General features: G+C 52.9%; 48 protein-coding genes and 2 tRNA genes (2 of these 50 cut by a window edge). 23 read left to right on the top strand and 27 right to left on the bottom strand.

Features of this window, described 5'->3' with window-relative positions; translation table 11 throughout:
• Together asnB and IPK01_04370 are read left to right on the top strand one after the other, a co-directional pair.
• Positions 1-1058: the 3' portion of an asparagine synthase (glutamine-hydrolyzing) gene (gene asnB, locus IPK01_04375; protein ID MBK7932728.1), read on the top strand. The gene continues 790 nt to the left of window position 1, outside the view; the window shows 1058 of its 1848 coding nt (coding positions 791-1848); its start codon lies off the left edge, out of view; its stop codon occupies positions 1056-1058.
• A 5-nt stretch (positions 1059-1063) separates the two neighbouring features.
• Positions 1064-2173, top strand: coding sequence for a glycosyltransferase (locus tag IPK01_04370; protein ID MBK7932727.1), 1110 nt, complete (start codon positions 1064-1066; stop codon positions 2171-2173).
• Between the two features lie 162 nt (positions 2174-2335).
• On the opposite strand, the gene IPK01_04365 is transcribed toward IPK01_04370, so the two are convergent.
• The 5 genes from IPK01_04365 to IPK01_04345 all read right to left on the bottom strand — a co-directional run bounded on the left by IPK01_04365 (position 2336) and on the right by IPK01_04345 (position 7958).
• A complete protein-coding gene (locus IPK01_04365) occupies positions 2336-4147 on the bottom strand; it encodes an amino acid permease (protein MBK7932726.1) in 1812 nt (603 codons plus the stop codon).
• A gap of 24 nt (positions 4148-4171) precedes the next feature.
• Positions 4172-5722, bottom strand: a complete 1551-nt coding sequence (locus tag IPK01_04360) for an amino acid permease (protein MBK7932725.1) — start codon at positions 5720-5722, stop codon at positions 4172-4174.
• Positions 5723-5927: 205 nt separating this feature from the next.
• Positions 5928-6410: a hypothetical protein gene (locus IPK01_04355; protein MBK7932724.1), complete on the bottom strand. Its 483-nt coding sequence runs from the start codon at positions 6408-6410 to the stop codon at positions 5928-5930.
• Between the two features lie 7 nt (positions 6411-6417).
• Entirely contained in the window at positions 6418-6627 is a 210-nt protein-coding gene (locus IPK01_04350; protein ID MBK7932723.1) for a hypothetical protein, read from the bottom strand.
• Positions 6621-7958 (bottom strand): zinc dependent phospholipase C family protein, encoded by a 1338-nt coding sequence (locus tag IPK01_04345; GenBank protein ID MBK7932722.1) that lies wholly within the window; start codon positions 7956-7958, stop codon positions 6621-6623. Before IPK01_04345 ends, IPK01_04350 begins: the two co-directional genes overlap by 7 nt.
• 559 nt (positions 7959-8517) lie before the next feature.
• Here IPK01_04345 and IPK01_04340 point away from each other — a divergent pair.
• Both IPK01_04340 and IPK01_04335 read left to right on the top strand, forming a co-directional pair.
• Positions 8518-9963: an amino acid decarboxylase gene (locus IPK01_04340; protein MBK7932721.1), complete on the top strand. Its 1446-nt coding sequence runs from the start codon at positions 8518-8520 to the stop codon at positions 9961-9963.
• 5 nt (positions 9964-9968) lie between these two features.
• Entirely contained in the window at positions 9969-10517 is a 549-nt protein-coding gene (locus tag IPK01_04335) for a thioredoxin family protein (protein MBK7932720.1), read from the top strand.
• Here the strand turns inward: IPK01_04335 and IPK01_04330 are convergent.
• The gene (locus tag IPK01_04330; GenBank protein ID MBK7932719.1) at positions 10514-12031 is read right to left on the bottom strand and encodes an MHS family MFS transporter; all 1518 of its coding nucleotides are present in this window, start codon (positions 12029-12031) and stop codon (positions 10514-10516) included. The genes IPK01_04335 and IPK01_04330 overlap by 4 nt on opposite strands.
• A 79-nt stretch (positions 12032-12110) precedes the next feature.
• Between IPK01_04330 and IPK01_04325 the strand changes: the two genes are divergently transcribed.
• Positions 12111-12563, top strand: a complete 453-nt coding sequence (locus IPK01_04325; GenBank protein ID MBK7932718.1) for an SRPBCC family protein — start codon at positions 12111-12113, stop codon at positions 12561-12563.
• Here the strand turns inward: IPK01_04325 and IPK01_04320 are convergent.
• Entirely contained in the window at positions 12560-13726 is a 1167-nt protein-coding gene (locus tag IPK01_04320) for a hypothetical protein (protein ID MBK7932717.1), read from the bottom strand. The genes IPK01_04325 and IPK01_04320 overlap by 4 nt on opposite strands.
• Positions 13727-13818: 92 nt before the next feature.
• Between IPK01_04320 and IPK01_04315 the strand changes: the two genes are divergently transcribed.
• From IPK01_04315 to IPK01_04300, 4 genes are all read left to right on the top strand, one after another.
• Positions 13819-14112, top strand: a complete 294-nt coding sequence (locus tag IPK01_04315; GenBank protein MBK7932716.1) for a Dabb family protein — start codon at positions 13819-13821, stop codon at positions 14110-14112.
• 35 nt (positions 14113-14147) lie between these two features.
• Complete coding sequence (locus tag IPK01_04310) at positions 14148-14381, top strand: hypothetical protein (protein ID MBK7932715.1); 234 nt, start codon at positions 14148-14150, stop codon at positions 14379-14381.
• Between the two features lie 14 nt (positions 14382-14395).
• Entirely contained in the window at positions 14396-15361 is a 966-nt protein-coding gene (locus IPK01_04305; protein MBK7932714.1) for a hypothetical protein, read from the top strand.
• A gap of 70 nt (positions 15362-15431) precedes the next feature.
• Positions 15432-17519 (top strand): hypothetical protein, encoded by a 2088-nt coding sequence (locus tag IPK01_04300; GenBank protein ID MBK7932713.1) that lies wholly within the window; start codon positions 15432-15434, stop codon positions 17517-17519.
• 558 nt (positions 17520-18077) lie between these two features.
• Here the strand turns inward: IPK01_04300 and IPK01_04295 are convergent.
• Positions 18078-19964: a PKD domain-containing protein gene (locus tag IPK01_04295; GenBank protein ID MBK7932712.1), complete on the bottom strand. Its 1887-nt coding sequence runs from the start codon at positions 19962-19964 to the stop codon at positions 18078-18080.
• Positions 19965-20172: 208 nt separating this feature from the next.
• Entirely contained in the window at positions 20173-21084 is a 912-nt protein-coding gene (locus IPK01_04290) for a LysR family transcriptional regulator (GenBank protein ID MBK7932711.1), read from the bottom strand.
• A 93-nt stretch (positions 21085-21177) separates the two neighbouring features.
• Between IPK01_04290 and IPK01_04285 the strand changes: the two genes are divergently transcribed.
• Entirely contained in the window at positions 21178-22650 is a 1473-nt protein-coding gene (locus tag IPK01_04285) for an MFS transporter (GenBank protein MBK7932710.1), read from the top strand.
• Positions 22651-22714: 64 nt separating this feature from the next.
• On the opposite strand, the gene IPK01_04280 is transcribed toward IPK01_04285, so the two are convergent.
• The 5 genes from IPK01_04280 to IPK01_04260 form a co-directional block, all read right to left on the bottom strand.
• Positions 22715-24310, bottom strand: coding sequence for a hypothetical protein (locus IPK01_04280; GenBank protein ID MBK7932709.1), 1596 nt, complete (start codon positions 24308-24310; stop codon positions 22715-22717).
• Positions 24307-26553 carry a TonB-dependent receptor gene (locus tag IPK01_04275; protein MBK7932708.1) on the bottom strand — a complete coding sequence of 749 codons (2247 nt, stop codon included), beginning with the start codon at positions 26551-26553 and terminating at the stop codon, positions 24307-24309. The genes IPK01_04280 and IPK01_04275 overlap by 4 nt, the downstream gene beginning before the upstream one ends.
• Before the next feature lie 228 nt (positions 26554-26781).
• On the bottom strand, positions 26782-27423 hold the full coding sequence (locus tag IPK01_04270) for an NADAR family protein (GenBank protein ID MBK7932707.1): 642 nt from the start codon (positions 27421-27423) through the stop codon (positions 26782-26784).
• A 617-nt stretch (positions 27424-28040) separates the two neighbouring features.
• Positions 28041-28427, bottom strand: coding sequence for a helix-turn-helix domain-containing protein (locus IPK01_04265; protein ID MBK7932706.1), 387 nt, complete (start codon positions 28425-28427; stop codon positions 28041-28043).
• Positions 28428-28709: 282 nt separating this feature from the next.
• Positions 28710-29513, bottom strand: coding sequence for a CbbQ/NirQ/NorQ/GpvN family protein (locus IPK01_04260; GenBank protein ID MBK7932705.1), 804 nt, complete (start codon positions 29511-29513; stop codon positions 28710-28712).
• Between the two features lie 32 nt (positions 29514-29545).
• On the opposite strand from IPK01_04260, the gene IPK01_04255 reads away from it, so the two are divergent.
• Entirely contained in the window at positions 29546-30013 is a 468-nt protein-coding gene (locus IPK01_04255) for a GNAT family N-acetyltransferase (GenBank protein MBK7932704.1), read from the top strand.
• Position 30014: 1 nt separating this feature from the next.
• Here IPK01_04255 and IPK01_04250 read toward each other — a convergent pair whose 3' ends face one another.
• The 9 genes from IPK01_04250 to IPK01_04210 form a co-directional block, all read right to left on the bottom strand.
• A complete protein-coding gene (locus IPK01_04250) occupies positions 30015-30797 on the bottom strand; it encodes a hypothetical protein (protein ID MBK7932703.1) in 783 nt (260 codons plus the stop codon).
• A gap of 129 nt (positions 30798-30926) precedes the next feature.
• Entirely contained in the window at positions 30927-32666 is a 1740-nt protein-coding gene (locus IPK01_04245) for a M20/M25/M40 family metallo-hydrolase (protein MBK7932702.1), read from the bottom strand.
• Between the two features lie 335 nt (positions 32667-33001).
• Complete coding sequence (locus IPK01_04240; protein ID MBK7932701.1) at positions 33002-33583, bottom strand: methyltransferase domain-containing protein; 582 nt, start codon at positions 33581-33583, stop codon at positions 33002-33004.
• A 236-nt stretch (positions 33584-33819) separates the two neighbouring features.
• The gene (gene topA, locus IPK01_04235) at positions 33820-36384 is read right to left on the bottom strand and encodes a type I DNA topoisomerase (protein ID MBK7932700.1); all 2565 of its coding nucleotides are present in this window, start codon (positions 36382-36384) and stop codon (positions 33820-33822) included.
• Between the two features lie 278 nt (positions 36385-36662).
• Positions 36663-37790: a DNA-protecting protein DprA gene (gene dprA, locus IPK01_04230; GenBank protein MBK7932699.1), complete on the bottom strand. Its 1128-nt coding sequence runs from the start codon at positions 37788-37790 to the stop codon at positions 36663-36665.
• Positions 37791-37833: 43 nt separating this feature from the next.
• Positions 37834-37932: transfer RNA gene (locus tag IPK01_04225), tRNA-Sec, on the bottom strand.
• Positions 37933-37941: 9 nt separating this feature from the next.
• Positions 37942-39075 carry a M20 family metallopeptidase gene (locus tag IPK01_04220; GenBank protein MBK7932698.1) on the bottom strand — a complete coding sequence of 378 codons (1134 nt, stop codon included), beginning with the start codon at positions 39073-39075 and terminating at the stop codon, positions 37942-37944.
• Between the two features lie 13 nt (positions 39076-39088).
• Positions 39089-40297 carry a S1/P1 nuclease gene (locus IPK01_04215; protein MBK7932697.1) on the bottom strand — a complete coding sequence of 403 codons (1209 nt, stop codon included), beginning with the start codon at positions 40295-40297 and terminating at the stop codon, positions 39089-39091.
• A 540-nt stretch (positions 40298-40837) separates the two neighbouring features.
• Positions 40838-41545 (bottom strand): SH3 domain-containing protein, encoded by a 708-nt coding sequence (locus tag IPK01_04210; protein ID MBK7932696.1) that lies wholly within the window; start codon positions 41543-41545, stop codon positions 40838-40840.
• Between the two features lie 126 nt (positions 41546-41671).
• On the opposite strand from IPK01_04210, the gene IPK01_04205 reads away from it, so the two are divergent.
• The 5 genes from IPK01_04205 to IPK01_04185 all read left to right on the top strand — a co-directional run bounded on the left by IPK01_04205 (position 41672) and on the right by IPK01_04185 (position 44937).
• Positions 41672-42226, top strand: a complete 555-nt coding sequence (locus IPK01_04205; protein MBK7932695.1) for an SRPBCC family protein — start codon at positions 41672-41674, stop codon at positions 42224-42226.
• 20 nt (positions 42227-42246) lie between these two features.
• Positions 42247-42645 carry a DoxX family protein gene (locus IPK01_04200; protein ID MBK7932694.1) on the top strand — a complete coding sequence of 133 codons (399 nt, stop codon included), beginning with the start codon at positions 42247-42249 and terminating at the stop codon, positions 42643-42645.
• Positions 42646-42653: 8 nt separating this feature from the next.
• On the top strand, positions 42654-43022 hold the full coding sequence (locus IPK01_04195; protein MBK7932693.1) for a DoxX family protein: 369 nt from the start codon (positions 42654-42656) through the stop codon (positions 43020-43022).
• A complete protein-coding gene (locus tag IPK01_04190; protein ID MBK7932692.1) occupies positions 43023-43382 on the top strand; it encodes a DUF1428 domain-containing protein in 360 nt (119 codons plus the stop codon). It begins immediately after the preceding gene.
• 73 nt (positions 43383-43455) lie between these two features.
• Positions 43456-44937 (top strand): MATE family efflux transporter, encoded by a 1482-nt coding sequence (locus IPK01_04185; protein ID MBK7932691.1) that lies wholly within the window; start codon positions 43456-43458, stop codon positions 44935-44937.
• A gap of 193 nt (positions 44938-45130) precedes the next feature.
• On the opposite strand, the gene IPK01_04180 is transcribed toward IPK01_04185, so the two are convergent.
• The 3 genes from IPK01_04180 to IPK01_04170 all read right to left on the bottom strand — a co-directional run bounded on the left by IPK01_04180 (position 45131) and on the right by IPK01_04170 (position 48978).
• Positions 45131-46825, bottom strand: a complete 1695-nt coding sequence (locus IPK01_04180; protein MBK7932690.1) for a carboxypeptidase regulatory-like domain-containing protein — start codon at positions 46823-46825, stop codon at positions 45131-45133.
• A 371-nt stretch (positions 46826-47196) separates the two neighbouring features.
• Positions 47197-48474 (bottom strand): M61 family metallopeptidase, encoded by a 1278-nt coding sequence (locus IPK01_04175; GenBank protein ID MBK7932689.1) that lies wholly within the window; start codon positions 48472-48474, stop codon positions 47197-47199.
• Between the two features lie 75 nt (positions 48475-48549).
• On the bottom strand, positions 48550-48978 hold the full coding sequence (locus tag IPK01_04170) for a hypothetical protein (protein MBK7932688.1): 429 nt from the start codon (positions 48976-48978) through the stop codon (positions 48550-48552).
• Positions 48979-49059: 81 nt separating this feature from the next.
• Here IPK01_04170 and IPK01_04165 point away from each other — a divergent pair, with 81 nt between their 5' ends.
• Positions 49060-49908, top strand: a complete 849-nt coding sequence (locus IPK01_04165; protein MBK7932687.1) for a DUF3828 domain-containing protein — start codon at positions 49060-49062, stop codon at positions 49906-49908.
• 50 nt (positions 49909-49958) lie between these two features.
• Here the strand turns inward: IPK01_04165 and guaA are convergent, their stop codons facing one another.
• Positions 49959-51506 carry a glutamine-hydrolyzing GMP synthase gene (gene guaA, locus IPK01_04160; GenBank protein ID MBK7932686.1) on the bottom strand — a complete coding sequence of 516 codons (1548 nt, stop codon included), beginning with the start codon at positions 51504-51506 and terminating at the stop codon, positions 49959-49961.
• A gap of 144 nt (positions 51507-51650) precedes the next feature.
• Here guaA and IPK01_04155 point away from each other — a divergent pair.
• The 6 genes from IPK01_04155 to IPK01_04130 form a co-directional block, all read left to right on the top strand.
• Positions 51651-51725, top strand: a tRNA-Asn gene (locus IPK01_04155).
• Between the two features lie 296 nt (positions 51726-52021).
• Positions 52022-52915 (top strand): sulfide/dihydroorotate dehydrogenase-like FAD/NAD-binding protein, encoded by an 894-nt coding sequence (locus IPK01_04150; protein ID MBK7932685.1) that lies wholly within the window; start codon positions 52022-52024, stop codon positions 52913-52915.
• Positions 52916-52943: 28 nt separating this feature from the next.
• Positions 52944-54434, top strand: coding sequence for an NADPH-dependent glutamate synthase (gltA, locus tag IPK01_04145; GenBank protein MBK7932684.1), 1491 nt, complete (start codon positions 52944-52946; stop codon positions 54432-54434).
• Positions 54434-56332: a 2-oxoacid:acceptor oxidoreductase subunit alpha gene (locus IPK01_04140; GenBank protein MBK7932683.1), complete on the top strand. Its 1899-nt coding sequence runs from the start codon at positions 54434-54436 to the stop codon at positions 56330-56332. Before gltA ends, IPK01_04140 begins: the two co-directional genes overlap by 1 nt.
• The gene (locus tag IPK01_04135) at positions 56329-57321 is read left to right on the top strand and encodes a 2-oxoglutarate oxidoreductase (GenBank protein ID MBK7932682.1); all 993 of its coding nucleotides are present in this window, start codon (positions 56329-56331) and stop codon (positions 57319-57321) included. The genes IPK01_04140 and IPK01_04135 overlap by 4 nt, the downstream gene beginning before the upstream one ends.
• 9 nt (positions 57322-57330) lie before the next feature.
• Positions 57331-57671, top strand: the 5' portion of a protein-coding gene (locus tag IPK01_04130) for a ferredoxin (protein MBK7932681.1). Its footprint extends 1843 nt past the window's final position; 341 of the gene's 2184 nt are visible here — the first part of the coding sequence; its start codon is at positions 57331-57333; the stop codon falls past the right edge of the window.

Below are 57671 nucleotides of genomic sequence, written 5' to 3'. Positions count from 1 at the left end.
GCGGGATCGATTCGAGTGCCGTTGTCGCCCTGATGTCAGAGGTTTCGACGCAGCCTGTCAACACATTTTCCGTCACGTTCGACGAAAAGGAATACGATGAATCGCCGTATTCCAAGATCATTGCCGCCAAATACAAAACGCACCACGCTAGTGTAAGGCTGACATCAAACGATTTTCTCGCTGCTCTGCCGGATGCACTTCGCGCTATCGACTCGCCGAGCGGCGATGGGCTGAATACGTATGTTGTCTCCAAGGCAACGCGCGAATCCGGAATTACGGTCGCCCTGTCAGGTCTCGGCGGCGATGAACTTTTCGCCGGTTATCATTATTTCGATCAATGGCTTAGAACGCGGACCGGCGTCACTTCGCGGGTTCCTCACTTTGTCCGTAAGCTCGCATCAGGGCTGCTCGCAAATTCGTCTAACTCCAAATACCAGCGAATTGCCGATCTGCTTTCAGTTGACCGCATGGATATATCGACCGTTTATCCAAAGATGCGACAGGTGTTGTCGCAGCGGCTCGCCGGCGAATACTACGGCAACGGCAGCCACGATATCCTGATCGAAAAAATACTCGCCGAGCGTTTGGCAGATATTGAAGGGTTCCCAATGATCAGCCAATTCACGATCGCTGAATTGCTCGGTTACACGCAAAATGTGCTGCTCAAGGATACCGACCAGTTTGCAATGGCCTCGGCCCTTGAGGTGCGGGAACCATTTTTTGACTACCACCTGGTCGAATATGTCTTGCGCATCCCTGACTCGATGAAATTGTCAGCAACGCCGAAGGGGCTTCTCGTCGATTCGCTTGGTGACATGCTGCCGCGTGAGATCGTGGACCGCCCCAAAATGGGATTTGTGCTTCCGTTTGAAAAATGGATGCGCGGCGAATTGCTCGAGTTCTGTTCGTCGCGGATCGATCTGATGGCTCAGCGCGGAATACTGGATGCCGACCGTCTGCGTTCAAAATGGCAGCTATTTCTTGACGGTCGGGTTCGCTGGTCCGAGCTTTGGCATATTATCGTTTTGACCGAATGGCTCGAAAACAACAACATCTGACCTCAATGAAGATCTTTTTCCCGCTGCAGGTATTTTACCCGTCCCAGGCGGGCGGGCCGGCGAATTCGGTCTACTGGCTTACTAAATATCTCAAGCGGAGCGGTGTCGATCCCGTCATCCTTGCGACCGATCAGGGCGTGCCGCCTGACTTGGCATTGAACAAATGGAGCGAAAATGAAGAAGGGCGTGTCATGCACGTTCGTACGGCGATCACCTATTTTCCGCTGCACCAGACTTTGCGGGCGTTGCGCTGCGTTGCCGCAGCCGATGTGGTCCAGGTTTCATCCATCTTCTTTCCCGCTGCCTTTTTCTCGGCGTTATTCGCCAGACTGCTCGGGAAAAAACTTGTGGTCTCACCGCGAGACGAGTTGGCACCTTACGGCCTGACCCGTTCTACTGCCCGAAAACGGCCGATATTGTGGTTCTATCGAACCTTTCTTGCCCGTTATGCCTCATTTCATGCCACGGCTGAAAAAGAGGTCGTTGATATCGAAAATTATTTCGGCCAAGGAATTCGCGTTGTCCATATTCCCAATCTGATCGAGATGCCTGCTCTTATGGAACGTTCAGCGAGCGGATATCTCCTTTTCATCGGCCGGATCGATCCAAAAAAAGGAATTGATAAATTGATCATGGCAGCGAGCCGGTCACTAGAGTTTCGAAACTCGAATATCATCTTAAAGATCGCCGGAAATGGCGGTGTGAGCTATGTGACCGAACTTCGCGGTCTCGCGGAAACACTCGGACTGGCAGATCGTGTCGAGTTCCTCGGTCAGGTCGAGGGCGAAGCGAAACAGCAACTGCTCGCTGATGCTTCTTGGACCTTCATGCCGTCGATCAGTGAGAATTTTGGCGTTGTCGTACTCGAATCACTTGCGCAGAATACGCCGGTCATCGCATCGACCGGGACGCCCTGGTCGATCCTTCAGGATGAAAAGGTCGGTTATTGGATCGATAACGATGCCGACTCGCTTGCCTCAGTGATCGACACGATACTCACGATGACGGCTGATGAATACAACGGATATCGCGGCCGCTCGCGGAAGTTCGTCGAAGAACATTTTGAGATCAACAAAATCGGCGGCAAATGGCTTGATCTCTACAAGAGCCTCTAAGAAAGTAAAAAGGACTAACGGCACCGCTCCTCAAAACCTTCAACTTGAACGATCAGACATCTCACTGATCCGTATTGCAAAGAACGGCGCAAAAATGCCGCAGAGATCGTAGTGGATCAAAGACCCTCGTTGACCTCTGCGGCAAGTACTAAAACACGCGGCCTACTTGGCGACGTGCAGTTCCGCGTAATGCATAAAGAACCAGTAGGTGATCCCTATCCAGATCGCAAGATTAGCGAGCGTGGCGATAAGACCGATATTTCGTGTACTGGAGGTGCGAGCCGCATTGCGGTCGCCCTTTCCATACATCAAAACAATGACCAATACGCCGGTCACGCCCCAGGCAAATAACCGAACCGCCATCTCGATCCACACCAAGTGCGAAACCTGCCAGACGGTCAATGCCATTGCCAGTACGATCGCGATAGCGGCTGCGATCGGCGGTTTATAATTGGATTCGCCTTCGTCACCTTCACGATTCTCGTCGATCCCTATCTTGCTATGGTTGTAGCTGTATGCGAAATAGATGACGAGCCCGATCGACATCCAGACGATCAGCCGGATCCATGTATCGAGCGGCAAACTGTTCATGAGATACGCAGCAGAGAGTACTGTTGCGATCGGAATGAACGGCGAGAGAGGCACCTTGAACGGCCGGTCAAGCGCCGGATTTGACGATCTAAGGATAATGATACCGACACCGACGATCACAAACGCAAAGAGCGTACCGATACTAACAAGTTCGCCAAGGAGACTGATCGGCACAAAGCCGGCGAGTATGGCTACGATCACACCGGTGATGGCCGTTGTGATATGCGGCGTCTGATATTTCGGATGGATCTTTGCCGCCCATGCCGGCAATAGACCGTCCTTCGACATCGAATAGAACACACGCGGTTGGCCCATCGTCATTACGACCATTGTCGAGCTGAGTCCGAGGACGGCACCCACCTTGATGATCGTCGGGAACGCAAACAGGATCTTGCCCATCGTCGTTCCTTCGGCTTGTTGGAGAGCGGCGTCGATGGCAACGGCGATCGGAGCGGCCGCGTTGGTGAGCATCTTGTAATCGACCAAGCCGACCATGATGCCGGCAACGAGGATATACAGGACCGTACAGATCGCGAGCGAACCGAGGATACCCATCGGCATATCCTTTTGCGGATTCTTTGCTTCCTGAGCGGCGGTCGAAACTGCGTCAAAACCGATATACGCAAAGAAGATAACAGCCGCACCGGTAACCACACCGCTGAATCCGAACGGCATGAACTCTGCACAGCCCGGAGCACCAACGGTGCAGCCGATGCCGATATTGTCTGTATTCACGTAGCCGATACCCGCGACAATAAAGAGCACAACAACTACTACCTTGACGATCACGATGATCGAGTTAAAGCTTGCCGATTCCTTGATACCGCGAATAAGAAGCAGCGTTACCGCGACCGCGATCAATGCTGCCGGCAGGTTAAATACACCGGTCGCGACCACGGCCCCGTCCGCGGCTTTTATTGCCATTCCGGGCGGAGCGCTCAAACTCAACGGGAAGTTGATACCGAGTGTGTCTCTAAACAAACTGACCACATAGCCCGACCAACCAACGGCCACCGTAGCGGCTCCGAACGCATATTCGAGAATAAGGTCCCAGCCGATGATCCAGGCGATGAACTCGCCCAAAGTTCCGTAGCCATATGCATAGGCCGAACCGGAGATCGGCACGCTGGCGGCAAATTCCGAATAACACAGAGCTGCAAATGCGCTCACGATACCGGCAATGATCATCGAGATGATAACAGCGGGACCAGCGTGTTTTCCTGCGGCCTGGCCGGTCAAAACGAAAATTCCGGTACCGATGATCGCTCCGACGCCAAGCATCGTCAGATCAAGAGCACTTAATGTCTTTTTCAAAGTATGTTCGCCCGTCTCCTGAGCCTCGGCGATGATCTTTGAAATTGGTTTAGTCGCAAAAAGTGACATGAAAACCTCCTAAGGTTGATTTAACTAAGATTGCTCTGCTGTGTCCTTTTTCCCCGACACAGCTTTCCAAATAAAATAGACCGGCACTCCAGTCAGCACTATGACCAGGCCCGGCCATGTGGCCGTGGTCTGATAGATAAATAGGACGGCCAAGATTACGAACGCACCTACGCAGTAAAGTGCCGGGATGATCGGGTATCCGAGTGCTTTATACGGACGCGGCGTGTCAGGTTGTTTCACGCGGAGCACAAAAATTGCCGCGATCGCGAGAATATAAAAGATCAGGGCCGCCGAGATGACGTATGTAAGCAGGTCGCCGTAGAGATTGCCGTAGCTGATCTTACCGTCAGCAGCCGTCGTCACCGTTCGGGGCAGAACGTAGAACGCCGACCAGATACCTTGTATTATCAGTCCCCATGCCGGAACGTGCGCCTTATTGAGGTCGCCCGCTGATTTGAAGAAAAGACCGTCCTTCGCCATTGCGTAATACGCACGGGCACCCGAAAAGATCAGGCCGTTATTGCAGCCGAATGTCGAGATCATAATGGCAACCGCCATTATCACTGCACCGGCTCCGGGAAAGATCACCTCGGCAGTAGCCGAACCGACGCGGTCGCTTGCTACCTTCTGAATGTCCTCAAACCGCAGCGTCACGAGATATGCGAAATTTGCGAGCATGTAAAGCAGGATCACGCCGCCCGTGCCTAATAGCAGCGAGAGCGGCAGGTTCCGCTTCGGATCTTTGACCTCGCCGGCGGTGAACGTGACGTTATGCCAGGCGTCGGCCGAGAACAGCGAATTTGTCTGTGCGACACAGATCGCAACCAGCATTCCAAATGCCGTCAGCAGCGAGACTGCCGCAGCACCCTTGTCTCCGGCTGTCGTTGCACCGACACTCTGCAGTTCGCCGCGTACTGTCCACAGATCGCCAAAGTTTGCCGCTGCGATCTCAGGATACGAGTACAATCCGACGATCAGTCCGAGTACGATCAACGCGATCAGCGAGCCGGTCTTGGCAAAGGTGAAGACATTTTGGACCAGCTTGCCGAGACTGAGGCCGCGCGTATTCATAAACGTCAGAAGCGCGATCATTGCGATCCCAAGCAGTTGAGCCGTCGAGAGCGAAATGGCATAGCTTGAGCCAAGCCGGATCGGCTCGATCAAGTAGTTCGTCTCCGAGATCGATTGAAACAATATGCCCGTATACCGCGAAAACGCAACAGAAACGGCCGCGATCGTAGCCGTGCCGATCACAAGAAAATGCGTCCAGCCGTATAAAAATCCCCAGAACGGCGAATACGCCTCTTTCAGATAGACGTACATTCCGCCGGCCCGCGGCATCATGGCCGCCAGTTCTCCGTACGAAAGTGCCGCTCCGATCGTCAAAAGCCCGGTCACGAGCCAAACCACCAGCAGCCAGCCGGGCGAACCGACCTGACGTGCAATGTCGGCAGACACGATAAAAATGCCCGAACCGATCATCGATCCGGCGACGATCATCGTCGAATCGAGCAGCCCGAGCCCGCGTACAAACCCTTCGTTTGATTGTTCCGTATCTACAGGCGAAGATGCCATAAGCTTTTACAAGTGCGAAAAAAAATCGTCGCTTGCCCGTTAACCGGGAGAGGTTGTCGGCAATTCGTTATTCTTCAGTTCTTAAGTCGTTGGCGAGATATTCGTAGCTGATATTATACTTTTATTACAAAAACTGTCGAGTAGTTTTTGACGTTTTGCCCGAATATAGGGAATTTTGTTCCAAATTGGAGCGTGCCGTGGTTGGTTAAGGCATATCCTTTGCATCGAAACTTGACCACCAGATCGTATGAATTCGAAATTCATACGGCGACCTCAATCTTATCGCTTGGATCGTTGTACCTTTATCCAGATCGTACAATCGACTAAAACTAACAAAATCGTGATTCGAATTGAATCTGCCGCCTGAATAGGGAAGCTGGATAATGTCACCATTGCTCGTTACAGCCTCAACCTCGGGCAGGAACTCGATTCCGCTCGGACCAGAGATGAATTTATTGCCGACCAGGTGTTCGAACGGCGGTGCCGGGTCGATATTGAGTTTATTGACATCCTGACTGATCAGGATAGGCCTTCTTAGTTCGATAGTTTGCCATTCGGGTCCAACGGTTATTTCGTCTGCCAACACAACATCGGTAATGTAGTTACACTTGTCATATACAAACGCGACAAATGCGACTGACGCCAGAATTGATATCCCAGTTATGACTGACACGATCTTTGATCTCATTGCGTGATCACTGAATTTTCGGACAGACCTTTTCTCCCGCAAAACTCATGAACACCTGACGGTATTTGCTGCAGTCACGCCCCAGGATCATTCCTGCCTGTTGGTTGTCGCCGTCGAGGGTTTTGAGGAAGCCGAGCATGATATCGGGCTTTTCGAGGCGGTCGCTGCTGCCGAGATCGGTCAACAATTTATTGACGCTGTCTTTGCTGATCAGCAAAGTTTACTCATCACCGCGGTATTGTAGGCGGCTCCGACGCTCCGGTAGTCGATAGTTTTGTCGGAGGGCTGTATAAAGATCATTTCTTTGTCAAACTTGTTTCGGTCGATCAACTGCCCCTGTCCCTTTGTCATTTCGGTGTCGAAATAGGTCTCGGGTTCGGTCGAATAACGCTTTAGCTCTTCGCTGGTCATACCGGTCGCACGCTTGATCACCACGTCGTACAGGTTCTGTTTGAATTTTCGTATCGGTTCTACGAGTTCGTCGGGGATCGCCTTTGCGATCACATCGCCAAATTTGCCGCTCAGGCGTCTGAGATCGCCGACCTCATCCGGCGGGCCCGACATTGAGATCAGATGACGATTTACATAGTCGTCGAATATCGCCTGTGCCTTATCGACGTCCGTCTTTTTCTCAGGATTGAAGAAAAGTGCCTTTGCGGCGAGGTCGCTGGTCGTGACCCAAGCCTTTAGCCCGGCGTCGATGTCTTTGATCCAAGCCTTTTTGTATTTTGCTTCGGCTCTGTTAAGCACGGCACTGCATTTCGGGTCCCACGGCTTACATTTCTCAGCGTCAGCAATAAGTTTAACGACATCTGCCTCAAGCTCTGCTCGCAGCGTCGAATAAACACGCGGTATCGAGGCGTCAGTGCCCACGCCGTCCTTTATCAGCAGTTCCTTATCAAGATAAGTGCCCGGCCGTGCGTCGACCAATTTTTGATAGACAAAGTCCTCGACACTGGCGATGCTTGCACCAAATGTCGGATCGGGCACGCGTTTGCCCACGTAGCTTTCGAGCAGTATGTGTTTCTTTGCATTCTCGGGCGGCTTGAACGTAAAAGCACCGCCGGTGAAATTGTTGATGAACGTATGCCCGAACATATCGCCTGCGGCATGCGTCAGATAACCAACGGCGAACGCCTTGATCGCCGGCGAACCGTCCGAATTTGACCACAGATATTCGAGCCAGCGGTTCGAGCCGTCCGGATTTGTCGGCGGATGTATCACCTGCTGGCCCGTCAGAATGTCGGGATATGCATCCGGCCCAAGTACGCCGGCACGATACTGGTCGGGATTTTTCTTCAGAGCATCGAGCACCGCCGCATCGACTGCATATTTGCCTAGGACACCGACAACTTTGCCAGTCGCCGGATCAAGCCGCTCGATCGTCACCATTCCATCATCGATCGCGTCCGCAAGGGCTACTTCGGCAAGATAGACATGCGTCGTCGGTTTCCAGGCGAACGCCAAACCCGAATTGCCAAGTAATATGCATAGGCCAAATGCGATCGAAATATTGAACTTCCTTGACCGCCGTACGGTGTGTTTCATGCTTTTCATATTGGATCTATTCTCTCTGAATTACGGCCGAAATTAACGTTGACAAGATATTAGACCAATTCGACCACGTCGCCGTAATCGGATCGCTTATTTTTGCCGCGGTGAACTGCAATTGTCGCCCTCAAATGGGCTTTCGCGTAATGAATATTGGGTTGTTACTAAGCATTTATCACATTCGTCGCATCCGTAAAACTCATCGATCTCATCATTGTCATCTGACGCAGCTAAAAACGCCGCTGCCCAACAATTTCGCCAATAGATGGTATTGCGACAGTCTGTTTCCTTCAAAAATGTATTGTCGCAAGGGCCGTTTTTATTGTCGCTGACCCCGTTTTTTACTGTCGCAAGCCCCCTAAAACATTGTCGCCAAGCCCCTTAAAGACTGTGGCAGAACGCATTTTTACGGCATTTTCATCAATTTTGCTGATCAAATTGTGGTACGTACCACAATTCGAACGCGCGGCGGAGATCACATTTTTGGTTTTCCCCCAAAAACGTTCGGATTCGTAAATTTCAGCTTGTTTTTCGCGTATGGTAACTTAGAGCCATCATGAGTGAAAGATCAGAAAAATTCGGCGATATGCCGACCGCAGACTTTCGAAAGTTCGGCTATCAGATCATCGACCAGCTCGCCGACTATTTCGATTCGATGGAAAATTATCCGGTACTTTCGCAAGTCGAGCCCGATTGGCTCAAGAGCAATCTGCCCGCGTCTGCACCTGAAGCAGGTGAAGATTTTGGCGAGATACTCGGCGATGTTGACCGCTTGATAATGCCAGCCGTCACGCATTGGAACCATCCGAACTTCCATGGCCTGTTTTCGACTTCGACCAGCAGCGTCGGGGTTTTCGGCGAGATGTTTACGGCGGCCTTCGATATGAAAGCAATGCTATGGCGGACATCGCCGGCATCGACCGAGCTCGAAGACGTCGTGCTCGACTGGCTCCGCCAGATGATGGCACTGCCTGCAGATTTCGAGGGCATCATCTACGACACCGCATCGGTCTCGACCATGCATGCCATCGCGGCGGCTCGCGAAAAGGCCGGGTTTAATATTCGCGACAAAGGTATGAGCGGCCGCAGCGACGTTCCGCTGCTGCGTCTCTATGCCAGCGAACACGTACATTCATCGATCGACAAAGGCGTCATCACCCTCGGCCTCGGCCTGCGATCCTTACGAAAGATCGAATGCAACGAACGGTTCGAGATGATCCCCGAAAAATTGGCGGAGGCAATAGACCAGGACATCGCGGCAGGATTCAAACCGATCTGCGTTATCCCAACCATCGGGACGACCTCGACCTCAAGCATCGATCCGGTCGACGCGATCGCCGACATCTGCGAAAAATACGGTATTTGGCTCCACGTCGATACGGCATACGCAGGTTCGACCGCGATCGTGCCTGAGATGCAGCCGCTGTTTGCCGGTTGGGAACGTGCCGATTCGATCGTCGTAAATCCGCACAAATGGCTGTTTACGCCCTTCGATCTGTCAGTGCTTTATTGCAAAGACTTGAGCGAGCTAAAGGAGGCCTTCTCGCTCGTTGCCGAGTATCTCAAGACCAGCGACGAACAGACGGTAAAGAACGGTATGGACTACGGCATCCAGCTAGGACGCAGGTTTAGAGCGTTGAAGTTATGGTTCGTCATCCGCTATTTTGGCCGCGAAGGCCTAATTGCAAGGCTTCGAGAACACTGCCGCCTCGCACGTCTTTTCGCCTCTTGGGTCGAAGAAAGCGGCAAATGGGAACTCCTCGCGCCCGTGCCATTTGCGCTTGTCTGCTTTCGGGCTTGTCCTGACAGTGTCGAAGACCTAAATGCCCTGAACGAGAAGATCATGAACGACATCAACGCCTCAGGCGAAGCTTACCTTTCGCATACAAAACTAAACGGAAAATACACTCTGCGATTATCAGTAGGCAGCATCCGCGTAGAAGAGCGGCATCTAACAAAGGTCTGGAATATTCTCAATGAAAGGTTAGAGAAATTGGCCTGAATTATATGAAAAAACTCCTGCTCATCATGGTGGTTGCGATCGCGGCAAACCTTGCGGTTTACGGCCAAAAAAAGGTGGTCAAACGTCCCGTTGCGAAGCCAAAGGTGGTAAAACCAACGGTAAGGCCAACCGCATCGCCATTTGTCCGCGAAAAATTTGACCCGCTTCGCGACCCAACAGCCGATCTTGCCGCCGCGATTATCTCCGCGGCCAAAGAAAACAAACGCATTATCCTCGATGTCGGCGGCGAATGGTGCGGCTGGTGTGTGTACATGGACAAGTTCTTCTATCAGAACCCTGAACTCGCCAAACTCCGCGATGATAACTATGTTTGGATGAAAGTAAACATGAGCCCGGAAAACGAAAATTCGGCCTTTTTGTCGACCTATCCTGAACCTAGCGGCTATCCGCATCTTTACGTTCTGGACGATAAGGGCAATATGATCCATTCGCAGGATACATCACCTCTGGAGTCCGGCAAGTACTACGACCTTGCGAAATTCACTGAGTTTCTCAAGGCATGGGCGCCAAAAAAGTCTACCGCCAAACACTAAGATCCCTTGTTCTCAACCTCGGCCCAGATCTTATGTCCGTGAGTTTCTTTGAGAAAGATCGTACCAACAATTAGCGTGATCGCCGCGATCGCCATAGGATAATAAAGCCCCGCGTAGATGTTTCCGGTCTGAGCGATCACCGAAACGCCGATCAGCGGCAGCAAGCCGCCGAACACGCCATTGCCGATATGATACGGCAGGGAGAGTGCCGTATAGCGGATCTTCGCCGGAAAAGCCTCGACCAGATACGCGGCGATCGGGCCGTAAACCATAGTCACCCAGATGACTTGGATAAAGACGAGCAAGATCAGCATCCATGCTGTTATATTCGACATCAGATCGCTGAAAGAGGTATAAACTAGGACCTTTGGTGCCGGAACCAATACACCTTCGTTATTACGTGCGAGCGGCGTGAGCGATTTTTCGCCGGTCGCCGGATTTGTCTGCGAAGTCGCCGTTTCGATATTGGAACCGGCCGCCGACTGCATCGCGTGATAGATCGGCAGATAAGTAAACACTGCCAGCAGCAAGCCGGCCATGATTATCCATTTCCGGCCGATCCGATCGCTGAGTGCTCCGAAAACAACAAATAAAGGCATTCCGAGAAGTAGAGCAACGGCGATGATGTAGTTTGCGGACGTCGCATCGACGTTTAGTATCTTCTGCAGGTAAAACAGAGCATAAAACTGCCCGGTGTACCAAACCACTCCCTGTCCGGCGGTCGCCCCAAATAGCGAGATGAGGACGATCTTGAGATTTTTCCACTTCGTAAAGGCCTCGACTAGCGGATTCGTTGAGGTCATACCAGCCGTTTTGACCTGTTCAAAGATCGGTGATTCCTTCATTCGGAGGCGAATGTAGAGCGACACACCTACGAGAAGAATGGAGATCAGGAAAGGTATCCGCCAACCGCTAATGCCGTCTGCCTTGCCGGCAAATTGCTCCGGTGACATCATATTCTGCACAGTCAAAATGACGGCGAGGGATAGAAACAGCCCCAACGTCGCAGTAATTTGAATAAACGAGGTGTAAAATCCGCGTCTGTTATCGGGCACGTGTTCGGCTACATAGACAGCCGCTCCGCCGTATTCGCCGCCGAGTGCGAGGCCTTGCAAAACGCGGATGAGCAGCAAAATGATGGGTGCCGCAATGCCGATCTGCGAATACGTCGGCAAAAATCCGATCACCGCCGTCGCTCCGCCCATTATCAGCAGCGTCACGAGAAACGCGTATTTTCGCCCAACAATATCGCCGATCCGCCCGAAAAACAACGCTCCGAACGGCCTTACGACAAATCCTACCGCAAAGGTCGCCAAATAGGCGATATACGCGAACGTATCGTTCCCCGGCGGATAGAACAGCGGTGCGATGATTCCGGCAAGGCTGCCGAAGATATAAAAATCGTACCACTCGATCATGGTGCCGACAGCCGAAGCGCCTATGACCTTCCAGATCATTCTTTTGGTTATCTGATCGTTATAGAACGCGCCGAGATCGCCTGCTGTTTCGCTCATGTGAATTGAGGTATTAAACCAGTTTCCGGCTGATGATTCAAAGGTAGTACCTGTATTGCGTATGCTATCGTTAGATGCAATGAAGTTTGTAAAAGAGACCGTCATCAACGCGACGCCCGAAAGGGTATTTGCTTTTCACGAATTGCCAGATGCATTCTCGCGTCTGGTACCGCCGTGGGAAGACGCAAAGATCATTCAAAAGGCCAACATATCGGTCATTGGGTCGCAGGCAATAATTGACACGAAGCTATTTGGATTGATAACCACGCGTTGGGTTGCGGAACACACGGCATATGATCCGCCGCGGATGTTTGAAGATATTCAGGTCAGCGGCCCTTTCGCAAAATGGCGGCACCGCCATATTGTCGAGCCGCATCCGGGCGGAGCAATCCTCCGCGACGAGATCGAATACGATCCGCCCTTTTGGTTTCTGGGGGTGATCGCGGCACCATTTGCAGTCGTGCCGAAGCTGGAGAAGATGTTCGCCTACCGCCACGACGTGACCAAGAAGTGGTGCGAAGGTGAATACTAACCAAATATGTTGGTGATCCGGCTGATCGGACCGCCGAACATAAAATCGCTAAAACCTATATTTTCATGGGAACGGTCGTAACCCACGAGTTCGACATATGCTCGTCCCTCGACCGAACTTTCGTTTCTTTTTCCGGCTACTTTGCAGGCTCCTTCCCAATAAACGATCATCGTCGAACCGCGGGTGTCGAGCTCCTGATCTGCGATCAACGGCTTGATCTCGATATCAATTCCGAAGCGTTCGACACGGACCCGCCAACGGCTCGGGTATTCGGCATTTGTATTTCGGCTCGTCCAGGTTGAAAGGATCTCGATCTCAAAATCTTTTCTTTCCAAATACTTGCAGGTGCCGTCCTGTTCGACGAATGTACCGGTCGCTTCGCCGTTCATTTCGCCGGATTCGCCGCGGAATTGATAGATCATCAGTTCCGTCTCATCATCAAACTGAATGCTGAACCAATCCCAATACCCTTGTTCCCAAATGCCAAATTCACGGTCCATCCAGGCTGTTCCGGTGAATTTTTCAATTCCCGTCTCACGAGCGATCTGTCCATCGACCTTCATTCGTGTGAACGAAAAATGATTGGAAGCCCCATTTTTCTTGCGGCTGATGCCGTTTCCGCCTTCACCATTAAGTACGAGCGGTTTGCCTTGATCAAGGACGGCGTCGAAAACAAATCCGCCTTCGAGCGTGGCGTGCAGAATGTGTTTGCCCGCGACCTCACGCAGTGACCAGTCGCCTAAACGCACGTCACACGCCGTTTCGCTCATAGATACCGGCACGTCGAACGGCATATTGAAACTCCTCTTATGCTCGTAGCGAAACCTCTTATCGCTCAGATCCGAGATCGCAAAGTGCGCAAAATACATCGGATTTGCAAGCACCGTCATCGGCACAATGCCGATACGGTCCAGGTCGGTGCGGCGTTTGAAAAAGACCAGTTCAAAACCAAATTCCCGACCCTGCTCACTCTTACAATGTCCCGTGTAATACCACCATTCGGTCTGCACATCGGGCTTTGCAAATAGGTCGTCGGGGAGTTTCACGCGCCCGTCGGATGGAGCATCGCGAAGCCCGCTGCCGCCATAATTCAATAGCCCTGAAACGCCGTCAAGCATGGTTGCGGCAATTGTCTCAATAGGTTTTACATAATTCTCGTACATAAGCTTACTTTACTATTCGCAGATTTTTTCGCAACAGTTTCAGCGAAGCGGTACAGAAAGTGAGAATTCTCAACCGTTTATGAGAAAATAGAATGATGTTGACCCATATAGTTTGCTGGAAATATAAACCGGAGACTGGCGAAGCGAGCCGAAACGAACATCGTGCCCGGCTGCTGGCACTTGTCGGGGTGATACCTGAGATCATCGATCTCAATGTCGGTGAGGACATCCTGCAACTTGAACGCTCGTACGATACCGGACTTGTCTCAACATTTGCCGACCGTGAGGCGCTCGATCGGTACACCGTTCATCCTGATCACCAAGAGGTCGCGGCCTTGGGCCGTGAGATCGCCGACCGCGTTGTGTCGGTTGATTTTCTGTCATGATCATTTGTGACAATGGTCAGCTGGAAAAATAGCAAATGAAGGTACTGAAAAAGATCGTAATCATTTTATTTCTATCGCTGATCGCGATACAGGCCCCGTTTGTTTACCGACGATACAAGTTCGGCCAACTTCGCGAAAAGATCGATGAGATAGCTGCTGTTTCTCAAAATACTCCGAAACCGGCAAACTCAAATTTCGCTGAGTACAAGGGCATCATTCACGCTCATACCAGCCTTGGAGGTCATAGCACGGGGGATTTGATGAACTGATAGAAGCGGCAAACTTGAACGGTCTCGACTTTGTCCTGATGACCGAGCACTTTTCGCCGAATTATGACACGTCGTCACTGACTCTGAACGGCACCTTCGGAAAAACGCTGTTCATCGGCGGCAATGAGATCGACACGAGCGACGCCGACCGCTTTCTGATGATACCGGGCAGTGCGGACGCACCGGGACTTGCCCGAATGCCGACCGAACAGGTCATTGAAAAACTCCATGCCGAAAACCGGCTTGTGCTGGTGACCTATCCTGAGAAATTAAGATCATGGAACGCGAGTTTTGACGGCGTCGAGGTCTTTAGCCTTCACACTGCGGCGAAGCAACTCAACCCTTTCGTAGCATTCTTCGATCTGATTTGGTCCGGTTCGGCATATCCGGAACTGGTATTTGCGAGTGGATTTCGCCGGCCCGATGCAAACCTATCAAAATATGACGTTACCGCAGCAACGCGCAAAACGTCCTTGTTTTCCGGTACCGATGCACACTCGAACATCGGTCTTCACTTATTTGGCGACGATGCCGGACATAAATGGATCACTCTAAAGATCGACCCTTATGCGACCATGTTCGGCATCGTAAGAACACATGTTTTGATCGCAAACGACAAACCGCTGTCGCGTGAGATACTGATCGAAAATATCAGGCAAGGCCGATATTTTGTCGGCCTAGATGTAATCGGCGATACAACAGGATTTCAGTTCTGGGCCGAATCTGCTCAGGGCAACGGATATATGGGCGATGTCGTTTCACTCGGAAACAAGCTTACTCTCAGGTCTACAAGCCCGATATCAGCAAGGTTTGTGCTTTTCAAAGACGGGGCAGAGGTCGCAAACGGCTCAGGGTCAAACGAACTCAGTTTTGTTCCAAGCGAGCCCGGCACTTACCGTGTCGAGGTTTACCAGAACGACTTGGGAGCCCCCTTTGATGCGATGCCATGGATTATTTCAAATCCAATATATGTCAGATAAGCAAACGATTTCGCAATAGCGTACATCATAAAAGAGCACGAAATATAGATAGTTTTTGCGAGCACTTGAAATGAAGAAGATCATCCGAAACGTACCTTTAGCGGCGATAGTTTTGACCATTGTTTCGATCACCGGTTTTGGACAGACTGCAAAACGAACGCCTTTTGACGTGACCAATTATGTAATGGACGTCACGCTAGTACCATCGGAACGACGCCTCAACGCGACCGTCGATGTCGCTTTTACACCGCTCGAAGATACTCGGAGCGTGTCTTTCGAACTTAACGGTTCCCTTAAGATCGAATCGATCACACGGATCGGATCGATCCCGGTGCCGATGGCATCGGGCCCGAAATCCGGCGTTAGGCCTCAGCCAAAACCCGCGGCAACACCTCAAAGTTCAATAACATTCGTTCAGGATCAGGCAGGGGTGTCAGACATCGGCCCGAGTGTGCGGATCGACCTTGGCGACACCGTGTCAAAAAGTTCGCCGGTCGTGCTGCGGTTCAAATACAGTGGGGTTCTTGACACTGCGGCCGGCGGTCCGCTGTTAAATAAACGTCTTGCTTATGTTGGAGATCCGAATGGATACCTGATGTATGCGGCTCGCTGGTTCCCATTTCACGATTACGCCGCTGACCGGGCGACTTCGGATATAACGATCACATTGCCTCAGGGCCTGCAGCTTGTGGGCTATAGCGACCAGAGCGTAGCGACCTCCGGCAATAAATTTCGTTTTGTGCAGGCGAAACCGGCACTCATAGGCAATTTCGCTTACGGCAAATACATCGCCAAGACACTGAAATTCGGCGAGTACGAGCTCCAGTTCTACTCCCGTGTCGGCAATGACGCACGAGTTCCGGGGTATGCCGAAACGCTTGGAAATGCACTTGCTGCCTATACTAAACGCTTTGGCCCGCCTGATGCCGGAAAACGGCTGGTTGTCGCTCAGATCGATGACGAGAGCCTCGATTTTTATTCATCACTCGGAATGCTCTTTATCGCCAACCGCCAGTTCGAAGAGGCCCGCGAGATCACGACCGAACGTCTCGAACGCGAGGCCGGCTATCAGTGGTGGGGATTGACCGTCGGCCTGAAATCATTTGACGACGCTTGGCTTTCACAAGGTTTGGCTGAGTACAGCGCGTTCTCGCTTCGCGAAGGCAAACTGGACGGAGCCAAGCTCGATGCAATACGTCGCGAACTGCTGGAAAAGTCGCTGACGTTCGAACAAACCGCGTCACTGTTGCGGGTTCCGGCTAATCTTGACGACCAGTCCGTCGCGTATCAATACATCATGTACGCAAAGGGGGCGTTCGTCTACAAGCTGCTTCGCGATACAATGGGAGCCGATAAATTTGACCAATTGCTGAGGACCTTTCTAGCGGAGAATCGAGGCAAGAGTGCGTCGATCGACGATTTTGAGAAGTTGGCTTCAAAGATAAACGGCAGTGATCTGCGTTACTTTTTTGCCCGTTGGGTCGAGAGCACCGGCGTGCCCGAGTTTGAAACTGATTATCAGATATTGCGAACTCGCGGCGGCAAGTTTATCGCCCGGGGTACAGTAAAGCAGAATTACGACAATCTTCGTCTCCCGATCGACGTTCAGCTTCGCTCGGAGGGCGAATCGGGCCTCAAGACCGAAACTATCCAGATCGACGACGCCAGTGCCGATTTTAATATCGAATCAGCCGGCAAACCCCTCACCGTGGTCCTCGACCCCAATTACAAGCTGCTTCGCATATCACCTGACCTGCGAGTCTCGTCCATCGCCCGACGCGGCATCGAGCAATTTAAGGACGGCAACTATGTCGAGGCACAGCAGCAGTTCGAGGCAGCTCTAAAGCTGGACCGGTCGAATTCGTGGATCTATTATCACCTCGGGTTGCTTTTCCTCGAACAACGGAACTACGACCTCGCCATCGATAATTTCAAAGCGGCCCTTAGCGGCAATCTCAATCCGTCGTGGCTCGGCGTTTGGGCAAACATAAAAATGGGTAACGCCTATGACGGCAAGGGTGACCGCACACGAGCGAGCAGTGCGTATAGCCGTGCCCAAAAACTCGGTGACGATTACGACAATGCGCAGGAAGCGGTCAAACGCTATCAGGCGACGCCGTACGATCCGAAAGAAAAGACTGCGTCCGTCGTAAAGTAGTGCTCTTTCACACCACTTTTGTGGGAAGACCAACTGTGTATTTTTTGCCGCGCGTTCGAATTGTGGTACGTACCACAATTTTATCAACAAAATTGATGAAAATGCCGTAAAAATGCGTTCTGCCACAGTTTTTAAGGGGCCTGGCGACAATGTTTTAGGGGCCTGCGACAATAAAAAACGGGGTCAGCGACAATCGATTTTCCGCCTGCGAACGTGTCACGAGCATAGTTTTTTGGCGAATATTGGGAGAGACAGCGTCGGGACCGTTGACGAAGAGTGTGACGACATCGACCAGTTTGCCCGTGGTGATGACGCCGACTAAATTCCGGATCGATCTTAGGGAAAGTGTTCGCGAGCTGCAGCGTTCTTGCGGGTTCCCGGCGGAAGAGGCTGCCTCGCCTTCCCAACCTCTCCGATGAGTTCGACCAAGATCTGTATTATGAGGTCAGCGATCACAGTGATATTGTCTCGGGCGACGAAATTTGCATCATAACCACCTTTCGAGATCGATCTTCTTCCCGGCGGACAGCGGACAGATTTGGGAGATCGAAATTCCTATCAATTACTTTTCTTGACGGTCGCCGCTTTCGCAATGTTCGAATATGCTGAGAATATCGGTGAATTAAATGCCCTCACCCGATATCTGTACGTCCCCGGAGTCAATCCGATATTTATGTAACCGGTCGCGGTTCCCGCGACGACGGCGACCTCGGCGAAATCCGCGCAGTTCGAGCCTCTGCATCGTTCGATCCTTACTTCGGATTGAACGGTCGCACCGTTGGTCCAAGCGAGGCGGATAGAGGTTGGCGTGCGGCCAACTGCCGTCGGAGCAGACGGTGCCTCGACGTTCGGTGCATTTACCAAGATCGAACGGTTCACCGGCAGGCTCGTTACGCCGAGCATGTCAGTGACGGTGAGGGACGCAATATACGTTCCGGGTGTCGTATAAATGTGTGACGTCTGAGCTCCGCTGCCGGTAGAGCCGTCGCCAAAATCCCATGCCCATGACACGATCGGGCTGCCGCCTGCGATCGATCCGCTCCCGTTAAAAGCCACATTCAGCGGAGACGTGCCGGATGACGGCGTCACCGTCATCACGGCGACCGGTTCCAGAGGCGTAAAGATGCCTCCCGGCCTGAAGCAAGTGATAAGTGCGTCATAGCCGCCTGTCGCACAGACGTCGCCGTTAGGCAGGGCAGACGCCCAGACCGTTGCCTGTTGTGAACGGCCTTCCCACAAAAGAACGCCGGTCGGACCATAACCGACGGTATAGCCGGGCCAGAATCCTCCCGGCAGGGTCGGGCCTCCTCGGCCGGTCACTACTGTCGTGCCGTTGGCCATGGCGATTATGCCGCTCGGGATCTCGTCAGTGTTGAGCCCGCCGTCACGTACCGCTTCCCATCGAACGGTTCCGTTCGCATTTAGCGCCGCCGTGTACCAATCTAAAAATCCGCGTGTAGCATGGCCGGTCACGACGAGACTGCCATCGAGGGCTCGGGCGATCCGCCCCCCTGCCGCACCGGTACTGTCGGACGGCCGCTTATCGGTTCGCCAGATCTTTGCTCCGGTCACTCGGTCATAAGCGATCACCGTTAGCCACTGAGTGATCGCAGGTGTTCCGACACCGGTCGTTCCCTGGCCGGCGACGTATATGCGTTCTGCGTCAACGACCAGATCGCTCGCCGCTGTGCCTTCGGCACTGGTGGTCAGCCAACGGCGTGTTCCTGTGCCCGTGTCAAATGCGGTCACGCTCCAATTACCGCCTAACGCACCCGCCAGGATAACGTCCGCTCCGTCAGGGCTTATCGATGCCGCCGCATCTCGCACTGATGTGCTCGCCGACCAGAGTCGTACCCCGGCTGGACTGTATTTATAAAGTATCGAATTGTAGCTGAAGTAGACGTTTCCACCTGCATCCACGAGCAGCCGCCCGACAGTCAGAATCGTACTGGTCGAATCGACGCGCCACTGAAATGTTCCGTCAGATGAATAATGCACGACAACAACGTGACTCGTGAGCCCGCTTGACGTAAGTGACCGTCCGAGAGCTGTAATGTCGCCGTTTGGTGAGGAAACGATCCAATCGCCGACGAATGTACCCGCGAGCGGTATGATCGTTCGGGTCCAACGCAAAACACCTTCAGAAGTATAGGACGTAACTGCAAGATCCCGTCCGAAGGCCGGGCCTGAAACGATAGCAATGTTCCCGGATAGGTCGACACTCATCCGTCCTGCCTGCCCGATACCGTCGCTTCCGGCAAAAACGCCGCCTCGAGTCCACAACGGCGGAACCTGAACGGCCGCTATGGCCGAGTCTACGGCCGAAGACCGAGAATTTGAGAATCCACCGGAAACCGGAGAAGTTCCGCGTGCCTCCGAAGAAAAAAGTCCGCCCGCGGTCATTGCGATCAAGATGAAAAATATTTTTAATTCCCGGATCTTCATAATTGGTACCTCAACCGGCGCACCGCGGGATCCTAGAAGATGCCCTTTTGCACACATTACCACAGTGTCGATCGGGGCGTAGTAAAGACAAGATCTGACCATCCTTAGCGGATATCCGAAAAAAAGATCTCGTTGGAAGGGTACGGACGTGACCGGCAATGAGGATGCCCCGGATTGCGGTCGAGGTTCCTAACTGCAAAGGGTCCCGCTACTTCGGACCGTTCTTGCTATTGGCTGCGCACGTTTCGATCACGATGGCCCGAAGCCAGCGGTGGGCGGGGTCGGCGTCGAGCCGCGGGTGCCAGAGCAGCGAAACCGTGAATTCGGGAACCGTAACCGGAAGTGCGAAACTGTGCATTCCGCTGCGGAGATTTCCGGTGTGGCGTTCCGGGACGGTGGCGATCAGATCGGAGAAGCGGGCCAATGAGATCGCTGTGGCAAAGCCGCTGACGATCGTTACTATCTCACGTTCGAGGCGAAACGGCTCCAATCTTTCGTCGATCGGCCCTTTGGCAATGCCGCGGCGAGAAACGCTGATGTGACGGCCTGCGGCATAGCGTTTCGGGGTGACCTTGCCTTTGCTCAGCGCATGCCCCGGCCGTACGACACCTATCAGACGGTCGCGAAACAACGCCTGTGCCCGCAACTCGGGGCCAGTATCGTTTCCCACGACGCCGGTCTCGAGATCGACCTCAGCTTCGCGTAGCGACGTGCTCTCTTTGTCCGGCTTCTGCACGAAGCAGAGCCGCACGCCGGGAGCTTCGTCACCGACTCGAGCGATAAGATCGGGGCCGAAGTTGTCGACAAAACCCTCGCTCGTTCTCAGTGTGAATGTCCTGACGAGCTGTCTGAGATCCGGCGTCTCCGCCGGGCACAATGCCGACTTGGCGTCCTGTGCGAGCTGTCCGACAATTTTGCTGAGCTCGATCGCACGCGGAGTAGGGACCAGGCCGCGGCCGGCCCTGACGAGCAGCGGATCGCCGGTCGTCTCGCGAAGGCGTGCCAACGCACGGCTCATCGCCGACGGGCTGAGCCGCAGGCGCCGGGCCGCTCCGACGACACTTCCTTCGGCAAGCACAGCATCAAGCGTGTAAAGCAGGTTGAGATCCGGATCAGCCATTCGTCGATCATATCCTTACATAGCGTCAAACGCAATCATATAGTGCAACTCGTGCGTCTTCCGCCATATCTGTGAAACAGATATAGTGGATTTATGATGAAGACAAAGACCAAAGAACAAGATCACGCCGGAACGGGACCGATACCACTATCTGCTTCCGCACGTTGGGCTCTGGCGAGCCTTTCGCTTTCGATGCTGATGCCGTCGCTGGATACGAGCATTGCCAATGCCGGTCTGCCGACGCTGATGCAGACATTCGGATCGTCGTTTCAGCAGGTTCAGTGGATCGTACTCGCATATTTGCTCGCTATCACCACAATGATCGTCAGCGTCGGCCGGCTCGGCGATATCGTCGGTAGGCGAAAGTTGCTGCTTTACGGGATCGGCCTGTTCACCGCGGCATCGCTGTTGTGCGGCATCGCCCCTACGCTGCCGCTGTTGATCGCCGGGCGTGCTCTGCAAGGAGTCGGTGCCGCCATCATGATGGCACTGGCGGTGGCACTCGCAGGCGAGGCGGTTCCGAAGGAAAGGACCGGCAACGCGATGGGCCTGCTGGGGACGATGTCCGCGATCGGCACAACGCTCGGGCCTTCGATCGGCGGCATTTTTATGAAGGGATTTGGCTGGCGGATGATATTCCTCGTCAATGTGCCGCTTGGAATTGTCAATTTTTTGCTGGCACGACGTTTCCTTGCGGCCGATCGATATGATCCGACGAAGGATCGGCCCGCCTTCGACCATTTGGGCACAATACTGCTCGGCCTGTCGCTTGCGGCGTATGCTCTCGCAATGACGCTGGGGCACGGGAGCTTTGGGCCGCTCAATATCGCGTTGCTGACGTCGGCCGTTGTCGGAGGTCTGTTGTTTTGGGTCTCGCAGGCAAAAGCGGTTTCGCCGCTGATAAGATTGGCGTTGTTTCGCGATCCGGTGCTGAGCGGCGGCCTTGCGATGAGCGCTATCGTTTCGACGGTAATGATGGCAACATTGGTCGTCGGGCCGTTCTATCTCTCGCGGGGACTCGGGCTTGAAACGGCTATGGTCGGGCTCGCTCTGTCGGCCGGGCCGCTGGTCGCGGCGATCGCCGGCGTGCCGGCCGGCCGCATTGTTGACCGCTTTGGCCCGCCGCGTATGACCATTATCGGGCTCGCCGGAATTGTGACAGGCTCATTGGCACTTTCGACCTTACCCGCGAGCTTCGGCATTGGCGGATACATTGCACCGATCATCGTGATCACAGCCAGTTATGCTCTCTTTCAGGCGGCCAATAACACCGCTATCATGACGGGAATCAAAGCCGAACAGCGAGGAACCATTTCAGGCATGCTCAGTCTATCCCGCAATCTCGGGCTCATCACGGGTGCATCCGCGATGGGAGCAATTTTTGCGGCAGCTTCGGCGGCGACCGATCCGGCTTCTGCCGAATCGGAAGCAATTGCCGCCGGTTTGCGGGCCACATTCGCTGTTGCGGCCGCACTGATCGCCGCTGCTATCGTCATTGCATATTTCAGCCGTGCACATTTGCGGCAGGCAAATGCCGCTGAACTCGAACCGTGGGTTGGCTGCTGAAAAAAAAGCTGTCCGGAAACTTTCGTCTCCGGACAGCTTTGAGTCCCCCTTGTTTCCCCTTGAATTAGAACCTGAACTTAGCTCTAAACTGACCGACGCGAGGGCCGCCGACAGTGTTGGTGATGACGCCGAAATCGACCGAATCCTGGAGGTCCGAGTTCGGGTTTGCGAGATTGACCGTGTTAAATACGTTGAACATATCGAATCCGAGTTCAAAACTCATGCGTTCGTTGATCTGCGTATTTTTGGCAAAACTCATATCAAACCGTTTCTGCATCGATCCGCGAAAAGTGTTACGGCCGAGATTGCCGAACTGACCAAATGCCGATGAAAAACAACTGCTGTTGATAACCGCGAGATTGTTCGTTGTGCCGGTTGAGACCGCTTGATCGGCGGTGCAATTGATATTCGGCCGTCCAAATCCCGGGCGATAGATACCGCCTGCTCCGCGAGTCGTGCTTGTCAGCTGCGAGACATTGGCAATTTCGGGCTCCGAAGCGAATACCGTGAACGGTGTTCCGGATTGAGCCTGGAAGAAGCCCGAAACGGACCAACCGTTGACCCAACGGCTTTTCATACCACCGGTCGGGATCTCCCAAACAAAATTTGTCGAGAACCGATGCGTGCGGTCAAAATCGGAGAGTGCTCGGTTGTTCTCGAGATTACGCGAGTCGCCCTGGGCGATGAAACCGCTGTTCGGAACGTCAGGCTTGCCGCTGCCGGCTGTGCTTCCCGGATCGGTGGACATCGTGTCGATCGATTTTGAGAAGGTATACGCGACGTTGAATTGCAGGCCTTTGGAAAGCCGCTTTGTCAGGCTAAACTGGCCGCCGTGATAGTTTGACGAGCCTCTTGACTGGAGGAGCAGTGCCTCAGGAACGTTGAACCCGAGGATAGGTACGCGGGCCTCGAAATTGATGAAAGTTCCGTTGGCTGACGAGAGATTCAGATCCTGACGTCCGGTGACGGTGTTCAAAAATCCGAACGCTACGCCTGTTCCGCGTAAACGTGCGGTCGAACCGGCATTTAACGGGCCGTTCGGCGAACCGGCGGCAACATATGCCTGATTGAACCGTTCGTAGATGTGGTCCGGTGTGTTCGGGTCATTGAGGTCAAATCCCTGATTGAGTGCCGTAGCGATCAACAGATTTTTGCCCTTAGTGCCGACGTAACGAGCCTCGAACATCAGGTCCTTCATCAATTCGTATTGAACACCGACATTCCACTGATGGACATACGGAGTTCTCAGGTTACGGTCGATCGCACGAAACTCGAATGTCTCGGCGATGTTGCCGCGGGTACAGTTGACACCGGTCGTGACAATGCAATTGGTACCTTGCGGCGTTCCGCGAGAATCGACAAACACCGGCGTGTTGTCGCGAATATTATAGCTACCCGTGGCACCCGAACCGCGAACGATTCGAAACGGCAACCACTGGTTGAGCGGAATATTTGTCGGGACGCCGGAGAATGCCGAGGTGATGGGCACGCCGCCGCTGGGCACGGTGATCTCGACCTCGCGTAGGAAAGGATAATTTGAGAACACTGTGTTAATGAACGCCGCTGACGGCCGATCGTAAAAGATGCCGTATCCTCCGCGGAAGACGAGCTTGTCGTTGACCGCATAGGCGACGCCGATACGTGGTGCAAAGTTGTTCATGTCCTGGCCGTTGAGCGTGTGTTTGTTGTTTGTTCTCGTTGTAGCGGCGATCGCCGAATCAACGATACTAATGCTGGTGTTGCTGACGTTGCTAGGCACGATAAAGCCGGCAGTCGGATTGTCGCAAAGTGCGTTCGTGCCGCCCGTCGGAGCGAAACACGGCAGATATGGCTCGAGGTCAAAGTTTCCGATGCGGCCGTTTTTTCGGTCGGCCACATAAAGAGTTCGTACCGCAGACCGAGTGTCAGATTGAGCTTACGAGTGATCTTCCAATCGTCGGTGATGTAGAAACCGAAATCCTGAAATCGGAACGCCTTGTCGGTGATGCCGTACTGAGTGTCGGCCTCGGTCGCATTGCCCGTGAGAAACTGCGTGAACGAATCAAATTTTTCAAATTCGGTCGCCTGTTCCTCGGGCAGATTGGTGTCATACGCGTGACGCTTATGCTCACCGCCGAACTTGATGCTGTGGTTTCCGCGTGTCCAGCTGACGTTGTCGGCGATACTGTATGTGATCTGCTTTCGCTTGTTGAATGAATCGTTCGGACCGCCGAATGAAAAGTTAGCCAGATTGTTTCGGCCGATATAGTGTCCGAGCCGCGTCGTCGCGACGCTTGTATCAAAGGTCGACGCCGGATTGTTGACGCCGACAAAAGCGTTTGTAAAATCACCTGTCGAGAAATCGTCGGTCAACGCACGCGTATTGTTGAGGTAAAAATAACCAAATCGCACTTCGTTAATGAACGTCGGTGTGAAGATATGAGTGTCGCCGATCGAGATCGTGCGGTTGCGGTCGTTCTTGTCGAGAACGGTGGGCGACGCCAGGCTGTTCGGGTCAGGGAACGAATCCTGTGCCGGGAAATTTGAAAAGAACAGCGTGCCGCTCAGCGTGTTTTTAGAATTGATCTGGCCGTCAAGCCTGCCGGTGAACTGATGCTGTTTGAATAGCGAAGGTTCGACCGAGATGACCTCAGCTAACTGGTTATTGCGCTGGCGGGTGACCGATGTAACATTCGGGAAGAATCCGGACTGGAAAGAACCGGTGCCGGTCTGATCGACAATGCCGAGCGGCCGGAAATTCGTGATGCTCGGCAGATAAAAGCCTCCGGTCACGTTATTTCGGAGATTGAGGATACGCCAGGCGACGTCGCTGATGTCTGACGCGAGCAGGCAGTTCGTACCGACGGTGCAGCCGTTGAACTGGTTGAACGCTGCGGCGATAGCTGCTTTTGAACGGTCATCGCCAAGTACGGAGAACGCCATCGGCAGGACGGTCCGTGTCCTCGCGGTCGGTACGAGGCCGGTGTTTGCATTGGTGTACTGGTAACCACCGAAGAAGAAGAATCTGTCTTTGACGATCGGACCGCCGAGCGTAAAACCGGTCTCGACGCGATCCGCTCTAGGTTTTTCGTTGTTGCTCTCTTTGAGGAAAAACTCGTTCGAGTTCAGGTTCTTGTTCTGAAGATAATAATATGCCGAGCCATTCAGAGTGTTGCCGCCCGATTTGGTCACAAGCTGAAAGTTGCCGCCGCCGCTGCGTCCGGTCGAGGCATCGTAAAGCGAGGTTTGGAGTTTTACTTCCTGCAGCGTTTCGGGTGCGGGCGAGATGTTGTCGTTAAGCGAACCTTCGTTGCTGGTGATGTTGGTCGCGTCGATGCCGTTATACGACAGGCTTGTTGACGTTGTCCGCGTACCGTTGACCGATGGCGAGATGTTGCCACTGCCGTTTACGCCGACCGGCGAAAGCTCCGATGAAACGCCGGCTTCGGCCGACAAGAGCCCGGTAAAACTGCGGGTCGAGGTCGGCATCTTGGTAAGCTGTTCGCCGGAGATCTGACGTGAAACGGTTGCCGACTCAGACTGGACCAGCGGTTGATCGCCCGATACGTTGACAAACACATCTGACGAGCCGACCTCCAGAATGACATCGACGCCACGTGTCACCGAAGCCTCGACATTGACGCTGTCGCTTACGGCTTTTTTGAAGCCTTCCTTTTCATACGAGACCGCGTATGTGCCGACCGGCAGGAGAGCTAAGGTCCAATGGCCTTCGTTGTTGGTAGTGGTGTTTCGGGTAAAGTTGGTTGCCAGATTCTTGACCGTGACATTGGCACCCTGAATGACAGCCTTGTTTGAATCTGCGACGGTGCCGCTCAGGCCGCCGGTCGCCTGGGCAAACGCCGCCGGGACGATCATCATTGCAAAAACTATGGTAATAAATCTCGCGATAAGATTCGATTTCATCGTGACTCCTTTGGATTTCATCTAATAACTTGAAAACGACGAGGGTCTACAGCTCGGGCCGTAAGATCTCGTCTCAGTTCTTTTTTTAAATTTCTCGGTAGCAAGAGTGAGGATATTTCCGCGAGGTTACAGCGAGGTGAATCGGGTGTTAAATGGGTGTTAAATCTTACGGAGGTATTGCCACAGATCGCACGGATAAAACGGATCAATCAATTTTTCTTATCCGTTTTATCTGTGTTTATCTGTGGCCAATTCCTTTCTTATCTGCATCCAGAGGTCGTAGTATTTCCACTCGGGTGGTGGATTTGGTTCGCCGTGGTGGTCGGGTTTTAGGATGAGGTCGCCGGTGGCTAGGAGGATGCGTTTTACTTCGGGGTTTTGGTCGGCTTTGGCACGCATGGCGGCGAGGATGAGTTTGTAGTGTTCGCCGGGCGTGGCGGAGCGGTATGGGAAACGCTTGCCGTCGAATGTCACCCAGTCGATGCCGAGCGTTTTCATGTTTTCCTCGGCGAGCGTTCCGGCGGATTTTGCTTCGAAGGCGGTCATCTGGGCGACCTGTTCACGGGTGTATTTCCAGGTCACGCGTTTGTCTTTCGCACGCTCGTCGTCCGGCCCTTCTGGATAAAGCATCATCTGCCAAAAGCCCTCGACGCTCGCGTACCGCTTGCCATAAAGCTCAAACGGCGTCGCCGCAAAGTTCGACAATATGCCAAGCTCATTCCGCTTCGACAAAATAACCTCCCCAGCCTCCGCTTCCTGCGGCAATATCTCCCAGTCGGGTTTGTTAGGATCGCCGATTGCCGCGAACCAAATAGCCCTCGGCAAGCCATATTTATTTCGCTTTCTTCCTGATATCGATCTTTGTTTCAACTCCAGTAGTGTTTTTTCAGGAAGACTTGAAACGCCGAACCGAACCGAATGGTCAACACTTCCGTATCTGTGCCCGCCAGGAGGCGGACGCTCTTGTTCCCAGATGTAGTCGAATGTTACCGATATACCGTTAAGGTCAAGTAAGTCTAAGTGCGAAAGTGGCACTCCAAAGAGAATGTTTTGGCCTTCAGAAAGGATCTCGCCGCCGCTCACATGACTCCAGCCGCTATGTTTGGTCTTCCCTCGTTCCGTAAAGCTATATCGGACACCAAGAACCAACGCACCGTCGGGTCGTGGTCCGCCGCCAATATACAGGTGCTTACTATGCGAGCTCGGAACTCGAATAGGAGGGTAAAAATAAAAACTTGATCTTGGTACGTAATAACCCGTTTCAGTGCTAGTCGTGATACTAACGGGACACGAGGAATTATTGTGCAACCGCAACAGAACTCCATCTTGTGCCTTGATAGTCTCTTCAGTCCAGAGTTCCACAACCCTCTCGAAAGTAATAAATACCGAGTCGCGGTTCTTGTCTATCAAACGACACTGAGCCGCACTCGGCGCAGCGGCGACGCAAACGACGAAACCCATACAGATTGCTATTATGATGCCTTTCCTCATGGTTCTTTAGATGCATCTGAGGAGATATCCGTCACCTTCGAACCATCTTTCAGCTCAGCAAGCATCTCGCCGAGCTTCTCCAGTTTATCGAGCGGGAGTTCGCGGAGGGTGGCTTGGATGTCGTTTGTTTGTTTGGTGAGGGTGCGGAGGGCGTGGGTGTCGTGGACGACGGTTTTGCCGTCCTCGCGCCAATCGAAAAGGTCGTTCGGCGTGCAGTTGAGCAGCAGGCAGAGGCGTTCGAGGTGGTCGGGCTTGATGTAGCCAAGCTGATAATTGAGCCACGAATGCACCGTCTGCGGCACAAAACCGTTCTTGACCAGCCAACGATACGGCTCGTCGATCCCGCGCGTCTTTAAGATCCTCTTAATATCGAAATAAAGCATCTCTCACCCTCTTTGAAGAGAAAGATAGCACGTTTTATTAAAGGTGAAAAGAGTTTTTTAGATAGTCACGAGAGACAAATCAAATGTGTAGTGCATTGAATCAAATATGACGCACTTTATCTTTATATTGCAGTACTTTTTCTTAAATCTTACGTACTTTTTCTCAATTCTGACAAACTTTTTCTCAATAGTGACGTGACGGGAATAAAAGATGACGTTATATTTGTTCACTGACGTACATGCCGCCCGCTTACGCAGGCGGTTCTGACAGGATGCGAGCCGCTAAATTATCGTCGTTACGATCTCTCTGATACTTCGCTGTAGCTCGCGGTCGTCGGTTATGGGGGAGCAGATGGCGACTTCGGCGGCGGCGATGGGGGTGATGCCTTGGGCGATCATTTGGGCGGCGTAGATGAGGAGACGGGTGGAGACGCCTTCTTCGAGGCCGTGGCCGCGGAGGTTGCGGACCTTTTGGCCTATTTTGACGAGGTCGGCGGCGGTTTCGATGTCGATGCCGCCTTCTTTGGCGACGATCTCGGCCTCGGCCTCGGCGTTCGGATAGTCAAATTCCATCGCGACGAAGCGTTGGCGCGTGGATTGTTTCAGATCTTTGAGGATCGACTGGTAGCCCGGATTGTACGAGACGACGAGCATGAAATCGTCGGGAGCCTCGATCACGGTGCCGCGTTTTTCGATCGGCAGACGGCGGCGGTCGTCGGTGAGCGGGTGGATGATGACGACGGTGTCTTTGCGGGCCTCGACGACCTCGTCGAGGTAGCAGATCGCACCGTGGCGAACGGCGGTCGTCAAAGGGCCGTCGTGCCAAACCGTTTCTTCGCCTTCGAGCAAGAAACGGCCGACAAGATCGGTCGAGGAAAGGTCTTCGTGACAGGCGACGGTGATGAGCGGGCGATTTAGGCGATGCGCCATGTATTCGACAAAACGCGTCTTGCCGCAGCCGGTCGGCCCTTTGAGCATCGCGGGGAGTTTCGCCGCAAACGCCGCTTCGAAAAGCTCGACTTCCTGTCCGATGGGTAAATAAAACGGTTCGCTCGCTACCTTGTACTGTTCGACTGCTAGTTCCATAAAAGAATAATGTTATACCATACGATAAAAATATGCTCACGATCACCCAAGCCGAGACGGATGAACAGATAACCGAGGCAAAAACGCTCTTTCGCGAATACGAAGCGTGGCTGGGGATGGACCTATGCTTTCAGGGTTTCGAGGCAGAGCTTGAAGCATTGCCGGGCAAATATGCGATGCCGGACGGACGGCTTTATCTTGCATATTCAGATGAGAACCTCGCGGGCTGCATCGCGCTCAGAAAGCTCGACGACGGCATTTGCGAGATGAAACGTCTGTTTGTCCGCGACGGCTTTCGTGGTGAGAAAATCGGCGTTCAGCTCATCGAAAAGCTGATCGACGATGCGAAAATGATCGGCTATTTAATGATGCGGCTCGACACCTATCCGCCGAAAATGGGAAAAGCCGTGACACTTTATGAGTCTCACGGCTTTGTTTCGATCCCGCCGTACTACGATAATCCGCATTCCGACGTGCTGTTCATGGAACTAACGCTCTAAACTACTGCATTCCACTGCCAAAGCTGCTGCCGTAGGCATTCGGCGGCGGAGGCGTCATATTGAATTGCCGGTCGATCAGCGGAAAGACCTGCCGGTATGCAAAGGCATTGGCCACCCAAATGACCGGGATCGCCACAAAAAGCCCTAAACACAGAGCCAATGTACCGAGTATCGCTGCCACTGCACCCAAGAGGATCAGCAATATCATACCGCCCAGATTGGCGACGGCTGCACTCATACTCAGCTTGATCGCCTCGATCGCGCCGATATCGTTCTCAAGTGCGATAGGTATTGCAAACTGAAGAGCAATACTCCAAACGATCGATATGATCGCGAATACCAAACCTACAAAGACCATGACGATCGAGATTCCCTCAGCCAGGCCAAAATTCGGTATGTCCGACTGGAAAAAATTGATATTGCCGTTCGATGCGCCCGACAGAGCCTGTCCAATGTTCATTGAGAACCTGATGATCTGAAAGATCACGCCCGGGATCGACTGGATCAGGCCGATCACCATCAGGGGCACAAACTTATCAAAACCCTTGAACATCATCCCGAAATCCACGGGCTCGCCGCGCATATCCTTAAGAGCGAGAAAGTAAAAACCGCCCATGATCGGCCCGACCAGGAAAAGGCTGACGAGCGGGATACAGCCGATCATAAGCATCGTTACGATCCCGACACCCAGATAAAGGCCAAATTTATTATTGACCAGCGACCACGCGTTCCCATAACAGTCCGACGCATTTATCGCACCGCTTTCATATTGTAAATTGCTCATAGTTTCTTCGAGGGTCAGGAATTTTCAAAAAGATAATAACCGAGATACGCTCAAAAGCAAAAGAAGTTCGCCCAATGAAAACGCAATTGTTTCATCGGGCGATCATTTCAAACAAATTTGAATTTGAAACTACTTCTTCGGCATTTTTTCGTCCATCATCGCCGTTTGATAGACGAATGTGGCGAGGATGATCGACATTTGTTTCATATCATCCGCCTGAATGCGGTCGAATACGTCCATATTCGAGTGGTGAGTGCGCGTGTCGTATTCGATCACGTCCTGGATGAACTGGAAACCGGGCAGGCCGATGGCATCGAAAGCGAGGTGATCGGTACCGCCTGTGTTCGATGACGTCAGCGTGGTCGCTCCCATTTCCTTGAACGGCGTGAGCCAACTTCGGAAAATGGGGCGGACATTCTCATTGCCCTGCATATAAACACCGCGGATCTTGCCGGTGCCGTTATCGATATTGAAATATGCGGATAGTTTGTCGTATTCAGGCAGCTTGGTCAGCGGCAAAGCCGCTTGAGCCTGGCCTCCGCCTCCACCGCCGCCGAAGGCCGGTGCCGTACCGTCTCCGCGGTAGCCAAAATGCTGTCGCACATATGCACGCGATCCCAGCAAGCCCTGCTCCTCGCCGGACCACAAAGCGATGCGGATCGTACGCCGCGGCTTTAGGCCGAGTGTTTGGAGTATTCGGACCGCTTCCATCATAACGGCACAGCCGGCACCGTTATCGGTAGCTCCTGTTCCGCCCTGCCACGAGTCGAGATGGCCGCCGAGCATGACGACCTCTTCCTTCAATGTCGGATCCGAGCCCGGAATTTCAGCGATCGTGTTGTAGCCATTCAAGTCCTGATCTTGGAATTCGACGGCGAGATCGACCGTCATTGTGACCTTTTCGCCGGCATCTATCATTCGGCTCATTCGGTTAAAATGTTCGACGGCGGTGCTGATCTGGATCGGCACATTCGCTCCCTTTGTGCGGACGTTCATCGGCGGTTGGCCGGGCGTGGGCGTTTCGGGCGGCACAACGGCGGCTCCTTGAACAAACACCGTACCGCCATCGCCTCTTCCGGCATCGACGAGAATTGCAGCTCCCTCGGACGAGAGAAAACGCATACGTTTGGCATTGAACTGCTGCATCTGAGCGAAATTTGTCGGGAGTCCCGCCGGCGGGCCTGCTGCACGCTGGACGCTTGCCGGATTTGGAGCATCGGCAAGTTCGAGCAGTTCTTTTTCAGAGGCTCGTTTGCCTTCAGGTTCGAAATGAGCTTTGACCTCACGCATCGCACCGATAAGGACGATCTTGCCCTTTAACTTGCCTTTGTATTGTTCGAGATCTTCTTCTTTGGTCGCGCTGAAGCGTACGACCTCGGCGGTATACGCCGTACTTTGCGGAGCGGCAGCAACCGGCGTTTTGCCTTTCTTTGCCTTTGGATCAACTACCGGGGCAGGAAACAGCGTGTCGGTTCCAGGCGACCACGCTTTCGGATAGGCAATGACGGGAAAAGCGACCGGTCCGTCGACCATCGCCGAGAATCTCTTCAGCGTCCAACCACGGCCGAAAGGGCCCCATGATTCAAGATGGGCATTCTGCAATCCCCATTTTTCAAGCGTTTCACGCGTCCAGTCGTTTCCGCGTTTCATTCCCGGCGAACCGGTTAGCCGAGGGCCGATGACATCGGTCATATAACTCAAGGTCTGCATCACCTGCGAACGGTTCATTCCCTCGTCCTTGATCTTGTCGATGACCTCTTTCGGGGCATTGTAAACTGCCTTTGCGGGCGCCGTCGTCTGTGCAAACGAAGCGGTCGGAAGCAGAATTGCGGAAATCAGCAGAACGCCTGCGATCTTGCGTCGTAACATTACTTATTTCTCCTGAAGATGAATTGAATCTGTTTGACTAGATTTGGTTATTTATACCACAAAACCGGCGGAAAGGTTTCAGGCCGGCCCTCGCCGCCCGCCCGGGCCCCCCGCGCCCCGCGCGCCGCCCGGGCCCGGCCCCCCCCCCCCCCCGCCCGGCCGCTTTGTGGGTTCGTTGGCCCCCCCCCTCTTGGCGGGCGGCGCGGGCGCCCGGGCGCGGTCCCCCCCCCGCCGGCCCCGCGGGGGGTTTTTTTTTGGTGCGGCCTTTTTTCCTTTTTTTCCCCGGTTGTCCTTTGGCATCAAAAACAAATGGTCGACTCTGAAAGTCAAGATGTCTAAAGCGCAATCGCCGCGGTAGCGGCAAGCTCGCTCACACTCTTTAGTACCAGCGGGCTGCGTTTTGATTTACCGTAACGATTTCTGAGGAATTCGCGAAGCTTGATGGCCGGCGGCAAATAATAGCCGTGAGCATATTGGAACATCCGAAATTCGCAACCCTCGCCCATGAATTTTTCGATCTCCATGAGAACACTCTCGCTCACTTCCTTCGGCAGTGAGACGAACGGCAAACAGCATACGACATATCGCACTTTGCCGAGGCCTGATTCCTGATGGATCTGATATGCATTGGCTGCGCTGCCGCAGATAATGTTGAGATCGTCGAATTTGGTCCTTAACGATCTGACGAGATTTTCGTCAAGCTCGATGCCGAGATATGCCCGTTTGCTCGGTATGATCTCCTGCAGGTATTTTGTGATCGCCCCCGTGCCAACGCCGAGTTCGAGAACGATGTTGTCATCGTCCGGCTCGATCCCCTGCAGCATCTCGGCCGCAAGTTCGGGTGAACTTGGTGCAATCGCCCCAACCTTTGCCGGGTTTTTCAGAAATGCCTTTAGAAACTGGAGATTTTCGTTCATTCGCGTCAGCCTAGAGCTCGGCTGCCTCGTTGGCAACATTATCCAATGTTAAGTTTATGTTATCGACTGCCATTTTATAATCACGGAATTCGTTTTGGCAATATCGGACGGTTTCGACTTTCTTGGCCGTCTTATCGAAAGGAACTTCGCGCCGTATTTGAATCACGATTCCCGGACCGGCTTGCCCCAAGATACGCCGCTGTATTTTGGTAATTTCGGCCGACAGGCCGTTTCCGTTATCTACCGATATTTTTCGCCCTTCTTTTGGCAGGTGCCTTTTTAGCAGGAGTCCTTGTCTTCTTTGCAAATGCGTCCGGCACTTCGGCTTCGATGAGTTTTTTTACCTGTTCCAGCGTCAGAATGGATGCCTCCTCCGCAGTGGAGCGTGTGCCATTGGCTTTCTTGGGAAGTGAAATGATCTTTTTACCGAATTTGATGACAGGTCCCCAACGGGCATTCTCGAGCGATATCTTTTCATCCTCCCAACGCTGTATGTAGCGGTTTGCTTCCTTGCTGACCTTAGCTTCGATGAGTTCGTTCATCTCGCCTTGGGTCAGATTCGCAAAATCATACCGCCGCGGCACGTTGATGAATAGACCATCCCATTTGATAAAGGGCCCGAAACGGCCCGTTCCTTTTGTGATCGGTTTAGCGTCGTATTCACCAACGGGAGCGTCTGCCACCTGTTTAGCTTTAATAAATTCGATCGCTTTTTCCGTGTCCACGCTTCCGAGGTCGGTTCCGCGGGGAATGGAAATAAATTCGTCGCCCCATTTTACATACGGCCCGAAACGGCCAATGTTCACGGACAACTCCTTGCCGTCGTAGCTGCCCATCGCGTCCTGCAATTTGAACAGGGCAAGCGCTTCTTCAAAGGTTATGGTCTCGATGCTCTGTCCGGGCGGGACCTTTGCAAATCTCGGTTTTTCCTCTTCCGAGGCGCTGCCGATCTGGATGATCGGGCCATAGCGTGCCATGCGGGCAACCACCGGTTTGCCGCTTTCAGGGTCGGTTCCCAGTACTCTTTCGCCCTTCACACGCTCGGCATTTTCGATAGTATTATCGACGTCTTTTTTGAAAGGGCCGTAAAACTCGTCGAGCATGTCGTTCCACTGCAGTTTCCCTTCGGCTACATCGTCGAACTCTTTCTCGATCTTGGCGGTGAAGCCATAATCCATGATGGCATCAAAATATTGTTTGAGAAAATCCGTCACAACGAGCCCGAGGTCCGTCGGGAACAACTTGGCTTTTTCGGCACCGGTATTCTCAAATGCTTCTCGTTTGCTGATGAGATCGTCTTTTAATACCAATATCCTGTAAGCTCTCGGGGTGCCTTCCTTATCTCTTTTTTCTACATATTCCCTTTTCTGGATCGTAGAAATTGTCGGTGCATAGGTCGAAGGGCGGCCGATGCCAAGCTCTTCGAGTTTTTTGACCAGCGATGCTTCGGTGTATCTCGGCTGAGCACGGCTGAACCGTTCCGTTGCTCTGAGCTCTGACAGCGGCAGAGACTGCCCCACCGCCATGGGCGGCAGGAGGCCTTCGGACGATTCTTCCGTTTCGTCGTCATCCTTATCTTCCTGATAGACTTTAAGAAAACCGTCAAACTTCAATACTTCTCCCGACGCTGTCAGCTCTTCTTTGTTCGTGGAGATCTCGATCTTGACCGTAGTTTTTTCTAACTCAGCGTCAGCCATCTGAGAGGCCATAGTTCGCTTCCAGATCAGTTCATATAATCGCTGCCATTCCTGTTCCGGAATGGTTGTGGTACTCGTGTAGGTCGGGCGAATGGCTTCGTGTGCTTCCTGGGCGGATTCGTTCTTGTTCTTGAATTTGCGGAACTGCTGATATCTATCACCGTAGAGGTTGCTCACGGTTTGCGTAATGTCAGCCAGAGCAGTATCGCTCAGGCTTACGCTGTCCGTACGCATATAGGTAATATGGCCGTTCTCGTAAAGCTTCTGTGCGATCTGCATGGTCCTCGCCACACCGTAACCCAATTTTCTTGATGCCTCCTGCTGCAGCGTTGAGGTGGTAAATGGCGGTGCCGGAGTACGTTTCCCTGGCTTTACCTTAATATCGATCACCTTGTAGTCAGCACCAGTACATTCCTTCAAGAATGCTTCCGCATCTTCAGCACTGTTCTGTTTTCTACCTTCGGCCTTGAATGTGACTTGCTTTCCCGTTATGTCATCGGCAAAAAATAACCCTTCAATTTTGAAATGGCTTTCCTGCTGAAAAGCGTTTATCTCGCGTTCGCGGTCGGCGATGAGGCGTACTGCGACGCTCTGCACACGGCCGGCACTCAGGTTTTTATTGCTCGTACTGATCTTGCGCCAGAGAACAGGGCTTAGTTCAAATCCGACGATGCGATCGAGCACCCGACGCGCCTGCTGCGCCATTACCAAATTCATATTCACGGTGCGCGGGTTATTTACAGCAGCTTCGATGGCAGGTTTAGTGATCTCGTGAAAAACGATCCGTTTGGTCGTTGTCGGGTCGAGGCCTAATACCTCGCACAGATGCCAGCTAATTGCTTCTCCCTCGCGGTCTTCGTCAGTTGCGAGCCAGACTTCGTCAGATCTTTTCGCGAGCGACTTAAGTTCACTCACTACCTTTTTCTTGTCGTCAGGAACAATATAACTGGGAAGAAAATCATTCTCGATATCGATGCCCATGCCGGCCTTTTGCAGGTCGCGGATGTGGCCATAGCAACTATTCACCTGAAAATCTTTTCCAAGTATCTTTTCAATCGTCTTTGCTTTTGCCGGGCTTTCAACTATTAACAGATTCTTTGACATATTTCCGTGCGGTATTTAGTAAGGTTCTTGTGAAGTATTCGATATAAATTTACGAGTTAAGTTTCAGGTGTTTTGCCTTAAAAAATACTCACCGCCAGATACTCTCTTGTTGCGTTCGCGGCCGATTCGACTATTGCTACGCATTTTCCCATTTTGAAAAAAATACGTCAGACACAATATTTGTGCTGACGTTCTGACTGATAACACCTATCTGACTAGCCTGTCAATGTGAGGCTATACCATAGCGAAAATTAATACTGTGTGAAAACGCACAACGATCAGATGCGCCGTGCATAGTGTTTTCCCGGCAATACGCGGATCAGATCGCGGATGTCGAGCGAGACAAGGGCCGTATTCAGTTCGCCGAACGAAAGGCCGCATTGCTCCAGCAGGATGTCAATATGCACCGGTTCGTCCGGGTTCAATATCGACCAGATCGTTCGTTCGTTGTCATTCATATCGGCCGGTATCAGCTCAGGCTGTCGAACAGCATCCTCGGCCTTTTGTTTTTCGATCTTGGGCGGCAAAATCGACACGGCGATCTCGCTTGGAAGCTCGGAAACGATATCTTGCCATTGCTGGACGAGCTTGGCACCGCTCTTAATAAGGTAATTGGTGCCGAACGAGTTTCCGGATGTGATGTTCCCCGGAACGGCCATCACCTCGCGGTTCTGTTCCATGGCGAGCCGAGCGGTTATCAACGAACCGCTCCTTTCCGATGCCTCGACGATCAAAACTCCCAGGCTAAGCCCGCTTATGATGCGATTGCGGTACGGAAAGTTTTCCGCTAACGGTGGCGTGCCGAGCGGGAACTGCGAGACGATGCACCCGCCCGAGTCGAGTATCTCGCGCACGAGGCCGTTATTTTCGCGCGGATATACGGTGTCTATGCCGGTCCCGATGACGCCGATGGTTTTGCCCTTTCCGGCGATCGCACCGCGATGCGCGGCCGTGTCGATCCCGCGTGCAAGGCCGGAGACAACCGTTATTCCACGCGAAGCCAGATCACGCGACAGCATTTCGGACGCATTCACACCATATGTCGAACACATTCGCGAACCGATCACGCCGACGCCCGGCTGATCAAAACATGCCTGCCAGTCGCCCTTTACATACAGCACGGGCGGCGGATCGTCGATCTCGCGCAGCATCGTGGGATAGCTGCCGTCGTCAAGTATCAAAATGTCGCCGCCCAGAGCCTTTACACGTTCGAGTTCGGTAGCAGCCTTTTCGTGAAATTCCCGCTTTATTATGCTCTCGATCGTCTCCGGCTTGAGACGCAGCGATTCAAGCTCGGTCCTTCGCCCGTGAAACACAGCATCCGCCGAACCAAACCGCTCAAGCAGCTTCGTCGCGGCTCTCGGCCCAACACCCGGAGTCATATTCAAAGCGATCCAACCGATCATCGTCTTAACTATTCACTATTTCATTATTCCCTATTCAATAATTTGGCGGAGGCGTGTGGGAGTCGAACCCACCCAGGCTTACTCTCGCAATCCTGCAAACGGTTTTGAAGACCGCGCCCATCACCGGACAAGTTGCGCCTCCGAATATTCTTTAACTTATCAATAATTGAGTAACCAGCGTCGCACGATTCGCAATATCGCTAACCAAAATATGTTCGTCTAGCCGGTGTGCGCCGGCCCCTGCGATACCTAGGCCATCGAGAACGGGAACGCCGAGAGCTGCTACGAAATTGCCGTCGGAGGCGCCGCCGACCTGTGTTTCGCCAACCTCGTAGCCAAAACTCGCGCCGATCGAGCGTGCATTTTCGAATAACGCTGCGACCTCGGCCGTCCGTTCGAGCGGCGGGCGGTTAATACCGCCGAGCATTTCAAGTGAGACGCGGCCGTCAATGGGTCGAATCGATCGCAACGCCGCATCGACGCGTTCGCCTTCGCTCATCTTGCTGAACCTTACGTCGATCTCGCATTCGGCATGTTCCGGGATGACGTTCGACGTTGTTCCGCCTTTGATCGTACAGACATTGACGGTCGTGCCCAGATCAGCGTTTTGGATCGCGTGTATCTCATCAATATGGCGGGCGAGTTCAGCGACGGCGTTCGCCCCTTTTTCGGGTTCGAGGCCCGCGTGTGCCGGAATGCCGCGAGCCCGCAGCGTGTATTGTCCGGTACCCTTGCGGCCGGACTTTATTCTCCCTTCTGCTGACGGTTCGACGACGAGGCACCGTGCGGCACCTGCCGCTTCGCGTTCGACAAATTCACGGCCCGTGTGGCTGCCGACCTCTTCGTCGCACGAGAGCAGAATTGTGACGGGCGATTTCGGCCGCGTACCATTAACTGCGCAAAAGCGTAGAGCTTCGAACACCAGTACGATGTTCGCCTTCATATCAAAAATTCCGCAGCCGTAAAGCTTGTCGCCCTCGATCCGTGTCGGGTTTTGAAGATATGTCCCTACCGGATGAACGGTGTCAGTATGTCCGAGCAGCAGCGTGTGCTTTCCGCCGCCCGGAAACGCACGAATAACGATATGATCGCCGTCATCGACACTGATCCGCTCGATCGCTACATCAATGCCGGTCGCCAGTGCCTGCCGTTCGACCCAATCGACCACCGCACGGCTCCGCACAGCATCGTGCGAAGGCGATTCGTTATCGACTATCTCGCGTATCGCATCGACAATTACCGACTGGCGTTCGCGATAGTATTGGAGTGTCTCAGTTGGTGTCATTTATGGGTCACGACTAGAGGCTGATGTCCGTCACGTTATTCTCGGCAGCGTATTTACGTGCCTCGGCCTCAGTCTTAAAGGTCTTTACAACGTCGTACTCCTTCATCACCATTTTGCCGTCGATAAAGAAGCTGTACATTGGACGCGATGCGACCTGCGTAGGACATAGGTCCAAAAGTGCGATCTCAAGTGTCTGCTTGACCGAGCTGGTCTTCGTTACCGGATACATGACCTTGCGGATGATCTTGCACGGGATCGTGCTTTCGGCGACGGCCGGCTTGGTACCGAATGCTTCGTTGAACAGATCGCCCATTCGGTAACCGGCGAGAGCCAATCTCTTTTGTCCTATCTCAAATGCTTTTTTCTTGTACTTGTCAGACGGTGATTCAAAGAATTTCAGATCCTTATAAAGCTCGCTCATCGCGATCTCGACACTTTCTCTTGCCCACAGATCAAATTTTCCGCTATTGAGCGAATCTTTTTGCTTATCGTACGGATAGAGCTTGATGATCTCCTGAGCGATCGGATCGAGGTATTCTGCATCAGACTGATCCTTTGTGTTAGGTGAATAACGACCGATGATCGAATCCCAGAACCAATGCAGGTTTTCCTGTTTTTCTCGCGGCGTGCCTTTTGGCGTCAACAAAAAAAGATTGCCTCCTTGGTCGCCCTTCGGATTTGACTCGGTGACCTTGCCCGATGCATGCAGTGGTTGATGAATGTCGCCGATCAGGTGCTCGAGCCACGCAATGGCGATGGCCTTTTCTGAGTCCGCAGCTCCGGACCGAATAAGTGCGTCAAATTCGGTGATCTTCTTGAGAGCATTTCCGTTTGGCTCCATTTCGTCGATAAAGACCGACTTACCGCCTTCCCATTTCCAAAACAGATTGACATAGTGCCAGTCGCCTTGGTGATATTTCTTGTTGCGAACTTCGAACGCCCGATCGCGCACGATATCTGGCCAATAGGCCATCAGCATAAAGAACTCACGACGCTGCGATTCTTGGGAACGAAGCCCCCGACCGGAATAGTAAGCCGCGATATTGGAATCTTCAGGAGCGGCTTGCAATATTTTGACAACCTTTTCGCGAACCTCCGGCGTCATCCGCTGCCATGCGATATAAGCGGTTATCTTATGACCGGCCTCGTCCCAACCAAATGCCGGGATCGAAATACATCCTATAAGTGCGAATAAAACTGCGAGACGCGTCACGATTTTCATTTTTTTAATACTCCTGAATCTTTTGGGAAGATTCTAACGAATTAAGGGGATAAGAGAAAGTGAGGGATTTCGCAAAAAAATCGATAAACCTTTTTCGAAAACTTTTCATCATAGATTGTGCAAAAGCTTTTCGCTTATTCGTTCTTATATGTGGAGAGGCCGCAAAAAGAAATCATGCGGCGGAAAGTGAAAAAATATGCAAGGGATTTTGCAACAAATTGGGACACGCGAGCGTGTAACAAAAAGAACGCAAGATGCGTTTGGGACAAAGATCGGAATTTTTGGTAAACTATTTGGTTGCTGGCACAAGGAATTGAGCCGCCCGTTTAGTGATAAGCAAGTTTCTTATCGTGCATGCACAAGCTGTGGAGCACGAAGAAAGTTTGACACGTCAAGCTTTACGACATCGGGGACGTTTTACTATCCCCCTTCGGTGCAGCTTCGACCGTAACAGAGGCACATTCATAATACCCTGTCTATTATACCTACCAGACAAACCTACCGGGGATGAGCTTCCAAAAAAGCCCATCCCCTTTCACTTTAGTAAACCAAATAAGCGTCAAAGACCCAGCCTGTATAACCGTTATAACTAGCCTGGCACCATCGTCCGCTGCGGCTGACCGGACGAACAACCGGCCCGCAGCCGCCGATAGAGACGGTCGCTCCGTGTGGAATCTTCAGTATCCTTGCACCGGCCTCACTGTTCGGCAGCGAACGAAGCGCTAAAAAGCCGTCGCCCGGAGAATTTACCGTGGCGGACGTACGCGTCGTCGATGGGCTGGGCATTACGAGCGGCGGCGTTGCGGAGGCCTTATTCGCATTTTTTTGCTCGTTTAACCGTTTTTCGAGATTGGCGATCTGGTCGCGTAGTTCGTTCGTATTATCAGGAGTCGATGTTGACGAAGGCGTTGGAGTCCCCTTAGTATTCGCGACAGGCTCAGCGGTCCGGGAATCCTTATTAAAGTAGATCAAAGCGGCCGCACCGCCGACCGCAATGACAGCCATCGCACCCAACAACCCAACAACAAGCACGATCTTCATCGTGTTAGAACCCGTTTCTGCCGGCGGCTGTTTGACGTAGCTCGGTGGCGGGGCCGTTTGCGGTATATCGACCCGCATCGGATCGCTGCGGCCTGACCTTACAAAGGTCACCTCTTCGGCGATCTCGCTGAGCGGCGTCCCGTCGGCTAGGCAGAACAATAGTGTTTCATCAGTGTATGTTGTTTGACATGTCGGGCATTGTTTCACTACGGCTATTTATAATCGGTTTTTTTTTCGATAGCAACCTCGGGTGATAACCAATTACTCGCCGCTCCGTATAAGTTTGGAACCAAAGCCGAAATAGTTTAAATTCGCACGAGCAGGAGATTAATTATGATCAAGAAAGTCATTTTGGCCGCACTTGCAGGTATTGCACTCGCAATTGCCGCTTTTTGTGTCGTGGTCGCATTGCAGCCGGAGGATTTTAAGATCGAGCGCTCGGCCACGATCAATGCCGCTCCGGGAAGAGTATTTGAGCAGGTGAACGATTTCCGTAAATGGGAAGACTGGTCGCCATGGGCCAAGCTTGATCCGGAGATGAAACCCACTTACGCAGGACCGGCATCTGGTGTTGGTTCGTCATATTCATGGGTCGGTAACGATGATGTTGGCGAAGGCAAGATGACCATCACACAGAGCCATCCAAACGAACATATCGCCATCGAACTCGAATTTATCAAGCCGTTTGCTGCCAAGAATCTGACCGAGTTTGTGCTTAAACCCGAAGGCTCCGCCACGAACGTCACCTGGACGATGACCGGAAAGAACAATTACGTGATGAAAGCATTTAGCCTGGTCATGAACATGGACAAGCTCGTCGGAGCCGATTTTGAAAAGGGCCTCGCGCAGATGAAGATTGTCGTCGAAGGTCCGAAACAGCCGCTTTAGATTCGAAGGAAGCCAATAATATGACAGACAACGAAAACACAACATCGGTCTCAAAGGGCGCAAAGATCACCGGCTGGGTGATCTCGATCCTTCCCGCACTTTTGCTTTTCATGAGTGCGAGTTTCAAATTTATGCCTGCGACCAAGGAGTTTAATGAAGGGCTCGAACATATGGGCTGGACACCGGATGTGATATTCAAGATCGGGATCGTCGAAGTCGCCTGTACACTCCTTTATCTGATACCGCGAACGTCCGTTATCGGTGCCATATTGCTCACAGGCTATATGGGCGGAGCGATCGCGACGCATGTCAGGGTCGGCGATCCGTTTTGGACACAGATCCTCGTCGGAGTGTTCGTATGGCTCGGCCTGTGGCTGCGCGAACCGAGGCTCAAGGCGCTGCTGCCGCTGCGAAGCTAGGGAACGCAATGAAGATCGCTTATTGGATCGTTACCGGGCTCTTGGCCGTGTTTCTCGTTATCACCGGCATCGCCGATGTGATCAAATTACCCGAGGCCGCGGCCGTTTTTTCCCATCTTGGATATCCTGAGTACCTGATGCCTTTCATCGGTGCAGCAAAGCTCTTGGCTGCGGCCGCGATCGTGTTTCCAAGGTTTCCCGCACTCAAAGAATGGGCCTACGCCGGGCTTGTATTTGACATCATCGGGGCGTTCTATTCACACATCCTTGTCGGTGATCCGGTAGTCAATTGGGTTATCCCTTGTGCAGCACTTTGCGTTGTCTTTGTTTCTTATTTTCTGTATCACAAGACAAAACAAAGCGAAGGGGATAGTTAGATGTCAAAGTACGCAGACGTTTATTTGGTGCCGATACTCGAGGAAAATATTCCGGCTTACAAAAAGCTGGCTACCGCCGTTGGAAAGATCTTTATGATGCACGGAGCTCTGCGCTACCGTGAATATATAGGCTCGGATCTTGATATTCTGGACGTCGTCCCATTCCCAAAAAAGATCAAATTGAAGGAAGGTGAAACGCTTGTCTATGCTTCTGTCGAATTTAGGTCTGAAGCTCATCGGAACAAGGTCATGAAGGCAATTTTCGCAGATCCTGCAATGACAGGATTCGCTAATGCCGAGGAGTTATTCGACTGCAAACGAATGGTTTACGGCGGGTTTAAGATATTGGTCGACCTTTAGGCCGATCATCGTTCGCTGGTATATTCGCTTTCGGCGTGAATATTGTAATCTGTAAATTAAATTCAAACGCCAAATGAGCGAAACCGCAGCATTAGATCCGGAAGAAATATTGGACCAGGCCGACCTCAAAGCGGCCGTGCCTGCTGGCCCGGATGCAAAGAAAAAATCAAAATTCGATCCTTCCATCACCGAAGGACCGCTCACACGTGCCGTCTGGAAGATCGCTTGGCCTGCAGTCCTCACGAATCTAGTCAGCGGCGCTCAGGGCTGGGTCGATCAGATACTGGTCGGCAACCTCATCGGCTATCAGGCAAACGCCGCGATCGGCGTCGGATTTCAGATATTCCTCGTCGTCATCGTATTTGTGTCGTCGATATTTATCGGCATGAGCGTGCTTGTTGCCCGATTTGCCGGTGCCCGCGACTCTGAAAAAGTAAATCGAACGGTCTATCAGGGTTTTCTTACAGCTGCGTTCATGTCGCTCGGCATCCTCGCCCCGATCGGTTATTTTGCCGCCCCGCATTTACTTGGGTTTGTAACTTCGGACCCGGACGTTATGACAGAGGCCTTGCCGTTCTTGCGCATAATGTTCACTTGTAGTTTCGGGATGCTGATCTATTTCATGCTCAGCGGTTCTCTGCGTTCTGCGGGCGACGCCCGAACCCCAATGGTGCTTGGCGTGACGATGAACGTGCTGAACGTCATTTTCAACGTCATCCTTATTCGCGGCCTTGGTCCGATCCCGGCATTCGGGACGGCCGGTTCTGCAATGGGAACTTGTCTCGCGTCGGGGCCTGTCGGGGTCTATTCGCTCTACAAACTTTGGAACGGTTCCTGGGTCGTTTCGTTTCCAAGATCAGGTTACGCGCCCAATTGGAAAGTGATCCGTCAGCTCTTCAAATTTGGGTTGCCGGCCGGGATACAGGGCATCGCAATGAACGTCGGCGGCGTGATAATGGCGGCCTTTATGGGTTCGCTAGCCATGGGCAAAGCGACGCAGGCCGTATATGCCGTCGCATATAGTCAGTTGTTTCTGCTTGTCACCTGGTCGTCAAACGCTTTGATGGGAGCTTCGGCATCGGTCGCCGGGCAGAATATGGGAGCAGGTAAACCTGACCGTGCGGTTGCAGCAGTGCGTACGGCGGCGAGTTTCGGCCTCGCGGGAGCGGTCGTAGTTGGTCTGTTCTTTTTCTTTATACCGCAGCAACTGTTGGCGATCTTCGGCATGACCGACCCGGAAGTTGTCGCGATCGGGACCGAACTGCTCCGTGTGCTTAGTATCTCAGGCCTATTCATCTCGATGGCACTCGCCTACACCGGCGGCCTCCAGGGCACCGGCGACACAAAAAGCCCGCTCTTTATCTCGATCATCTCGCAGGTATTATTACCCGTTGGTATTTGCTTCGTGATACAGCGACTGATCGGCCTCGAGCCGATACACATCTGGCTTGCCATCCTAGCCGGACACTTTACGCGGTTCCTGCTTAGTATCATCAGATTTAACCAACAACGCTGGCGCTCGATCAAAGTCGATATTGATACAACGCAAGCGTGACCGCGGTCTTGTGGTCCGCGAGGGCGGTGAGAACGATTGGTCGTCGCAGTTGCTGATGGACATGACATTCCAAGGCCTTTGACAGTTCTGGAATCTGACTAAAATAGAAAGCCGGCCCATTTTTGGGGCCGGCTTTTGTCAATTAATCAGATCAAATTACCGCTATTCCGTTGGAGCGGCTTCGAACCAAAGATCATGGATTATCGATGCCAAAAAAGTTGAGATCGTTAATACTGTCATTGACGTCAAAGATCATCGATGGCGGGTCAAAGTAATAGCCCTTTGTCGAAATGGTCATCACATAAGTACGTCCCGTTGGAATATCGTCGAATCGGTAATAGCCCAACGAACTTGTCATTACCCTATATTTCTCCGAACCACCACCCGACGGTGTCAGCTCCAGAACAACACGAGGTAATCCGATGCCCGGTTTATTCGTCACACGGCCGTCGATCGACGCGAATGCCGATGTGGGGCTTAGAGTATTGACGAACGTGCAGGTTACCGACTCGCCCTCTTCGAGAAAGATCTCAACATTCTGGTTTGGAACGGAAATTACATTGTTGTTCGTTCCATCACCGCCCTTTGGATCGCTGGTGCAGTTGATCGCCGATGCACGCATTGCGTTGTTCGGCAGTTCAGTTATCGTAACCGTATGGCCTGGGCCAAACCGGATCAGATTTGCAAAGCTCACCATGTAGTCGGTATCGGTTCCAATTCCATTGTCATTTAGCGAGAAATTCGAAACATCAGGTCCTACGGCGGTGAAGTTGAAGAATATTACCGAATCCGGCTGCGAATCCTTGATGATCTTGATGTCGCCGGGATAGTAGACCGCATCGGTCGAAAGGCCGCGATCCTGGTTGCCTCCGCTGCCGTCGAGGTCGAGCAGACGCATATGAAACGGCGAGCCGCTAATAGCTACCGCTGAATTTCCGACGCCCCAGTCGGCTCTGGTCGCGATATGACCGCCCCAGGCAAGGACCGGGTTCGGGACCGTCGTTGTAAATTTGATCGTGATGGAAGTGTGGCTCGTTGTTGTGTAATCGTGCAGGAGTGTGTATTCGGAAGTCGTGAGCAATGTTCCGCCATACAGCCTGAATTCTCCGCCGACCTGGCTGATGTCATTTCCGCTAAGTCCCGCAATTACATTCGGATCCGGTGGAATGGCTAACTCCGAGAATGCAGTTTTAGAACAGTTGGCAATGCCGTAGCATGGATCTGCTGCCACTTCGGTGCGATCGACCGTCGTAAGATAGTCGATGGCATGCTTTCCGCCCTCGGTGGTATCCCATTGAATGGTGACGTTATGTTCTATCGCTGTATCCAGACCACTAAAAACGATGCGATAAGGTACCGAGTCGCCTTCAAGATAGTGGGCCTGTGAGCCATTTAAATTTCCGTTTACCCAATTATCAGCGGAGCAGTCCTTGGGATCATCGATCGAGCCGTTACGGCACTGATCTAGGTTTCCGGACGCTGCTTCGGGTCTGGGCAGTGTCGAAAACTGTTTCTCAACAAAGCGATTTGATGCGGTGCCGACCGCTCGTACAAGCAGAGATGGTTCGGCGACGACGCCCTGCCAAACTGCCGTAAACGCACCGTTTTGGTCGGCGATCGCGGTCCAGCGAGCTAAGACGACATCAAATGGCAGTTTATTCGGCGTCGAAACAATGAAGAGGTCGACCATCTCGAACGGACGAAAGCCCGTGGCGTCAAAAAGGGCGACGCCAAGTGTGTCAACATTTACAATGATATTTGAATTAACGAACGGATCGGCTTTGATGGGTAAGGTCCGAGCGTTGTTCTGAGCAACGACCATGGTGATTCCGGCAAGCACTAATATACCGATCCCTAATAGATTCCTAGGAAAAAGATCCTTTTTCATAACTACCTCCTGCTGAAACCCCACGGGGCATCAGAACTTATAATTCGTTTGTAAACCGATCACGAGACTCGCCGTAATTCTCAATGAAGACCATTGCCGTAGCGTTGGTCGTTGTCAAAGATCTGAATACAAACACTTACGCTAATCGTAGGCGCAAATTACGTGCCATTTAATAGTGAAGTCAGCTCAGGAAAATCGCCTATTTTCGATGTTTGGAAAAAGGAAAAGGCTCGGGCGCGAATTTTTTCGGGGTGAGTGTGGAGTGGTTAACGGTTTAAAAATTGTTGTGCAGCAAAACTCTCTCGATCCAACAAAGAAGGCGGCTCCGCCGATAAACGGAGCCGCTGTTGGAAAGATATGGCCGATCAAGTTTATCGCTTCAGCCAGCCGTCGCGGAGCTTGGTCTGCTGAGCCGTAGCGTCAGTCATTTCGACAAGATTGAACGCGACATATTCGCGCGAGCCGACCTTCATTGGTACGTCGGATTCAACGCCGTCGCGAATGATAGTAAGTTTGATCTCACGCCCTGCGAATGTGCCGAATGGGGCTTCGAATGGAGAAACGCCATTCATCTTTGTGATAACGTCTCCGACCTTTAATCCTGCGTTGGCGGCCGAACCGCCGGTTTCGACGCCGTTGATGGTCAGGCCGCCGTTACGCGGGCGGACCGAGAAACCAAAATCGGGCGTCGCATCGGTCTTTCGCACGAGCGTAAGCCCGGCGTATCCGAAGATGCGGTCGTAATCGGGCACGTCGGTCCCAAAAACGTAGCGGTCGAAAAAGTCGTTGTAGTCCTTTTTCGTTAGCCGATTTACAATTCCGATCAGATCGGCGGTCGAAAACCCTTTGCCTTTCGCGTAATGTTCGTTGAGGAGAGCACGCATTACATCATCTAGGTCGTATTGGTCGTGGCTGTCATGGCGGATCGAGAGATCCAAAAGGGCAGCGAGATTTTGCCCCTGTGTGTAGTATGAGATGCCGAACGCAGTCGGTGTGTCGTAGCCGGCCCAAGTCGAAACGGACGAGTTTGCGGGGGAGATGTATTTGCGAGCCTCGCTATTTTCGATACCGGCAGCGGCATCCGCAACGCGGGCCAAGAAGTTCTCTTTCGAAGTAACTCCGGCGCGATAGGTAGCGACAACGCCGTAGTAATTTGTGAAACCCTCGGAAAACCACAGGAGCGGCGTTTCGTTTTCACGCGAATAATCATACGGCCACATTTCGGCAGGTCGGATTCGCTTGACGTTCCATGTATGGAAAAATTCATGCGAGCCTGTGCCGATGATACCTTCGGGTGTCGAACGTTCACCGGCCGGAGCAAAAGCAACGTAAGAATTCTGGTGTTCAAGGGCACCGCTCGCGTTTGATTGTGCTGGCATGAAGAAATAGAAAGCGATGTATTTGTCGTACGGCAATCCGCCAAAGATCGCGCTCTGTGCCTTGATGGTAGAACCGAGCATCTCGGTGAATTTCTTCGATTTTTCGCCATTGAAGACTCCGGCCGGAGCTGCCGCGAAAAAGTGCGGTTTGCCTTCGACCTCAAATTGGGTAACGTCGAATTTGCCCATTAATGCAGGGGCGTCCACTAACGTATCGAAATCAGCAGCAATGAAAACGGTCGGGTCGGCGGTGTCTTTGAGCGCGGACATTAACTTCCAGCCCGTAGGAATATGGAATTTGACGGTGCTCGGGTCGGTGCGGTGGCCAAGCGGTTCGAGGAAAAGTTAGATGCCGGTAAAGAACGCGAAATCAGTCGCAATTTTCGCTTGATTTAGCCCAAGCACAGTGGCGCTGTAATCATAATCGACTCGGATCTGTTTGATTCCGCGTGTGTCGAGACGCCAGGTCTGTTTTCGCGTCATCCTAAGCGGCAGAACCTTGCCGTTTACGTCGGTTATGCGGAACCGCAGCACATTCTTAAAGTAATTTTCGACCGTGTACCAACCGGGCGTCCAAGTAGGCAAGGCTAGTTCGAGTGTCGGCTGGTTAATATTTTTGATGTCGGTTGTAATGTGAAATTCCTGTTTCGCGACGTCGGTGAGCGAAACCGTGTAGTTGATGTCGAGCTTGCCTTTTTGGGCAACTGCTCCTTGAGTGAAGGTAAATACTACGAGAAGGAGGACAGGCGAAATGAATTGTTTGATTTTACACATAATTCGTCGGTGACCGAATAGATTATTACTGATTGAAGTTTTAGTTTGTTTCATTATTACATAGGATTGAGTCAGGTGATTATGCGATCAAAAACACAGTTTCTTCGGGTCCTTCTGGCAACGGCCGCATTTGCAGCATCGGCATGTAACTTTTCGTTTTCGACATCAGGAAACAACACCAATGTAAATTCGGGAGCCGAATTCAACGCGGCGGCGGCGTCAGGCACGCCGACCGCTGCCTCGGGTGAATCGCAAAGTGCCACTGCCGAGGCGTTGGTTGCCGACCTTTACAAAGCCCATGACGGTAAAAAGAGCCCGTTCTTTCAGACAAAAGACCGGGCGTTAGTGGACAAATACTTTGCAAAACCGCTGGCTGATCTGATTTGGAAAGACGCTAACAACTCGAGCGGCGAGGTCGGTGCGATCGACGGTGACCCGCTCTACAACGCGCAGGATACGGAGATCAAGAACTTCGTAATCGGCCGTGCTGAGGTAAAAAATGACACTGCCGGCATTCCCGTCACTTTTACGAATTTCGGTCAAAAGGTGACCATCACCTATGCTCTAAAACAGGTGGACGGCTCGTGGAAGATCGAAAACATTGCTTACGGCAGCGGCGACAGCCTGATGAAATGGCTAAGAGAAACATATACCGATAAACCCAAAACCGTAGCATCATCAGGCGAATTTGAGGGCCGGTATATTGTCGGCGATACAAGCTGCACGGTCAAACCGGTCAAGATGGCGTTCGAGGTCCGTTGGGCCAAAGGCAGCGGCGTCGAGATGTTCGCATTTACTGAAGGCAACACATTCGAATCCGCGCCCGACCAACCAGATTCGAATTCATTTGTTTTTGACGACGAAAATTATAATAAAGGCACGTTTTATCGAGCGGACGGAAGATCCTTCGCGGTGAAACGTGCGAAATAGCGGACTACGCCACTTAATTTGGAATGCGAATCAGAAATGGCAAGCATTTCTTACTCCCATTCGATCGTGCTCGGCGGTTTGGAGGAGATGTCATAGACCACGCGGTTTACACCCCGGACTTCGGACGTAATTCTTGACGAAACGGCGGCGAGGAAATCATGCGGCAACCTTGCCCAGTCGGCGGTCATGCCGTCGGTCGATGTGACTGCTCTTAGCGCCACTGTCCTTTCATAGGTGCGAAAATCCCCCATAACGCCGACGGATTGGATCGGGAGCAAAACCGCAAATGCCTGCCACACATCGCCGTAAATGCCGAAATTGTGGAGTTCCTCGATAAATATTTTGTCCGCTTTTTGCAGGAGTTCGACCTTTTCGGGCGTGATGTCGCCTAGAATACGGACCCCGAGGCCCGGGCCGGGGAACGGATGACGTTCGAGGATCATCTCGGGGATTCCGAGGTCGCGGCCGATGAGTCTTACCTCATCTTTGAATAATTCTCTCAAGGGTTCGATGAGCTTGAGATCCATCTTTTCCGGCAGGCCACCGACATTGTGGTGTGATTTGATCGTTACGGACGAGCCGCGAAGTGAGACTGATTCGATCACGTCCGGATAAAGTGTGCCCTGGACGAGCCATTTTGCATTGCCGATCTTGTCAGCCTCGGATTGAAACACGTCAATGAATTTACTGCCGATCGCTTTGCGTTTCAGTTCGGGATCATCAACGTCCTTTAATACCGCGTAAAAATCTTCGCTCGCATCGACGCCGCGAACGTTGAGATGAAGGTTGTTTTGGTATGCCTCAAGAGTTTCTTCAAATTCATTCGCTCTCAGCAGCCCATTGTTGACAAAAATGCATGTCTGCCGGTCGCCGATAGCTTCGTGAACGAGTGCGGCCGCGACCGTCGAATCAACGCCGCCGGACAATCCGCATACAACATTTCCAGTCGGGCCAACGATGTCGCGGATCTTTTCTACTTCTTCTTTGATGAACTGTGCGGGCGTCCAATCACCTCTACATCCGCAGACGTTGAATAAAAAATTGCGGAGTATCTCTTTACCCAACGGCGTATGCGATACCTCAGGATGAAACTGAACGCAGTAAATTCCGCGATCTGGGTTTTCGATCGCTGTGACAACGTCGCCTGTCGTTGCCGTAGTAGTAAATCCCGAAGGCAGCACTGTGACGTGGTCGCCGTGGCTCATCCAGACGTCGAGTTCGAACGGCAACTCGTTGAACAGCGCCGTTACACCGCTAAGAACCTTGAGCTTTGCGCGGCCGTATTCGCGCCGCGCCGCCGGCTCACTCGAACCGCCGAGATCAACCGCGACAAGCTGCATTCCATAGCAGATCCCGAGGATCGGGGCTTTTATCTTTTCGTAAAAACCATTTTCGAGGCGTGGAGCGTCAATATCGGTCACACTTGAAGGCCCGCCGGACAATATTACCCCCATCGGCTGTTTCGCCTCTATCTTTTCAGCCGGAAGGTAAAACGGGTGTATCTCGCAATAAACGCCCTGCTCACGCACACGCCGGGCAATAAGCTGCGTATACTGCGAGCCAAAATCGAGGATTATGATAGTTTCGTGATGCAAAATTTGGGTTCTCCCGTCCGGTTGATGTCTTTGACGAAACGCTAATTATACTTTGGCCGTCGCTAACGACAAAGTGAGAGTAAATTCGCTTGACAATCGCGGGCTAAATTTCTACTCTTTAAGTTCGCCTGATAAGGCGCGCCACATTCCGCAGTAGCTCAATGGCAGAGCATTCGGCTGTTAACCGAAGGGTTGTAAGTTCGAGTCTTACCTGCGGAGCCAATTTAATCAAAATGAAACGGGCGTCGAATATTGACGCCCGTTTCTTTGATTGTCGGCCGTGCCTAGTGACCAACGCGATACAGGTTTTTGTTCGCAGTGGGCAAAATTTCGCACTTGTCCCGCCAATTCTCCAAAGTATTCCACGGTTGGCCACACGATCATCCTGTGCAACCCTCAAAATTGCCCGAAAATACAGGCCAATATCCCTATTCCTCTTTGGCACGTTGGTTGCCAAGTAAAATCTTCGTTGACTCTGTTTATTCTCAGCGAGTACGACATGGAGCACAAGGAACAAGGTGAACGACACATTAATCAACCGATTCGAAATTGTCAGACGTGAGGATTTCTCCGACGTCACCTATTTGCTAGAGGTTTACCATCCGATGATGTCCAAAGCTGCCGAACCCGGCCAGTTTGTCATCGTGATGTCGCATGCTGCTGGCGAGCGCATTCCATTGACCATCGCTGATTTCGATCGGGATAAAGGAACGATCACCCTTGTAATACAGGCGGTCGGCAAGACTACCCTTGAGATGCAGCAGACCTGTCAAGTAGGAACGTCGCTGTACGGCATGGCCGGACCGATGGGAATTCCGAGCCATCTAAGCAACGCCAAAAAGGTCGTTTGTGTCGGCGGCGGCCTCGGCGTCGCACCCGTTTTCCCGCAAGCACGTGCATGGAAAGAAAGTGGAGCCTATGTCGTTGGGGTACTCGGCTTCAGGAACAGGGGCCTTGTGTTTTGGGAGGACAAGTTTCATGCGATCTGCGATGAATTGATCATCTGCACGGACGACGGCTCGGCCGGGATCAAGGGATTTGTGACCGACGGCATCAAACTGGCACTCGAAAAGCACCCCGACATCGAGGAAGTTGTCGCGATCGGCCCGCCGGTGATGATGAAGGCAAGTGCCGAAGCCACACGGCCATCTGGCGTGAAAACAATGGTGAGCCTCAACCCGATCATGGTCGACGGAACCGGAATGTGCGGCGGTTGCCGCGTGAAGGTCGGCGAAGTCGTCAAGTTCGCGTGCGTTGACGGTCCCGATTTCGATGGGCATCAAGTCGATTTCGACGACCTTATGGTGCGGTTGAGGCGTTACAAAGAGGAAGAGAAGGCGGCGACCGAGCGTTGGTCGGAATCGTGCCGAATGCGGAACGTCGGCGGAGAGGGGATCGCCCTTCCGGAATAGGAATTATTAGGCACGGAGTTGGGTCCAAATGGCGAAGAAGCGGACAATACGAAGCATTCCACAGGAACGGACGCCGGTCCGTGAACTCGACCCGGTCGTTCGGGCAACGAATTTCGAAGAGGTGAACTGCGGCTACACGGAACCCGAGGCCATTCTCGAATCGACACGCTGCCTTTTCTGCCCCGATCCGAAATGTATCGACGGCTGTCCTGTAAACATAAACATTCCGGGATTCATACAGAGGATCGGCGAGAAGGATTTTCGAGGTGCATATGACGTCATCACCGGCACAAACCTGCTCCCGGCGGTTTGCGGCCGTGTGTGCCCCCAGGAAAACCAGTGCGAAGGCGTCTGCGTTGTCGGCGAGAACCTCGTTCCGGTCGCTATCGGCCGTTTGGAACGATTCGTCGGTGATCTCGCGATACAAAATCGCTGGGTAAATCTTCCATACATAGAACAAACTGTGTTCAAGATCGGAATCGTCGGTTCCGGCCCGGCCGGAATGGCTTGCGCCGCTGACATGGCGAAGGCCGGCTGCCAAGTGACGGTCTTTGAGGCGTTTCACGAGCCGGGCGGGGTACTTCGCTATGGCATTCCTGATTTTCGGCTGCCGAACACAGTTGTCGATGCCGAGATCGAGAAATTAGAACAACTCGGCGTTAAATTCGAATGCAATACGCTTGTCGGGCGGCTTTTCACGATCGAGCAGATGATCAAGGAACTCGGTTTCCATGCTGTATTCATCGGCACCGGTGCCGGATATCCGACAATGCTCGGAATTCCCGGTGATTCGCTCAACGGCGTGCTGTCGGCAAACGAGCTATTGACACGCTGCAACCTAATGAAGGCCCGCGAGTTTCCGAAAGTCGACACGCCGCTGCCGCTAGGCAAGCATGTCGTCGTCGTCGGAGCGGGAAACACCGCGATGGACGCACTTCGAGTCAGCAAACGGCTCGGGGCCGAGAACGTTACCTGCGTTTATCGGCGATCGAAGGCCGAAGCTCCGGCGCGCGCCGAGGAAGTTCATCACGCAGAACAAGAGGGGATCGAATTTCACTGGCTGAGCAATCCGGTCGAGATCCTCGATGACGGGGAAGGCTCAGTTTGCGCAATGCGATGCATCCGGATGGAACTCGGAGAGCCGGACGACTCGGGACGAAGACGTCCGGTTGCCGTTCCGGGAAGTGAATTTGAGATAGAGACCGATCAGGTTGTTTTCGCGATCGGCACTAACGCCAATCCGATCATCGGCCAGACCTCGAAATTGAAGCTCAATAAATGGGGCTACATCGAAACCAATGACGATCTAATGACCTCAATGGCGGGCGTTTTCGCCGGCGGCGACATTGTTACCGGTGCGGCAACTGTGATCGAAGCGATGGGAGCCGGTCGCAAGGCGGCACGCGGCATGAAAGGTTACTTGGGAATTCGCGATGTCGGGCGTGCGGAACGGACGAACACGCTGTTCGGAATTGACGTCCGCGAACACAATTTTGCACGAGTAAGGGCGGTACGCTAATGCAATTAGGTGACAATATAAAACCGAACGTATCGGCCACAAACGGCAATCACGTAAATCGTGTGTCTGCCAGGCTTAAGGAACACATCGTTGAGATCATAAGTGACTCGGGCGAGGGAGCACAAAAATGCGGCCAGTCATTCGGCTCGATCGTCGCCCAAATGGGTCACGGTGTTTGGACGGTCGAGATCATTCCGGCCGAGATCCGCCCGCCAGCGCGCAGCGTTGCGGGAGCGAGCGGCAACCGCATCCGTATTGGCGAAAAGCGAGTGACCAACGGCGGCAACGAGACAGACCTCGTCGTCGCGTTCAACGAGCAGGTCTTGCTCGGCCGTGTTCGGTCAAATGAGTTAAAACCGGGCTGTACCATCCTGCTCGAGTCGATGTGGCGTGATGATCAAAATCCGAGCATCAAAAATTCGTACATTGAGACATACGACCAGCTTGTGGCAGCCGGATATCGTGTCTACGAGATTCCCATGGAAGAGGAGTGCCATAAGCACGTCACCGATTCCCGCAGGGGCAAGAACATGTTCGCCCTTGGCATGCTATGCAGTTCGTACAGCCTCGACCTGCAGATCGCCCGCAATCAGGTCGCACTTACATTCGGCAAAAAATCAGCAGCGGTCATCAACACAAATATCGAACTGCTCGAGGCGGGCTTTGCATGGGCCGAGGCCAATTTGGACTTTAGATACGAGATACCGTCTTCCAAAACGACCGAACCTCAAATAGTCGTCAACGGAAACACCGCTCTTGCGCTCGGCGTGCTCGCATCGGGTATGGAGATCTGTGCGATGTACCCGATAACGCCCGCAACTTCAGCTTCGCATTACTTAAGCGACGCGTTCGAAAAGGTAGGCGGCATTGTCCATCAGGCTGAGGACGAGATCGCAGCTTGTGCATTTGCGATCGGTGCCTCATATGCCGGAAAATGCACGGTCACGATCACTTCCGGACCCGGTTACTCTCTAAAGCAAGAGGCGATCGGATTGGCAGTCATGGGCGAGATACCGTTGGTCGTTGTCAATGTAATGCGCGGCGGGCCAAGTACAGGACAGCCGACCAAGACGGAGCAGGGCGACCTGATGACAACGATCTTTGGCAGCCACGGCGACGCTCCTAAGGTGGTGATAGCTCCGGGAACGATCGAGGAATGTTTCTACTCGGTTATTACGGCCCGCAAGATCGCCGAGACGTTCAATATGGTCGTCGTGATCCTTTCGGATGCAAACCTGGCAACTTCTCAGCAGCCATTCACACGCCCAACGTTCGACGAGGCGTGGATGGCACCCCCGATCGACCAGAGTGCCGTTCCGGCTGGTGCAAAACCGTACGACTGGGATCCGAAGACTGGGCTCGCACGCCGCTTTATTCCCGGACAGCCGGGCGGAATGCACACGCTGACCGGCCTTGCTCATGACGTAAACAGCCACGTCGCATACGACCCAGAGATCAATCAACAGGGAATGCGGGCAAGGAGCTTGAAGCTTGCCGCCCTTCAGAAGACGCTTATGCCGCCGACCGTCTTTGGCGACCCGACTGGGGATCTTCTGGTGATCGGTTGGGGAAGTACGAAAGGTGCGATCGAAGAGGCTGTCGAGGAATTTCGCGAAGAGGGAAAACGGGTTTCGTCGCTTCACTTAACGTTTATTCAACCGATGCCGCCAGGGATAAAAGAGATACTCGCCGGATTCAAGAAGATAATCACGATCGAAAACAACTGGAGCGACGATCCCAATGACGAGATCATCGATGAGACAAATCGGCGATACTCCGCACTCGCGATGCTGCTGCGGTCACGATATCTCTTTGACATAGATTGCTGGAGCGAGTGCCGCGGTACTCCGCTCAAACCGAACACGGTCCGCCGCGTGATACTGGAGGCACTTTCATGAAAGCTGCGACTCAAACCATCAGTGCAAGCGAGTGCTTGCTCCGAATGTATGATGAACACCATGAGATTGAGGACTACCAGAAAGGTGTTCCTCGCTGGTGTACCGGCTGCGGCGACAACGCGATCCTGACCGCCGTTCAGCGGCTGTGCCGGGATGAAGGGCTGCTGCCGGAAAAGACGGTGTTCGTGTCTGGTATTGGCTGTTCGAGCCGTCTGCCGCATTACATGAATACATACGGCTTTCACGGTATCCACGGCCGTGCGTTGCCGGTCGCTGAAGGCATCAAACTCGCACGTCCGGAACTCGACGTTTTTGTGAATACCGGCGACGGAGACTGCTGCAGCATCGGTGCGGCGCATTGGATACACGCGATCCGCTACAACATGGACCTGACCATGATGCTCCATGACAACCAGATCTATGGCTTGACGAAAAAACAGGCCTCGCCAACCTCACCGATCGGAACCAAAAGCAACACGACGCCTCGCGGATCGTACCTAGAGGCATTGAATCCGCTGACTGTCACACTCGGAATTTCGAATGTCTCATTCGTCGCTCAAGTCGTTGATTGGATACCTGAGGTGCTCTATCAGGTTGTCTCGTCAGCGTTTCATCATAAGGGCTTTTCATTCATACGTATCGTACAGCGTTGCCCGGAGTGGCTTCCAAAACAGATGGATCCGTGGATGCACGATCCGCAACGCATCCTTCTGCTACATCACGAGAACGGCCTCGAGATCAGTCCGTCCCTTGCGAAGGTCTACACGAAAATGGAAGAGCACGACCCCGCAAACATGAACCGTGCCCGCGAAATCGCATCGAGCGATGATCCGATTCCGGTCGGTATTCTTTATCGTGATGACGATATTCCGTGCTACGAGGACGTTCGGCATGATCCGCGGCTCAGAACGGCTGAAATGGTCAAAAATGGACTAAACGCTGAGTTAGACAAATTCACTGTCTGGCCGGAGGGAGCAACACACGTTTAGATAAAGAAGATGCAAGCGAATTTCCAAGATCAGATCGCATTCTATCTTACGGGCCGCCGTGAAGGGTCGAAATTGCAGCCGCTTGATGGCTCATACCGGCCTGCTCTTTTCGCCCGAGTCAGTGACCTCGCTTCGTTGAGGTATGACCTCCCATTGATACTCAACGTCAACGGAACTCCTGACCGGGCTGTCTTATCCCTCAGCCATCTCATCGATGATGCGGTCGAGTCGTTGGGCGAAAGCGCCGATCGTGACCGCATTGCCCGCCACGGTTACAAATTAGAACTGGAATTGCGAAAGGGATCGACTACGAACGGCTCGGGCGACTTCGGGAAGCTGTGGAACGATGC

Source organism: Acidobacteriota bacterium (genome assembly GCA_016713675.1).
Taxonomy (GTDB): Bacteria; Acidobacteriota; Blastocatellia; order Pyrinomonadales; family Pyrinomonadaceae; genus OLB17.
Note: the sequence above shows the minus strand (reverse complement) of the source record. Positions and strands in the feature narration are given on the sequence as shown.

Excerpts from the sequence above, each read along its gene's own strand:
- IPK01_04370 (MBK7932727.1), top strand. The coding sequence starts at position 1,064 with ATGAAGATCTTTTTCCCGCTGCAGGTATTTTACCCGTCCCAGGCGGGC.
- IPK01_04365 (MBK7932726.1), bottom strand. The coding sequence starts at position 4,147 with ATGTCACTTTTTGCGACTAAACCAATTTCAAAGATCATCGCCGAGGCT.
- IPK01_04360 (MBK7932725.1), bottom strand. The coding sequence starts at position 5,722 with ATGGCATCTTCGCCTGTAGATACGGAACAATCAAACGAAGGGTTTGTA.
- IPK01_04355 (MBK7932724.1), bottom strand. The coding sequence starts at position 6,410 with ATGAGATCAAAGATCGTGTCAGTCATAACTGGGATATCAATTCTGGCG.
- IPK01_04345 (MBK7932722.1), bottom strand. The coding sequence starts at position 7,958 with ATGAAACACACCGTACGGCGGTCAAGGAAGTTCAATATTTCGATCGCA.
- IPK01_04340 (MBK7932721.1), top strand. The coding sequence starts at position 8,518 with ATGAGTGAAAGATCAGAAAAATTCGGCGATATGCCGACCGCAGACTTT.
- IPK01_04335 (MBK7932720.1), top strand. The coding sequence starts at position 9,969 with ATGAAAAAACTCCTGCTCATCATGGTGGTTGCGATCGCGGCAAACCTT.
- IPK01_04330 (MBK7932719.1), bottom strand. The coding sequence starts at position 12,031 with ATGAGCGAAACAGCAGGCGATCTCGGCGCGTTCTATAACGATCAGATA.
- IPK01_04325 (MBK7932718.1), top strand. The coding sequence starts at position 12,111 with ATGAAGTTTGTAAAAGAGACCGTCATCAACGCGACGCCCGAAAGGGTA.
- IPK01_04320 (MBK7932717.1), bottom strand. The coding sequence starts at position 13,726 with ATGTACGAGAATTATGTAAAACCTATTGAGACAATTGCCGCAACCATG.
- IPK01_04315 (MBK7932716.1), top strand. The coding sequence starts at position 13,819 with ATGATGTTGACCCATATAGTTTGCTGGAAATATAAACCGGAGACTGGC.
- IPK01_04310 (MBK7932715.1), top strand. The coding sequence starts at position 14,148 with ATGAAGGTACTGAAAAAGATCGTAATCATTTTATTTCTATCGCTGATC.
- IPK01_04300 (MBK7932713.1), top strand. The coding sequence starts at position 15,432 with ATGAAGAAGATCATCCGAAACGTACCTTTAGCGGCGATAGTTTTGACC.
- IPK01_04295 (MBK7932712.1), bottom strand. The coding sequence starts at position 19,964 with ATGAAGATCCGGGAATTAAAAATATTTTTCATCTTGATCGCAATGACC.
- IPK01_04290 (MBK7932711.1), bottom strand. The coding sequence starts at position 21,084 with ATGGCTGATCCGGATCTCAACCTGCTTTACACGCTTGATGCTGTGCTT.
- IPK01_04285 (MBK7932710.1), top strand. The coding sequence starts at position 21,178 with ATGATGAAGACAAAGACCAAAGAACAAGATCACGCCGGAACGGGACCG.
- IPK01_04280 (MBK7932709.1), bottom strand. The coding sequence starts at position 24,310 with ATGAACAACTTTGCACCACGTATCGGCGTCGCCTATGCGGTCAACGAC.
- IPK01_04275 (MBK7932708.1), bottom strand. The coding sequence starts at position 26,553 with ATGAAATCGAATCTTATCGCGAGATTTATTACCATAGTTTTTGCAATG.
- IPK01_04265 (MBK7932706.1), bottom strand. The coding sequence starts at position 28,427 with ATGCTTTATTTCGATATTAAGAGGATCTTAAAGACGCGCGGGATCGAC.
- IPK01_04260 (MBK7932705.1), bottom strand. The coding sequence starts at position 29,513 with ATGGAACTAGCAGTCGAACAGTACAAGGTAGCGAGCGAACCGTTTTAT.
- IPK01_04255 (MBK7932704.1), top strand. The coding sequence starts at position 29,546 with ATGCTCACGATCACCCAAGCCGAGACGGATGAACAGATAACCGAGGCA.
- IPK01_04250 (MBK7932703.1), bottom strand. The coding sequence starts at position 30,797 with ATGAGCAATTTACAATATGAAAGCGGTGCGATAAATGCGTCGGACTGT.
- IPK01_04245 (MBK7932702.1), bottom strand. The coding sequence starts at position 32,666 with ATGTTACGACGCAAGATCGCAGGCGTTCTGCTGATTTCCGCAATTCTG.
- IPK01_04240 (MBK7932701.1), bottom strand. The coding sequence starts at position 33,583 with ATGAACGAAAATCTCCAGTTTCTAAAGGCATTTCTGAAAAACCCGGCA.
- topA (MBK7932700.1), bottom strand. The coding sequence starts at position 36,384 with ATGTCAAAGAATCTGTTAATAGTTGAAAGCCCGGCAAAAGCAAAGACG.
- dprA (MBK7932699.1), bottom strand. The coding sequence starts at position 37,790 with ATGATCGGTTGGATCGCTTTGAATATGACTCCGGGTGTTGGGCCGAGA.
- IPK01_04220 (MBK7932698.1), bottom strand. The coding sequence starts at position 39,075 with ATGACACCAACTGAGACACTCCAATACTATCGCGAACGCCAGTCGGTA.
- IPK01_04215 (MBK7932697.1), bottom strand. The coding sequence starts at position 40,297 with ATGAAAATCGTGACGCGTCTCGCAGTTTTATTCGCACTTATAGGATGT.
- IPK01_04205 (MBK7932695.1), top strand. The coding sequence starts at position 41,672 with ATGATCAAGAAAGTCATTTTGGCCGCACTTGCAGGTATTGCACTCGCA.
- IPK01_04200 (MBK7932694.1), top strand. The coding sequence starts at position 42,247 with ATGACAGACAACGAAAACACAACATCGGTCTCAAAGGGCGCAAAGATC.
- IPK01_04195 (MBK7932693.1), top strand. The coding sequence starts at position 42,654 with ATGAAGATCGCTTATTGGATCGTTACCGGGCTCTTGGCCGTGTTTCTC.
- IPK01_04190 (MBK7932692.1), top strand. The coding sequence starts at position 43,023 with ATGTCAAAGTACGCAGACGTTTATTTGGTGCCGATACTCGAGGAAAAT.
- IPK01_04185 (MBK7932691.1), top strand. The coding sequence starts at position 43,456 with ATGAGCGAAACCGCAGCATTAGATCCGGAAGAAATATTGGACCAGGCC.
- IPK01_04180 (MBK7932690.1), bottom strand. The coding sequence starts at position 46,825 with ATGAAAAAGGATCTTTTTCCTAGGAATCTATTAGGGATCGGTATATTA.
- IPK01_04175 (MBK7932689.1), bottom strand. The coding sequence starts at position 48,474 with ATGTCCGCGCTCAAAGACACCGCCGACCCGACCGTTTTCATTGCTGCT.
- IPK01_04170 (MBK7932688.1), bottom strand. The coding sequence starts at position 48,978 with ATGTGTAAAATCAAACAATTCATTTCGCCTGTCCTCCTTCTCGTAGTA.
- IPK01_04165 (MBK7932687.1), top strand. The coding sequence starts at position 49,060 with ATGCGATCAAAAACACAGTTTCTTCGGGTCCTTCTGGCAACGGCCGCA.
- gltA (MBK7932684.1), top strand. The coding sequence starts at position 52,944 with ATGGCGAAGAAGCGGACAATACGAAGCATTCCACAGGAACGGACGCCG.
- IPK01_04140 (MBK7932683.1), top strand. The coding sequence starts at position 54,434 with ATGCAATTAGGTGACAATATAAAACCGAACGTATCGGCCACAAACGGC.
- IPK01_04135 (MBK7932682.1), top strand. The coding sequence starts at position 56,329 with ATGAAAGCTGCGACTCAAACCATCAGTGCAAGCGAGTGCTTGCTCCGA.